The organism is Undibacterium umbellatum (assembly GCF_014284125.1).
Taxonomy (GTDB): Bacteria; Pseudomonadota; Gammaproteobacteria; order Burkholderiales; family Burkholderiaceae_D; genus Undibacterium; species Undibacterium umbellatum.
In genome coordinates, this window is sequence record NZ_JACOFX010000012.1 from 114,496 (window position 1) to 172,166 (window position 57,671).

Genomic DNA, 57,671 nt, shown 5'->3' on the forward strand with positions numbered 1-57,671 from the left:
GGTATCTAGTGCGCCTTTTTCCATGCGGTGCACGCCGTCCAGCAAACGCGATAACGGGCGTGTCAAATCGCGGCTCATGCGCAAAGCCAGTATCGATGCACAAACGGTACCAACCAGGCCTATCAGTACACTCAGTGCCACGAAGACATTCTTGGACTGGCGACTGGTATGGGTGCTCAGCTCCAAATAGACACGCCCCAATAGTTTGGGCTGGGCAGCCTTATCAGTGGGAGTGCGGTCGAATAAATCAAAAGAATCGGATTCAGCCTTGCCCTGATAGATGGGGGCTGCAAATATCAGGGATTCATGGTCACCACGTATGACTTTGCCATTATCTGCCGCATGTGCGTGTTCTGGCCCCAGTTTGCTTGGTTTGCCACTGACTGCCAGCACCTTGTTGTCTGCATCGGTGATGACCACAGCTTTGGCGTCATCTTCTTTCATGACTGATTGGGTCAGCGCTTGCAAAACTTCGCGGTTGCCGGAGAATGCGCCGTATTCGCTGGCGGGTGCCAACTGGCGGGCAATAACGGTACCGCGTGCCTTGATGGCTCCATCAATTTCAGTGATGCCGACAATGACGACCATCAACACCAGCAACACTGAAATTATCCAGACTGGCGCCAGGGCCAGGAATAGTATGCGATGAGCGAGTGGCCAGTTCTTCATTGGACACGCTCCGTTGGTGATTTTAATTTGCGCATCAGACTGGTTTCATCTTCAATTTCCAGACTTAGTGAACGGCTTACCTGGGTATTTACATTGACACTGAAATGGCGCGGATATTGAGGCAATGGCAGGTACGCAGGGGAGGGCAAAGCTTGTATGACTTCAGCAACTTGTTGGGCTATCTGCGCTGGTGAGCTATATACGGCGGCCAGAGCACCTGCCTTGACATAGGCAGCAGAGAAGCCGAACAAGGGCACTTTTTGACGGTAGCTGGTCAGCAGGATGCTGGGAATATTATTGCGGTTGTAGATGGCAGCATCTGGTAGCGCCAGCAAGCTGTCGCTCATGTTGAGCAAACGGCGCAAAGCGGGCAATAATTCAGAATCATCGTTGACGGTTTCTATACTGATCTGCACATCCGTATCTTTGGCTGCAGTTTGCAGGCCGGTGAGCATTTCTGCACTTTCCTTGCTTAGCAAAATGCCCAGGCGATTGCGTCCAGGCAGAGCCGCACGGATCAGACTTAGTTGCCTGCTCCATGGCTGGTCAAAATAAATCGCAGAAAAATGATGTGGGTCTTGATTGCGTCCATATTGTTTGGCAATCTTTTGAAAGGTATTGCGTGGCACCATGACATTCATGACTGCCATGGCAGGTGGTTTTTGTGCTATGGCAGTCATGGCGGGTGTGCCAACGGCAATCAAGACTTGATTGCTGGCATTGCGAGGCAAATCCTCATTTTTATATGCTGACAATATCAGGACTTTGACTGTACTCTTGCTGCTACCTTGCGTCAGCAAATTGCTTAACTGGGTGGAGAACTCTGTATAGGCCGGGCCATCTTCACTTAGTAATATGGTGACATTGTCGATGGCCAGGCAAGGCCGGGCCAGCATCAAGCTCAGGCTTAACGTTAGCCACCTGCCTGCATATTGCAGATACCTGATTAAAGCCATCGCATGTTTCAAAGGTCCAGCCTGAAGTTTAACCTCACGGCGCGCCCCGGCAATTCATTATCACGCCGGTACTCAAAATATCTGGAATCAGCAAGATTCTGGGCGATCACAGAGCATTCAGCGGCCTTGCCGCCAAGCTTGAACTGGTAAGTGAGTTTGCCATCCAGGCGGCGGTTGCCATTGATGAAGTAACCACGGTTTTCACGTGGATTATAATCCGTGGAATTGAACTTGGTTTTTGCTACCTGATATGCCACCACGCTACCGCTCCACTGGTCATTGACTCTATGGCTGAGCATCAGGCTATGATTGTATTTCGGGAGTGAATCGCTGTAAATGACTCCATTGACATTGTCGCTTTTGACACCGCCACCAGAGAGCCCATAGATGAGCCTGGTTTTGTCAGTCAGTTGCGCCTTTAATTGCAATTCATAACCACGCATGACAGCAGTGCCCGCATTCAGGTTGCCACCAGCAGCAGAACGTTTATTTCTGACATCAATCAATTGGCTATAATCGTCATAAAACAGACGGAAATCAATATCCAGTTTGCGATATTTGCCGATATAACCCAATTCTGTGGACTTTACCCGCTCAGTCTGCATCTCAGGTAGGCTAGGATAAAATTCAGGGCTGCGCCAATAAGTGTCATACACTTTTTCATAAGCCGAAGGTGACCGCGTAGCGCGAGAATGGCTGAAGCGCAAGGTATGGCCGGGTTGTATGTGCCAGTTGACCGCAATCCTGGGCGTGGTATCAGTGCCAGTGTAGGTATTGTTTTCTGTCATGCCGCCAACATTGAAAACCAGGTCAGGGCGGGCGCGCCATTCCAAGTTGGCAAAAAAGCGGCGCAAGTGATAAGGGAAGTCGCCATACAGATATTGATTATTGCCTACACCAAGATAATAAGGGGCATATGTCTGGTCATAGCGTATGCTGCCACCCCAGACCAGTCGCGCATTCTTGAATGGCGAAAAAGTGTGTTGCACTTCCAGGTCATAGCGCCGCAAGATGGCATCGCCATCACTGACACCATCTGAATCTTTCAATCGGGCATACACTCTTTCCACCGTATGAAAGGCTTGCACTGATAGTTCGCCTCCGGCTTCCAGCGCACGCCGCCAGTGCAGCATTTCAAAATGGTTTTCTGCCCGCCTGCTGATGGCCGAGACATTATTGTATTCACCTACTTCGCGTGGCCCTCCGTTATAACCGAACTGGAATTCCAGGGTGTCGGCAGAATTGACCTGATAGTCTGCGCGCAGGTTCAGGTTGTGTATGGTTTTGTTGTCATATTTGTTCAGGTTCCAGAAAGTGAAAACAGAAGTTGGTCTCTTGATGGTGTCATCTTCGCCTTTGTCGTCCCTGATGCTAGCAGTGAGCCGGTAACTTAACGCACCAATCTTACTTCCATAGCGGAATATGCCTTCTTTGCGGCCATTACCAAATGCCATGGAAACAGTCTTGCCCTGGGTCTCAGCCGGGTGGCGAGTGATGATATTGATGACACCGGAATAAGAGTTGGCGCCATAACTGGCAGAGTCCGGGCCGCGTATGACTTCTATGCGCTCTATATCATCCAGAATAATGGGCAGGTCACTCCAGTTCACGCCGCCAAACAGGCTGGCATACACCGACCTGCCGTCTATCAAGACCTGCATGCGGTCTGAGGTAGTGGTGGTGACCATGCCATGATAGGCAACCGTGCTGTCTGCTGAATAATAGGGATCAGCATGATAGGCCACATACATGCCTGGTACCAGGCGAAAAATCTCGGATAAGTCCCATGCACCAGAGTCCCTGATCATCTGTCTGTCGATGATGGTAACTGCAATCGGGGCTTCATTGATGGGTTGTGACAAACGTGAGGCGGACAAGACCACAGGCATATCATCCAAAAATATCGATTCTTCACCGCCTCCCGCTATTGCAACTTGATGAAGCAATGAAAAAAACAGGACTATGCAGCCAGCGCCACTTTTCAGTCGTTTGCCAGTGAGATTGCTATGGAAGTCGCGCCTTTTTTTTGCTAACAAGATATGCCCCAGAGCCAAAAAATGCATTGATTCAGAGTAACACAGCACGGATAGACGAATGTAGCCTAAATGCAAAGTGTAGAGCCAGAAGGCATCTGCGCCCAATGGGAAATGTTGTTTTTATGGCGAATATTTTCGAACATGATGCTTTATTTGAAATTTGTATAATAGGCAAATTAAAACGCAATTTATTGACGGCATGATGAATTGGCAGGTGTGAACAAGCAGAAAATTAAAGTTAAATTAATATAAATTGCATATTTGAAAACTTCGTTGAGGCAAAACTTCTGAACAGCTTGGGCAACAGGTAGAATAGCGGCATGACTACAGATTTAATTACCTCCCCTGAAGCGAGCAATGAAGTTGCCGTGAGCACGCCCTACGAGCCTGCCTTTGTCCACCTGCGCATCCACTCTGAATATTCGATTGTCGATGGCCTGGTGCGTATTGATGATGTCATTAAGGCAGCAGTAAAAGATAAACAGCCAGCAATGGCTATTACTGACTTGGCGAATTTGTTCGCCATGGTGAAATTTTATAAAGCCGCACGCGGCAAGGGCATGAAGCCTATCGCTGGTTGCGATGTCTGGATCAGCAATGATGTTGACCGTGACAAGCCATCCCGGCTGCTTTTGCTGGTCAAGAACAAGCTCGGTTATTTACAGTTATGCGAATTGCTGGCACAAGCCTGGCTGACGAATCAGCATAAGGGCCGTGCAGAAATCCGCTATGAATGGTTGCAGAGTATTTTTGAAGAGGGCAAGGGCGGCGGCCTGATTGCCATCTCTGGCGCGCATTTTGGTGATGTCGGTGTCGCTATCGATAATGGCAATCTTGAGCTGGCAGAGCAAAATGCCAGACGCTGGGCCAGTATTTTCCCCGACCATTTTTATATAGAAATACAAAGAGCAGGCCAGGCGAACATGGATAACCATGTGCGCGCTGCCGTGGCTCTGGCTGGCAGACTCAAATTACCGGTAGTGGCAACCCATCCTGTGCAATTTATCAGCAAGGACGATTACACTGCCCATGAAGCGCGCGTTTGTATTGCAGAAGGCGATATGCTGGCCAATGGCCGCCGCGTGCGCAGGTTCAATGAGCAGCAATGCTTCAAGACCCAGGCTGAGATGGCAGAACTGTTTGCTGACTTGCCCGCTGCCTTGCGCAATTCAGTCGAAATAGCCAAGCGCTGCAATCTGATGCTGGAACTGGGCAAGCCCAAGTTGCCGGATTTTCCTACGCCTGAAGGCATGACCATCAATGACTTCCTGGTGCATGAATCCCAGCGTGGTCTTGAATTCCGTCTTAATCATCTTTTCCCGAATGAAGAAAAGCGCGAGAAAGAGCGCGCCCGTTATGAGGCTCGCCTGAAGTTTGAGACTGACACCATCATCAAGATGGGTTTCCCTGGTTACTTCCTCATCGTTGCTGACTTTATCCAGTGGGCCAAGAACAATGGCGTGCCGGTCGGGCCTGGCCGTGGTTCTGGTGCAGGTTCTTTGGTCGCGTATTCGCTGTTGATTACCGATCTTGATCCTTTGCAGTACAACCTGCTTTTCGAACGTTTCCTTAATCCTGAGCGGGTATCCATGCCCGACTTTGATATTGACTTTTGCCAGGAAGGCCGCGACCGGGTTATTCAATACGTGAAAGACCGTTATGGCAAAGAAGCAGTGTCGCAGATCGCTACTTTCGGTACCATGGCCGCTAAGGGCGCGATACGCGACGTCGGACGAGTGCTGGATTTCGGTTACATGTTTTGCGACGGCGTCTCCAAACTGATTCCATTCAAACCGGGCAAGCAAGTCACGATTGCCGAAGCCATCGTTGAAGAGCCCTTGCTGGCAGAGCGTCAGGAAAACGAGGAGGAAGTCAAAACCCTGCTCGACCTGGCGCAACAGGTAGAAGGCATCACCCGCAATATCGGTATGCATGCCGGTGGTGTATTGATTGCACCAGGCAAGCTGACAGATTTTTGCCCGCTGTACACCCAGGGCGGTGATTCTGGCGTGGTATCTCAATACGACAAAGACGACGTCGAGGCCGTTGGCCTGGTCAAGTTCGACTTTTTGGGCTTGACCACGCTGACCATTCTTGACAGGGCAGTGCGCTATATCAAGATGATGGACCCGGCCATGGCAGATTTCGATCTGGCCAAGTTGCCGCTGGATGATAGAGCTTCGTATGAATTGCTGACAAAGGCCAAGACCGTGGCTGTGTTCCAGCTGGAAAGTCGCGGCATGCAAGGCATGCTGAAAGATGCGCGTCCTGATCGTTTTGAAGACATTATTGCGCTGGTGGCTTTGTACCGCCCTGGTCCTATGGACCTGATCCCGGATTTCTGTAAGCGCAAGCATGGTGAACGCTTCGATTATCCTGATCCCCGTACCGAAGGCATTTTGTCTGAAACCTACGGCATCATGGTGTATCAGGAGCAGGTTATGCAGATGGCCCAGGTGGTCGGTGGCTACTCACTCGGTGGCGCGGATTTGCTGCGCCGTGCCATGGGTAAAAAGAAAGCAGAAGAGATGGCTGAACATCGCCAGATTTTCCGTGATGGTGCTGCCAAGGATGGTTTGCCGCAAGAAAAAGCCGACGAGATTTTCGATTTGATGGAAAAATTCGCGGGCTATGGTTTTAATAAATCCCATGCTGCCGCGTATGCCTTGCTCTCCTATCACACAGCGTATCTGAAGGCCCACCATGCTGCTGCCTTCATGGCAGCCAATATGTCGCTGGCCATGGATGATACTGACAAGGTCAAAATCCTGGTCGAAGATGCGATCGATATCTGCAAGCTCAAAATGCTGCCGCCAGATATCAATCTGTCCGATTATCGTTTCATGCCAGTTGCCGAACCTGGCAAAAAATCGAGCCAGATACGCTATGGTATGGGTGCCGTCAAAGGTTCTGGCCAGAATGCGATAGAAAGCATCATCACCGCCAGAAAGGATGGCGGACCATTTAAGGATTTGTTTGACTTCTGCAAACGTGTTGATAAACGCCAGGTCAACCGCCGTACTGTAGAGTCATTAATACGTGCCGGTGCCATGGATTGTTTAGGCAAAGACCGCGGCATTTTGCTGGCAACCGTCGATTTTGCCCTGGAAGCAGCGGTGCAGGCAGAGGCTGCAGCAAACCAGGTCAGCCTGTTTGGCGATGACGATGATTTGATCGCGCCGCCAGATTATCTGGACGTGCCTCCATGGACCGACAAGAAGCGCCTGACCGAAGAAAAACTGGCGCTCGGCTTTTATTTGTCCGGCCATCTGTTTGATTCGTATGCGCCAGAAGTACGCCAGTTCATCAAAACAACGCTGGCCAAGCTGGAACCTTCACGCGATTTGCGCCTGATTTGCGGCATCATCACCGGTGTACGCACCCAGATGACGCAACGTGGCAAACTGCTCATCGTCAGCCTCGATGATGGCACTGCCGTGGTTGAGGTGACGGTGTACAGCGAGATCATGGAAGAGTTCAAATCCCTGTTCAAGGAAGATGAATTCCTGGCGGTGCTGGGCAAAGTGTCTGAAGACAGGTTCTCTGGCGGCTTGCGTATCTCGGCAGAAAAAGTCATGGACATAGGCCGTGCACGCGTGCAGTTTTCGCAAGGTCTGCGTCTGACACTGACATCAACTGCAGACACCAAAAAGCTGCAAGAGATGTTGAAGCCACATCTGAACGCAGACGGCTGCCCGGTATTGATACGATATCAGAACGCCAATGCCAGCGCTGAGCTGTATCTGTCTGACCAGTGGCGGGTGAACCCGGACGATGTTTTGCGGCAAAACCTGGGTGAGTGGCTATCCATGAAAAATGTCAAAATTGAATACGCCTGATTCCATGAATGTCGCCAGTGTACTGCCAGTAGGGGGCGGTTTCATGTCAATGGAGCCGCAAACAGGCTGGCGTCAGTCATTGCCGCATCAGATACTGACAGGCTTGCCGCTGACCCTGTTTTTCCCTGTGGGCGTCATGTATGCAGGCGTGCTGCTGTTTTATATCAGTCTGATACTATCGGGTGGCTACCTGAAGAAGATCCACAGGATCAGACAAAGTGCCATGCTGCTACCAATACTTGGCCTTAGCCTGGTCAGTATTGTCCTGGCTGCCATGCAAGATATCCCGCCAGAGATCAGTGAGGATTTCTGGCCCGGGGTTTGGCATTACCAGACGTATTTGTTTCTATTGCCTTTTCTGTCCGTGACTGCAGGTTTGTGGCAACGGCGGGCGATGTATGTGTTTTTTGCCGGTGCAGTGCTGGCAGCGACGTTGTTTGTGGCCAATTTTTTCCATCTCCTGCCGGTCAATACCGTCTTTCGAAGCTATGTGATTTATGAGGGTAACAAATCCATCTTGCTGGGCATATTGATGGCGATTTCCGCAGCCTGGATGTTGCATGATTTGCGCACGCACCGTGACCACCTGGTATGGCGCGTGCTGGCAGTGGTATATGTCGCCGCAGCTCTAGTCTTGCTGGCAAAAACCAGGACGGCCACCCTGCTGTTTTTCATCTTGTGTGGCGTACTGCTTTTGCGTCAGCTAGGCTGGTCATGGCGTACCGTAGCCTTGCCTTTGATCTTGCTGGCAGTATTGGGCGGTGGCTGGAAATATGCATTGAGCCTGCCGCCACCGACAACTTGTGAAGTGCGACTGGTGCAAGCAGGACCGTGGGAAATTTTCAAACTGCGCAGCCTGTGCACTGTGCATCAATTGCATGACTTTTCTCAGGGCCGCAAAGTCAATGATGACGGCATGCGTCTGGAACTTTACAAGATCACTAGCGAGATCATAGCTGAGAAGCCCCTGGCAGGTCATGGCATTGCTACCTGGATGTATCTTTACCAGCAAAAAGCCAAGGGTCTGATCAGTTCTACCATGACCACGCCACACAATGATTACCTGTTATACCTGACAGAAGTAGGGGGTATTGGCTTGTTTTCCCTGCTGGTGATCTGGGCGACACAATACTGGGTCGCTTATTGTATGGCCGTTCATGAAAATCCCAATACCAGGGAAATGGCCATGCCCTTGCTTATGCTGACCATCGCCATGATGCTGGGCGGCATGTTCAATGCAATATTGCGCGACGGCGTGTTTGGCATGGCTTTCATGATTTTGCTGGCGATACCGCTGGCTGGCATGCGCAGTAAAAACTGATCGCCAGACTGACAATGATTTAAGTGCTGGCCATAGTGACTGGCTGGCACCAAGACAGGATATGAATTTCACAATATGAGTTTGATCAATAAAGAAACTATCGATGTATTTCGCCGCTTATGGTTGGCCATCACACCTTATCGTTCCAGGGTGTGGTGGGCATTGCTGACCATGCTGGGTACGGCTTCGACAGAAGTCATGTTCCCCAAGGTGCTGGGTTATATCCTCGATCATGGATTTAATGGCGATGCAAAAAAACTGGCCTTATGGATGGTGCCTACTGCCATCATTGCGATTTTCCTGTTTCGCGGTATCTGTACATTTACCACCAGTTATCTGATGACCTGGGTCTCGACCAAGTTGCTGAACCAGCTGCGCGCCAAGGTATTTGACCGCATATTGAATGTGCCCATCAGCTTCTATCAGAGCGAATCGAGTGGGCGCATCATCAACACCATCATGTTTGAGGCGCAGCAAATTGTCGAGATGCTCAAGGTTTCGATGACCACGCTGTTCCGTGACTCATTGACGGTGATGGTCTTGCTGGCTGCCTTGTTGTGGCGTAACTGGCAGTTGACTATCATTGCACTCGTCATGATGCCTGTCATGGCTCTTCTGGTGCGCGGTGTCAGCAAGCGCTTGCGCAAGCTCAACCAAAGCCAGCTAGACGTCAGCAATGAACTGACCCAGGTGATAGAAGAAGCCACCCGCGCCAGCCAGGTGATACGCATTTTTGGTGGGCAGAAATATGAACAGGAAAGGTTCGAAGCCAAGAATGAAAAATTGCGCGGCTATGCCATGCGTACCACAATTGCCGTGGCATCTACCACGCCATTGACTCAACTGGCGGCGGCCATTGCGGTGGCTGTGGTCATCATGTTTGCGGTGTCGCAGGCAGCACAGGACTCCACCACGGCAGGCCGCTTCATAGAATTTGTCAGTCTCATGATGCTGTTGCTGACGCCATTGAAACGCTTGGCAGACCTGAATGGTCCCATGCAACGCGGCATGGCAGCGGCAGAATCGGTATTCGCCCTCATTGATACCCTGCCTGAAACCGATAGTGGCAAAGCCTTGCCTGCCCGCGCGCAGGGCAAGCTGGAATTTGTCCATGCCAGCTTCTCTTACCCCGGCCAGGAGCAGGAAGCCCTGAAAGACATCAACCTCAGCATTGCACCGGGCGAGACTATTGCTCTGGTGGGCATGTCTGGCGGCGGCAAGACTTCGCTGGTGAATTTGGTACCACGTTTTTACACGCCAGATTCTGGCGATATCCTGCTTGATGGCCTTTCCTTGCAAGACATTTCACTAAGCAGCCTGCGGGAACAGATCGCCATGGTCAGCCAGAATGTGGTGTTGTTTGATGACACCCTGGTGTCGAATATTGCCTATGGCGATTCCAATCCTGACCCTGCGCGCGTGGCAGCGGCCGTGCAGGCAGCACACCTGACCGATGTCGTGCGTGATCTGCCAGATGGTTTGAATACCATGATAGGTGACAACGGCATGCGCCTGTCAGGTGGGCAAAGGCAGCGCCTGGCGATTGCCCGCGCCATCTATAAAAATGCACCTATTCTCATTTTGGATGAAGCGACGTCTGCACTCGACAGTGAATCTGAGCGCGCCGTGCAGGCTGCCCTGGATGAACTGATGCTGGGCCGCACTACGCTGGTGATTGCCCATCGCTTATCCACCATAGAGCGCGCCAGCCGCATTGCCGTCCTGGTGGACGGGCAGATCGTTGAAATGGGTACACATGCAGAATTGCTGGATAATGGCGGTACTTATGCCAACCTGCATCGCCTGCAATTTGCAGCGTGACGCTATTCGTTTCATTGTGATTTCAAAGGAAGACTGATGACAAACGCCATTTCCCGTTTCCCAGTTCCAGAAATAAAAGACCTGCCTGACGATATACGCGAGAAGGTTTTGGCCGTGCAGGAAAAGGCTGGCTTTGTGCCGAATGTATTCCTGACGCTGGCGCACAGGCCAGATGAGTTCCGCGCCTTCTTTGCCTATCATGATGCCCTGATGCTGAAGAGTACAGGCAACCTGAACAAGGCAGAGCGTGAAATGATCGTCACTGCTACCAGCGCCAAAAACAATTGCCTGTATTGCGTGGTAGCCCATGGTGCCATCTTGCGCATCTATGCCAAGAATGTCCTGGTGGCGGATCAGGTTGCCGTCAATCATTTGAAGGCAGATATCACCGCACGTCAAAGCGCCATGCTGGATTTTGCCATCAAGGTTTGCCTGGATTCACAAAGCGTCAATGACGCAGACTATGCCTTGTTACATGGTCACGGCTTTGATGATGAAGATATCTGGGACATCGCTGCCATCACGGCATTCTTTGGCTTGTCCAATCGCATGGCAAATGTGATTTCCATGCGGCCAAATGAGGAGTTCTTCCTCATGGGACGAGCACCAAGATGAGTGTAGTCGTGCAACGTCCAGCAAGCCGCATACTCGTCATAGCACCCAACTGGATAGGCGACGCCGTCATGGCGCAACCTTTGCTGCAGTTGCTGAAACGAGATCATCCTGACGCCGCGATTGACGTGCTGGCACCCGCCTGGGTAGCGCCAGTTTTGCGCGCCATGGTGGAAGTGGATACGGTACTGGAAACTCCCTTCAAGCATGGTTCACTCCAATTGCGTGAACGCTGGCGCTATGCGAAAATCTTGCGCCAGCGTGGCTATGCAGCCGCCTACGTTTTGCCGAATACACTAAAGTTTGCGTTATTGCCCTGGATGGCGGGTATAAAGAAACGAGTGGGCTACAAAGGAGAAAGCCGTTACGGCCTCATCAATGTCATGCATCACGACAGCAAACCTGTGCCGCGTGCCATGGTTGCCTTTTATGCTGCACTGGCCAGCTCACCTGCAAAAGACCTTGCTTTGAGTTTTCCCAAACCACGATTGGAAATCAAGCCGCAGCAAATAGAAACGGTCTTGCGGGACATGGGTTTGTCAGCAAATCGTTTGCTGATTTGCCTCGCTCCGGGGGCAGAGTTTGGCAATGCCAAACGCTGGCCGGTTAGTCATTTCTCAGGATTGGCAAAAACGATTTTGCAAACGCATCCCGATGCACAAATTGTCTTGCTTGGGTCTCCCAAGGATATTGATGTTTGTAAACAGATTAAAGTCGCTTGCCCTGCAATATTTCAATTTGCAGGAAAAACCCAACTGGATCAGGCGCTTGCATTAATAGCGGCAAGTGACGCTTTGGTGTCGAATGATTCGGGGCTACTGCATATTGCCTCTGCGCTCAATCGACCCGTTATCGCCATTTACGGACCCACCGACCCGCTACATGCTCCCCCGTTTTCTGATGTTGCGCATTCCCTGTCATTGCAACTGGCTTGTGCCCCTTGCAGGCAACGGGAATGTCCTTTGGTGCATCATGATTGCATGAATAAGCTCGATACTGAGATGGTCTGGCAGCCTTTGCAGGCAATTTTGTCTTCTCATCGTTCGACGCTTTCGGCTCTGTCATGACTTACACAAGGCGTTTGATGGAGCAAGCCGCCGGTACTGCTTTGCCAGGCTGGGATATCGTGCAAATGGTCACGCAAGTGCGTCAATTCCGTAAAGGCGAGGAAGTTTTTGCTGCCGGCGAGTGGAAGCCATTTGTCTATGTGGTATCCACTGGCATTGTGAAACTGACTTATCTGGACATCGATGGGGTCGAGTGGATAAAGTCCTTCATTGGACCAGGAGATTTTTTTGCCTGCCCCAATGTGCTTGTATCTGGACAGCCCACGGATTATTTTGCGGCAGCAGTCGATGAGTGCGTATTGGAGCAAGTCGATTACGCAACTATCAAGGAATTGTGCGAGCAATTTCCACCATGGCAAAAAGCCATACGTCAATTGCTTGAGCAGCACATCGTCAGGAAAGAACAGCGTGAACGGGAGTTGCTCACCATGACCCCGGAAGATCGCTATCTTTCATTCCTGAAAACCTATCCCAATATGGCGGAGCAATTGCAATTGCGCGATATTGCCCGCTATCTTGGGGTAACACCCGAGGCACTGAGCCGCATACGCAAGCGATTACGAGTGTAGCTTGTTGCTGGTTGTAAGTGGCGGCGTTGCACTCGCTGAGGATGACAACTATCGCTTCACAAGGTTGACTTTAGCCAGAGAGCCGTCCTGCTGACCTTTTCGTATGATAAGGTCAAGTTGTTCGATAATGCCGTCATCCTTGGATGCCAATATGGCGAAATGGATGTAATCAACGGACAAGTGGCGATCAAGTACTTTGAAGGAGACGCCCGGTGGCATGGGTGTTTCTGGTGCCATGTCTGCCATGGCCTTGTTCAGGATAGTCTCTACTTTGCGTGGGTCAGGGTCGTAATGACTAAATAACATGACGTCTGTTCGCTTGCTTAATAGTTTTTTCAGGCGCGAGGGCAGTGAAAACAAGTCGTCTTCTACCAGCAATAATGCATTTTTTGCCTTATCAAATTCATCACCGTAGCTTGATCCACGAACGATCCCGACCATTTTTCCTTGCAAGTCGGCGATACTTGAAAATGAAAACGCCATGTCGCTTCGGACAACTACCCATACATGGGTAGCAAATGCGGGAAGGGAAAAACGCAAGGTCTGGGCGCGTTCTTTGGTTTTTGATAAGCCAAAGGCCAGACCTTCTCCCTCATTCAGGTTTTGCAATAAGCGCTTCCAGGGGTATCGCCTGAATTCGAATTGTAGGTGCAATTCCTTTTCAATATAGGCAATAGTCTGCTGGAAAACAGGGTTGATGGGTACTTGTGGGTTATTGGTGGCATTTGATTCTGCGATGAGTAAGACCACTTTGCGCGTCTCTATCGCCCATGTTGTAGCGGAGAGAAGCATGGGCAAAGTGCCCAAGAGCAGTCTTCTTTGCCGATGCATTTTTTTTAATATTGTTGCCATTTTCTTTTTCCCACAACGCGCGATTGGAAATCGCCAGTTTGGAAAATTATTTTACTCCTTCTGTTCCTGAAGCAAGTTCCATAAATATACTTTTAAGTTTATTTTTCAAATACATAGCTACCAGGCGCAACACCAAGATCGGCATCTGTCACAGCTCTTGCCTTGATTTGCGTATCGCTGGAATTTTTAGCCAGCCAGGCTTGCCAATGTGTCCACCATGAACCTGTTTCAGTTGTTGCGACTTTAAGCCAGTCCTCAGCTTGCTGGAAAGACTGCCCACGTTGATCTGCTGGCAAGTGCTGGTAACTGCGGTGCGCGTGGCCAGGTTCGGAGACGATGCCTGCATTATGACCGCCAGATGCCAGCACGAAGTCAATCGGTGCATCGGTGAGTATGTGGATTTTGTAGACGGAACGCCATGGGGAGACATGGTCGCGTGCCGTGCCGACCACGTACATTGGTACGTGTATATTATTCAATGCGACGGCATGTCCATGCACTTCATAGCGACCTTCAGCCAGGTCATTATGCAGGAACAAATGTTTTAAATACTCGCTGTGCATGCGATAGGGCATGCGCGTAGTATCTGAATTCCAGGACATCAGATCATTCGGTGAGTTGCGCGTACCTAATTGATATTCACGCATGATTTTCGACCAGATCAAGTCGCGCGAATTGAGTAACTGAAATGAGCCCGTCATCTGCTCGCCAGTCAGGTAGCCTTGCTCCCACATTTGTGCATCCAGCATGGCAATCTGGCTTTCATCAATGAACAGGCCGAGTTCACCCGGCTCGCTGAAATCTGTTTGTGCCGCCAGCAGATTCACCGTTTTTACAGGAGGTAGATGGTGCGTATATTCTTTTGCATGGTCGCTGGCTATCGCAGAGGCACCAATGCCTAGCAGCGTACCACCCAGGCAGTAACCAACTGTATGAACAGCCTTGTGCTGGGTGAGTTTGCCGACTTCTTCGAGTGCCGCAAAGAAACCACTATCGAGATAATCTTGCATACCCAGGTCACGGTCTTCCTTGCCGGGGTTTTTCCACGAGATCATGAATACGGTATGGCCCTGATTGACCAGAAAGCGCACCATGGAATTATGGGGTGACAAATCGAGGATGTAGTATTTCATGATCCAAGACGGCACGATCAGGATGGGCTCAGCAAATACTTTGCTTGTTTGCGGAGCATACTGTATCAGTTCTATCAGGTGATTGCGAAATACCACCTTGCCCTCAGTCACAGCAACATCACGACCAGGCTGATACGCCAGTTGCTCAGTTTTGTGCTCTCCGGCTTCGATCCCTGGCAGTTGAAATTCCAACCCATTGTCCTGCATCCAGTGGACTGCGCCAGTCATTAGATTCTTGCCGCCTGTCGCTTTGGTGTTAGCGATGACTTCGGGATTGAGTAAAGGGAAATTCGATGGAGCCACCATGTCCAGCAATTGCCTGGACATGAAGTTGACGACATTTTCATGATGTGCGGTGACGCCGCGCACACCCTTGGTGGCAACTTGCCAGAACTCTTGTCGTTGCAGGAAGTATTGGCTCATGGCATTGAAAGGCCAATTTGCCCAGCCTGCGTCGGCGAAGCGGGTGTCGCCTGCCACATTTTTTTCAGACTCTTCGGGTTTGCCTGTCAGCGCAGGCGCCAGCAATTGGGGCCAGCTGGCAACTTGTCTTTGCATCAGGTTGCCGAGTTCCAGCTGTTTGCCCGGTGACACGGCAATATGCATGGCCCAGTCCATCCAGGCCAGCGCCACGCTGGCTGGTGAGATACCGCCCGTCAATTTGGCAATATGGTTTTGTAAGGCCATATCGAGAGGATGCACCTCTGCCTCGCCGCCGCCAAGATAACAAAGCGGACGGTCCGGGTCTACATATCCGTCCTTTTGAGTGGTTTGTTGCGGGGTGGTGGCAGAGCTGTAATCAGTTTTCATTGGCGCATCCTCGTTGATGTTTGTCTATTCTGGCAAACATGTCAGTCTATTGAATTGATTCGAATCAATTGCATTGTGCAAATGCAGCAATACACTAAGAGTACTCCCTTTTGGTGAATTCAAGATGACACTGTTCAGACCATTATCTCTATGTAGCTACACTCAATTAGCGCCCTTGCGTCTCCTGAGAAAGTCCAATTCAGGAGTGCGAAAATCTCGTGTCAAAGAGAGTAAGCTCAAGGCTTTCGTGCAAAGTTTGATCTGCATCAATGTTTTGTTGATTGGCGTGCCAGCACTTGCCACAGAGAACCTTGAGCAAATCTGGAACATCGCTTTGCAGCGTAATCACTTGCTTGCTGCTTCGCAGCAAAAAGAGCAGTCGGCACAACATCAACTGGCTTCGGCGCAAGCAAACTACCTCCCTAAGTTGAGCCTGGAGAGTGGCTATATGCGAACGGAAAGCGAGCCTGCGGCAAAGGTGAATATACCAGCGCTGCCTATGCTGAAAGGTACTACGCTTCCGTTTGCTCAGGACTCTGCCTATTTCGGTGGGCTCAGCATTTCTGCACCCTTGTACACCAGCGGCAAAATCTCATCTGCGGTCGAGGCTGCCCAGGCCCAATCAGATGCGACACTGGCCCGCACTCAACTTACCCGCAGTGATCTCAAACTGGCGATTGCGCAAAGCTATATCGCCGTGTTGCGGGCCGAGCATGCCGTCAAGGTCAGTAGCAGCCATATTGCTGCAGTCAGCAAGCATGTTGATGATGTGCAAGCCTTGTTCGACAAGGGCTATGCAGCCAAGCATGATTTGCTCGCTACGCAGGTAGCGATGGCCAATGCGCTCCAGTTGGGGCTGCAAGCCAATAATGCACTTGAGTTGGCCCGTGCTGCATTAAATCGCTGGCTGGGGCGTGAATATGAAAGGGTCGTCGCGATACAGGATATAGCTGGCTTTGGCAAAGAATTCATCAATTCAGATTTACCAGTTTTGTTGCAATCTGCGAGCAATGATCGCAAGGAGCTACAAGAATTGTCAAAGCAAAGCCTGGCTTATAAAAAGCAGGCAAGTAGTGTCGCCGCCGGGCATTTGCCACAGGTCGGATTCACCGCTGGCTATAGCAAGCTGGAAAACCGTTACCTGGCAGAGGACAAGGGCTGGTATGTGGGTGTCGTCATGAAATGGGACTTGTTTGATGGTGGCTTGATACGTCACCAGGCTTCACAGCTTTCTGCTACTGCGCGAGCAATCAATGAGATGGAGGCCGATACCCGCGAGCGCATCGACTTGCAGGTGCGACAGTCTTGGCTCACGCAGCAAGAAACCAGAGCGCGCATGCAACTGGTGGACAAGGCAGTGGAGCAAGCCGAAGAAACGCTCTCGCTGGCGAGAGAAAGATACCGTTCAGGATTGGCACCGAATAGCGATGTACTTGATGCCGAGGCACGTCGCTTGCAGGCGCTCTCCAATCGCGACAATGCAATCTATGCCCATGAATTTGCTCGCTTGCAGTTGCTGCACGCAGCAGGTCAGCTGTAGTAAATGGAATATTTCAGTTTAAATATCTGTATTCAGGAAAAATGATGGAAAAAAAATCCAAAATGCTGGGCCCGGTCTTACTCGGCGTTGCTGCGGTGCTGATAGCCGGAGGATATTTTTATTATCTGGCGCAGTCCCGCAAGATGCCAGAAGGACTGATCGTCGCCAATGGCCGTATTGAGGGCGATCGTATCGTCGCTGCTGCCAAATACCCAGGTCGCATCACCAAGGTGTTTGCCCGCGAGGGTGATAGTGTGAAAGCTGGCACCGTCATAGCACAACTTGAAGATGACAGTTTTCAGGCAAAGGTTGAGCAGGCCCGGCAGGCATCCTATGCAACTGAGGCGCAAGTCCGTGCGGCTCAAGGTGCCCTTGACGTAGCTCAAAAAGAAGTTCCGCTGGGTATCAACGTGGCAGACGCAACGATTAGCCAGGCCCAGGCTGTTTATGCAAAAGCCAATGTAGTCGAACAGCAAGCGCGGCTTGATGCCCAGCGCCACAAGGACTTGTTTGACCGTGGTGTCATCGAGAAGCATCGGTACGAGCAGGCTGACCTGGCATGGCAGGTAGCGCAATCAGATGTCAAGGCTGCACAAGAAGCAGTGAATCGTGCCAGGCAGGGCTTGTCACAAGCACAGTTGGGCAATGACAAGGTCAAGGCGAAGCAACAGGACATCGCAGCTTTACAGGCTCAGCATGACCGTGCAAATGCTGCTGTGACAGAAGCCAATTCCGTACTTGCCGATCTGCTTATCAAATCACCAGGTTCTGGCGTGGTACTGACTCGTCTTCGCGAACCAGGGGAAGTCGTCATGCCTGGCGGGTCCATCCTGGAAATGGTTGATCTTGATCACTTGTATCTGAAGGTCTATGTAGCTGAGTCCAGAATCGGACAGTTGCGCCTCGGTTTGCCCGCACGTATTTATGTGGATTCGCAGGGTGATCGATTCTATGAAGCCAAGGTCAGCTACATCGCCACCAGAGCAGAATTTACGCCGAAAGAGGTCCAGACCACAGATGAGCGAGTAAAGCTGGTGTATGCAGTGAAGCTGAGTATAGATAAAAATCCAGAACACAAACTGACGCCAGGTATACCGGCAGACGCCGTCATACGCTGGAAAGAAGATCAAGCCTGGCAAAAGCCACGCTGGAAATAAATGTCCACGATAACGAAACAAATGCAGCCAGCCGCGACTAATTCCACGCCAGTAGTTCTCGCACGTGCACTGATGAAATCCTATGGCGACTCGATTGCCATGGATGGCATAGACTTGCAGGTCGAAGCTGGCGAGATCTATGGCCTGATTGGCCCTGACGGGGCGGGCAAGAGCAGCTTGCTGAAATCCGTGGCAGGTGTGCTGGCCCACGATGTTGGTGAATTACAGGTATTTGGCACCTTGATCAATTCGGAAAAAAGCAGTGAATTGATCAAGGACAGGATAGGCCTCATGCCGCAGGGATTGGGTCAGAATCTGTATGGTGACCTGTCGGTAGAAGAAAACATCGACTACTTTGGTGGCTTGCGTCTGTTAAGCAAGACTGAACTAAGCGAGCGCAAGGAAACCCTGCTGCGCAGCACCAGGCTGGAAAGATTCCGTGACCGTCCCATGAAAAATCTTTCCGGTGGCATGAAGCAAAAACTGGGGCTGGTTTGCACTCTTATCCATGAACCACAACTAGTGATACTGGATGAGCCAACCACTGGGGTTGACCCGGTATCCCGTCGTGAATTCTGGAGCATCCTCGCGCGCCTGCTTAAGGAAAAAGGCATCACAGCCCTGGTGTCCACCGCCTACATGGATGAAGCCAGCCGCTTTCACCGGGTATCGCTGATGCATGCAGGCAAGATACTGGCGTCGGGCGAGCCCGAGCAAATCAAGACCCTGGCGGCAGGCTCTGTGGTCAGCATGGTATGCAGCAAAGCGGAACAACAGATTGCTGCTGTTCATCAGCTCAGCCAGCAATTCCCTCAGATGGAAGTTTTGGGGCAAGACATACGAGTATTCGTCGATGAGACCGATGCCGCTAAGGCCAGCGCACAAGTGTATCTATGTTTGCCTGATGTCGCTATCAGTCACAGTGAGGTGCTGGAGCCAGAACTGGAAGATGTTTTTATCGCGCTTCTGCGAAAAAGGCAGTTATTGAACAGTAAAGTGACGGAAAAAAATGCCGCTTCCAATGATCTTCCTGCCCAGCGCCATGCCGATCATGGCCTGGCGATAGAAGCAGAAAATCTCTCACGCATTTTTGGTGCATTCAAGGCGGTTGATGATCTGAGTTTTCGAGTGCCGCAAGGCGAGATTTTCGGTTTGCTGGGAGCAAATGGTGCCGGTAAAAGCACAGTCATCAAGATGCTGACCGGCATACTCAGCCCCAGTAGCGGCAAGGGTAGGGTCGCAGGCGCAGACATGCGGGATGCTGGCCGGCAGATACGTGAACGCATAGGCTATATGTCGCAGGCGTTTTCTCTTTACCTTGATCTTTCAGTGCTGGAAAACATACGCCTGTATGCCGGTATCTATGGCCTGACCAGGCAGGAGACCACAGCCCGCATGGACTGGATACTGGATATGGCGGGCTTGCGTCCCTTCGGTAGTGCACTGGCAGCCAGCCTGCCCATGGGCCTGCGCCAGCGACTGGCACTGGGTTGTGCACTGATACACAGACCTCAAGTGCTGTTTTTGGATGAGCCTACTTCGGGAGTTGATCCCCTGGGCCGCCGCGCCTTTTGGGAAGTCCTGTTCAAACTTGCGCGCGAAGAAAATGTCACCATTCTGGTCACGACTCACTATATGTCTGAGGCAGAGCACTGTGACCACATCGCCCTCATGTACGCCGGGCGCATAGTGGCAGATGCTTCGCCAGACCAGTTGAAAGCCGACGTAGAAGCGCAGGCAGGAAAACTATACGAATTGAAGACGGCGGGCGACGCCAACCAGGCACAAGCCATGTTGGAAGTCTTGCACAAGAACGGTTTTTCAACAGCCGCATTGTTTGGTTCGCGCATCCACTTGATGCTTCCAGAACCCGAGCAGGATTTGCTGCGTCTCCATGCACTTCTGCAGACACCTGACATGCAGTTCCAGCAAAAGCGTTTGAGTATGGAAGACGTCTTTGTCCACATCGTCACCAGGCTGGAAGCTGAAGATGCCAAAGCCAGGGGAGAACAAGCATGAATCTGCGGCGTATCAGCGTAGTGGCCTATAAAGAATGGCGCGAGATCGTGCGCGACCGCCTGTTTTTTGTCCTGGCATTTGTCGTGCCATCTCTATTGATGCTGCTGTTTGGTTATGGTCTGTCACTGGATGTGGAAAACATCCCCCTGGCGATTGTGGATTATGATCAGTCTGTCAGTTCCCGCGACTATGCACATCACTTCAGTGATTCGCGTTACTTTTCTTTTCAGGGCTACGCAAAGCGGGAGCAGGATGTAGAAAAATTGCTCATCGATAACAGTTTGCGGGCAGTCATCATTATCCCTCCCGATTTTGGCGCCCGCCTGAAATCAGGCCAGGCAACGACAGTGCAAACCTGGATAGACGGCACCTTCCCTTTCCGTGCATTGACGGCAAAGGGCTATGTCACCGCCATCAATGCCGCCATGAATCTCGATAATTTGTCAGCCCATTTTTCTGCGCTGACAGGCATAGGACAAGAGACTTTGCGCAATAGCATGCAATCGGTCAAGCTGGAGACACGGTATCTGTATAACCAGGAAGTCAAGAGTATCTGGTCGATAGCACCCAAACTTATCATGGTCATTCTCATGTTGTCACCACCATTCCTGACTGCCTTGGGGGTAGTCAGGGAAAAGGAATCTGGCGCTATCTATAACGTCTATTCATCCACCTTGTCACGTGGTGAATACCTCATCGGCAAATTGCTACCATATGTAGGCATTTCCATCGTCAATGCCTGCGCACTGACGGCGTTTGCCTTGCTGCTGTTTGGTGCGCCATTCAAGGGTGATCCCTTATTCTTTTTGCTATCCACCATACTGTACGTGATTTGCACTACCGGCATAGGCCTACTGGTATCGGTAATGGTGAATACCCAGGTTGCTGCCATGGTGGGCACGGCCATTGTCACAGTGGTACCTGCGGTACTTTATTCAGGCATGATCATTCCTATCCCCTCGCTTTCTGCCATTGCATCCGTTATCGCACATGCTTTGCCAGGCATGTATTACGCAGAGATCGCCATGGGGAGCTTTCTCAAGGGGGTAGGTATAGCTGCCTTGTGGCAAGACTTGCTGATATTGGCCTTGTATGCAATAGCCTTGTTTACTGCAGGATTTCTTGGTTTTTCCAAGCGGCCAAAAAATTGATACGGAGTGAGAAAAATGAGTAGTTTGTTCGATCGTATCTGGTGGAGTCGCTTGCAGGCCATGACCTGGAAAGAGTTGCTGCAACTCATGCGTGACCCTATCTTGCTGGTGTTTGTGCTGTATGCATTTTCTGCTGATATTTATAACGCGGCTTCTGGCGTGTCATTCCAGTTAAATAATGCGGCTTTAGTATTGTTTGATCTGGACCGCAGTGCGGCATCACGCGAACTGGCTGGGCGCTTCATGCCTCCAGAGTTTCGCTGGGCTGGTGCCATAACGCATGCCAGCCAGGGCCAGAAAATGCTGGACGATGGTAAAGCAATGGCCGTGCTGGATATTCCGCCGGATTTTTCCGAGAGACTGGCACGAGGAGACACGGCCTCTGTACAGATGCAGATTGATGCCTCAAATTCTGTGCAGGGTTTTTTGGCGGCGGTGGATGCAACACAAATTGTTGCCCGCTATGGCCTGGAGCAGACTGCGCAGCGCTTAGGCGTGGGCGTGGGAGGGACAGGAGGGAATCTGGATGCGCCACTGATCAACAACCAGACCAGAGTCTGGTTTAATCCGAACCAGAACGATGCCTGGTTTATGGGGATTTCGGAATTGTTGAATGTGATTACCTTGTTCTCCATGTTGCTGCCAGCCGCAGCCATGGTCAGGGAAAAAGAACGCGGCACCATAGAGCAGTTGCTGGTATCACCTCTGTCACCATGGCAGATCATGATACCCAAGATAGTTGCAATGGTAGCGGTAATCCTTGGTGGCACTGCCCTTGGTCTGTTCGGTATCCTGGTGCCGGTATTTGCAGTGCCAGTTGCGGGGAGCCTGTTATTATTTTTTGTGCTGACGACCTTGTATGTCAGTACCCTGGCAGGAATAGGTATATTGATCGCCACCATGACACGCAATATGGCGCAGGCTGGCATGATGGTGATACTCATCATTGCGCCGATGATGTTTTTGTCGGGCGCATGGACCCCGCCTGAAGCCATGCCAGCGTTGATGCGCCTTGGCATGTATGTATCACCGCTGTATTACTACATCAATGCCAGTTATGGCATTTTGATGAAAGGGGCAGGCATCAGTGTGTTGTGGCCCATGTTTGCAGGTATTTTTCTGATCGGGGTGCTGGTCAGCATGACGACGATAGTACGATTCAAAAAACAGTTTGCCTGATACCTTGTAGGTAAACACCTGGTGTGAGTTTAATAGAGATTGGTAAATAAAATGACTGCAGCAAGTTCTTCATTTTCATTGCAAGGCAAACGTGGCCTGATCATCGGTCTGGCCAATGAACACAGTATCGCTTATGGCTGTGCGGCCATGATCCGGCAACTGGGCGCAAAGACAGTATTGTCCTGCGTGAATGCCAAGGCATATCAATATGTTGCTCCCCTGGCGACTGCGCTGGAGTCCACGCTTGTCGTCTGTGACGTAGAGCAGGATGGTTCTCTGGAGGCTCTGGTTGACGTGGCAGTTCAGGAATTGGGTGAGCTTGATTTTGTCATCCATTCCATCGCCTGGGCACCATTGGAGGATTTGCATGGACGTGTCATCGACAGTTCCAGCACAGGCTTCTTGCGTGCCATGAATGTCTCATGCCATTCATTCGCCCGCCTGGCCAAACTGAGTGAACCGCACTTGAGCAAGAATGCCAGCATCATGACCATGACTTACCTTGGCGCTGACGAAGCCGTTGCCCACTATGGCATCATGGGGCCAGTCAAGGCCGCTCTGGAATCGACTGTAAGGTATCTGGCCACTGAGTTGGGGCCCAATGGCACCCGAGTGCACGCAATTTCTCCTGGCCCTGTTCCTACCCGCGCGGCATCAGGATTGCAGGATTTTGATGCATTGATGCAAAAAGCCATTACCCGTTCACCTTTGGGCAGGTTGGTGACACTGGATGAAATAGGGCGGCTGGCTGCATTCCTGATCAGTGACGCATCATCCGGCATGACGGGGCAAACGCTCTATGTGGATGGCGGCTATCACATCGTGAACTAATGAAAGTCCAGATCAAATGAATACCATCAATACAGATATCAATGAACATGACATCATCTCAAACATTGTCTACGAGGATTTACAGATAGGGCAGACTGCCAGCCAAATTCGTACACTGACAAATACTGATATCCAGGCCTTTGCCACAGTATCTGGTGATGTTAACCCCGCCCACCTGGACGCCGAATATGCAGCACAGACCTTGTTCCATGGTGTCATCGCCCATGGCATGTGGGGCGGGGCACTGATTTCCACTATCCTTGGCACCCGCCTGCCGGGGCCGGGTACCATTTATCTCGAACAGAACCTGCACTTCGTCAAACCCGTGCGCATAGGTGACACCCTGACCGTGTCTGCCACCGTGGTTGCCAAGGATGATGAAAAAAAACGCGTGACTCTCGAATGCGAAATCAGGAACCAGAAAGGCGACAAGGTCGTCTATGGCAATGCCCTGGTGATCGCACCCACCGAAAAAGTCAGCCGTCCGCGTGCCCATTTGCCCACCATGGCGATGTTCAACCTTGGTGAGCGCCAGCGGCACCTGATTGATAGCGTCAAAGACCTGGCAGCGATACCTTGTGCCGTTGTCCATCCCTGTGATGCAAACTCCTTGCAAGGTGCAGTCGATGCCGCAAAACTTGGCCTGATCATTCCTGTTCTGATCGCCCCCTTGGCAAAGCTGGTTGCCGTCGCTGCTGCCGCCAATATTGATATTGGCAGCTATGCGCAAATAGATGTCCCGCACAGCCATGCCGCCGCTGAAAAGGCCGTAGAACTGGCCGCCAGTGGCAAGGTCGAAGCCATGATGAAAGGCAGCCTGCATACCGATGAACTGATGCGTGCAGTGGTTGAATGCCCTGCCTTGCGCACCAAACGGCGCTTGTCGCATGTCTATCATCTGGATGTGCCCATGTATCACAAGCTCTTGCTATTGACGGATGCAGCCCTGAATATTTATCCGACCTTGCCAGAAAAAGCGGACATATTGCAAAACGCCATCAACCTGGCGCACGCATTAAACATTGCAGAACCCAAGGTTGCCCTCTTGTCGGCAGTAGAAACAGTCAACCCAAAAATCAGTTCCACCATAGATGCCGCAGCCTTGTGCAAAATGGCAGAACGCAAGCAAATCACTGGTGCAATCGTTGATGGCCCGCTGGCATTCGACAATGCTATTTCTGCCAGGGCGGCACAGATCAAGGGCATAGTTTCTGCCGTATCTGGCGATGCCGACATACTCATGGTGCCAGATCTTGAGTCTGGCAATATGCTGGGCAAGCAATTTGAATATCTGGCAGGCGCAGCCACATGCGGCGTGGTGGTGGGTGCCAAAGTGCCAATTGCCCTGACCAGTCGTGCTGATGGCCCATCTTCGCGGGTAGCGTCAGCCGCCCTGATCAAATTACTTGCCCATGAATACCGGAAGACAGCGCCATGAAACAAGCCGTCATCCTGGCGGTGAACTCAGGTTCATCCAGCATCAAGTTTGCCTTGTACCCCATTGCTGAGGCAGGTGTGACCAGCAGTAATCTGACAGGCGTTGTTGAAGGGCTGCAACCTGGTGGCAAGCCCGTCATACAAGTTCGCGCTGGTGCTGAAGCACGTGAGTTGACGCTGGATGAGGCTGCAATCAAGGCAGCAGGTGGCGACCAGTTCGCTGCTGCATTAAAAGCACTGCACGGCTTGTTGATGAGTCACGGCGCAGGCATGCAGATAACCGCCGTTTCCCACCGCATCGTCCACGGTGGCGAGCGCTTTTCCTCTTCCATTATTATTGATGATGAAGCCCTGGCGTACCTGCATACCCTCGATACGCTGGCACCATTGCACCAGCCGCATAACCTGGAAGGCGTAACGGCTTTCCGGCGCGCCTATCCCGGCATACCGCAGATAGCATGTTTCGATACCGGCTTCCACGCCGACATGCCCCCATGCGAAACCACGCTGGCCTTGCCACAGTCCCTGCGGGCCACTGGCATACGACGTTACGGTTTCCATGGACTTTCTTACCGCTATGTCGCCAGCCATCTTGCCCAGCAATCGGCACGCGCATTTGATCCTGCTGCCGGGCGCGTCATCATGCTGCACCTTGGCAATGGTGCCAGCGCCTGCGCCATGAAAAACGGCAAAAGCGTCGCCAGCTCCATGGGCTTTTCTGCACTCGACGGCCTGATGATGGGCACCCGCTGCGGTGCCCTCGACCCCGGCGTCCTGCTGCACCTGATGCAACAAGGCTGGGATGAAAAAAGAATAGAAACCACCCTGTACAAAGAATCCGGCCTGCTCGGCGTATCAGGTATCTCCGCCGACATGCGCACCCTGCGCGCCAGCCCCGACCCGCTAGCCAGCTTCGCGATAGACCTGTTCACCTACCGCGTCATACGCGAATGCGGCGCACTAAGCGCCTGTTTGAGCGGACTGGATGTACTGGTATTTACCGGTGGAATAGGGGAGCACGATGCCGTATTGCGGCAGCAAGTGGCAGAAGGGCTGGCCTATCTTGGCGTGCAGGTCGATGCCGGGAAAAACAAGGCAGCTCGTGGCGACGACATCATGGCTATTCATACTCCTAGCAGCAGCGTAGAAGTCTGGGTCGTGCCTACGGATGAAGGACGGATAGCGGCGATGGATGCGCAGCAGTTACTTCACATCAAACAATGAGATGCATTATCTAAAATGGTTGAATGGAGATCTTGAAGTCGAACATGGTAATGGGCTGGCAAGATGCACTGTGGCGTTTGACGCTATTCGAATACTTTGTTTTATAGATGCAACTTATTTTCGTTGACCTGCAAGTTCATTTTCTGCAATGATTCCGCCTTGAGTTTTTCGGCTGAATTTATTGACAGGAGGACAGATGTCCGAAGTAGTTCATATAGCATTGAACCGGCTTGACGGTGGCATCAACTGGCCAGGTCGTTGTCCCGCATGTGGCGCAACAGGGCGATTGAGTAATGTTAAAGCCTATATCGTTCGTAGTACCGCTTCATACAATGTGGTCTCGGTTTCCATAGGCGAGAAAGAGTCTTCGATTAATTTCCCCATGTGCGAGACGCATGCCTCCAGCAATGAATGGGCGCTGACTCTATTGGAGGGCGGCGTTTTCATGACAGTGCTCAGGGCGCTGGTCTATTTCTCGCTTTTTATGTCATGCTTTTTCCTGTACCAGAAATTGGCACATCACATGGTTCTTCTCGATGTGGCTAATTTTTTAGGAATTGGAAAAGTAGGGACTATCATTTTCTTTGCATTTGGCTGGCTGGGATATTTGACAGTGCTATGGGCAAAAAGAAATGCGAACGTTCGCCCTCTGAAGTATAAAGAGAATGGCAAAGTTCTCGCCATCCGTTTTTTGAACAAGCAGTATGCTGCAGATTTCAAACGCGCAAATTCCAGGGCGACTCAGAAATTAAAAAAACCGTCAACCACATTTTTTCGCAACCCATGGTTCTGGATTGTTTTAGGCATAGGGGCTGCTTCCGTGGCTTTGTTCTATCTGATAAGAGCATGACGAAACTGGGGCGTTTAAACATCTTGATTCAGGATGACCCCTAAGTTTTAGTCCGTCAATGGTCGTTTGGCCCATTCCGGCGCTTCGCACGGGTCGGGTTTATCGCCGTTGAAGTCGGCTAACACCTGCACAGTCTGATCATCTCGCTGCCAGTGCAATTTTCCATTTGCCGTAAAGATCAGACGATTATTTTGATCGCGGCCTGACCATTCTGCACCTGCGACTTCATTACTGGACGACTTTCGTTTTCCACCGCTGTTGAAAACCTCCAGTCCGTGCGGAATATGGTCAGCGTGAGCTTGGCCCAAAGAACACGAAGATAGAGAGATTATGCGGTTCGCTATAAAATAGCCTCCGCCACCCCAAGTACCACCCTCGGGCCATAGCCCTAGCGCGTGCAACCAGGGCAGGCGACTGACAGCTGTCCAGGATGATTTATAGTTTGTGCGCCAGGGTCGCGCCTGAAGCACGAAATAGAGTAATAGTTCCCCATCTGGCGAAAGGTCGCAACGTTGAGGGTATAAACGGCCGCGCATCCATGCACCAGATTCATAGACGTCATTGCGGGTATCCCAGCGAATGACGTGAAACCAGTTGGTTGGTCCCCGAGCGAAGATTGCTGCTACATGTGCTTCCTTGGCAAAAATGACGAATAGTCTTGGACTGGGTGGTGATGTACTCATCAGGATTAACTGGCCGCTAATTGAGATATTGAAGCAAAACCATTGCAGTCTTGCTTCGCATGTTTGCTTGACGATTGCTCTTGTATTGAAGGGGCTGCGACTGCTTCGATCATGAAGACGTTCCTGTCCAGCCTCTTCATAGATCACATCAAAATAATATCGTACTGCTCCTGATGAAACACACTCTCCACTTGCAGTGAAATCGGTTTGCCGATGAAGTCACCCAGCATGGCCAGGTGTTGGGATTCTTCTTCAAGGAACATGTCGACCACGACTTGTGAGGCCATGATGCGGAATTCTCTGGGGTTGAATTGTTTGGCTTCGCGTAGCAGTTCGCGCAGGATTTCGTAGCAGATGGTGCGGGCTGTTTTGACCTGGCCTTTGCCGCTGCACGCAGGGCAGGGTTCGCACAGGACATGGGCCAGTGATTCGCGTGTGCGTTTGCGGGTGACTTCGACCAGGCCCAGGGCAGAGAAATTGGATACGGATAGTTTGGTGCGGTCGCGGGACAGGGCCTTGTTAAGTTCTAGCAGCACGGCGGTCTTGTGTTCTTCATTCTCCATGTCGATGATGTCGAGAATGATGATGCCACCGAGGTTGCGCAGGCGCAGCTGGCGGGCGATGGCGTGAGCGGCTTCCAGATTGGTCTTGAAGATGGTGTCATCGAAATTGCGGCCAGCAACAAAGCTGCCGGTGTTGACGTCAATGGTGGTCATGGCCTCGGTCTGGTCGACGATGAGGTAACCACCAGATTTCAAGTCAACTCTGCGGCCCAGGGCGCGTTCTATCTCTTCTTCTACGCCATGCAGGTCAAACAGCGGGCGTTCGCCTATATAGTGTTGCAGCTTGCCTAGTACGGATGGCATGTAGTGCGTGGCGAACTCTTGCAGCATGATGTAATTTTCACGCGAGTCAACTTGTATGCTGTCAGTCTCTTCATTGACGAAATCGCGCAAGACGCGTTGTGCCAGATTCAGGTCCTGGTACAACAGGGTAGTCGGCGGCTGGGTCTTGGCTAATTGCAGTATGGTGGACCAGGTGCGGCGCAGGTAATCGACGTCGGCTTTCAAGTCTTCATCAGAGGCATCTTCTGCCATTGTGCGGACGATGAAGCCGCCTTTTTCTTCTGGTTGCTGCAGGCTTTGTACCTTGGTGCGCAGGGCTTCGCGTTCAGCTTCGTTTTCTATCTTTTGCGAGATGCCTATATGTGAATCTTGCGGCAGGTAGACCAGCATGCGGCCTGCGATGGAAATCTGTGTAGAGAGGCGCGCGCCCTTGGTGCCTATCGGGTCTTTGACGACTTGGACTGTGACTGACTGGCCATCGAACAACAGTTTTTCTATCGGTGTCAGTGGAGCATTGGTATTGCCATTAGCGTCTTGCGAACGGGCATCCCAAATATCTGCCACATGTAAAAAGGCGGCGCGCTCAAGGCCTATGTCGATAAAGGCTGACTGCATGCCAGGCAAGACGCGCACAACTTTTCCCAAGTAGATATTGCCAACCAGGCCGCGTGACAATGTACGTTCTATATGGAGTTCTTGTACCGCACCCTGGAACATGAGGGCAACGCGGGTTTCTTGGGGAGTGATATTGATGAGGAGGTTTTCGCTCATAAGTTTCTCTGATACTTCAATTTAGGGAATAACGATCCCTGCCTGACGCAGCAACTGGCAGGTTTCAAATAAGGGTAATCCCATGATGCCAGAATAACTGCCTTTGATGTGTGAAATAAAACGGGCAGCCGCGCCCTGTATGCCATAGCCACCGGCTTTGTCATAAGGCTCATTGCTATTGCAGTAGGCCAGTATCTGCTGTTCATCCAGCTTCGCAAAACTCACTTCTGAACATTGGGTGACTGTCGCACGGCCAAGTGCTGAGTGCACGGCGATGCTGGTCAGCACCTGGTGCGTCTGGCCTGCCAGCATGCTCAGCATTTGTATGGCTTCTTGCTTGTCGGCAGGCTTGCCCAGTATTTGTTTGCCGAGTACCACGGTAGTGTCTGCTGCGAGTACCGGGCGTGGCAGCATTTTGCGCAGATGCATGATTTCCCATGCCTTGTCTGCTTTTTCCTGGGTGACGCGGCTGACATAGGCTTTTGGTGCTTCGCCGGGCAAGACGATCTCGGTCACATCTGGCCCGCGTGGTGCGGCATCGCGCAGCAGCAGTAAGTCAAACTCTATGCCTGCCTGGTGCAGCAATTCACGGCGTCTTGGGCTCTTGGATGCCAGGTAGATTTTATTTTCTTTTAGCATGGCGGTCTCCTCATGATGACTTATACCCGGTGATAAGGGTGGTTCTGGGTAATTGACCAGGCGCGGTATAGCTGTTCAGCCAGCAGTACTCGCACCATGCCATGCGGCAGGGTCAGGCTGGAGATGCGTATCAGAGTATCGGCCTTGGCCTTGAACTCTGCATCGAGACCATCAGCTCCGCCGATGATGAAGACCACATCGCGGCCATCCTGCTGCCATTGTGTGAGATTTTGCGAGAGGGCGACACTGGTCCAATCCTTGCCGCGTTCATCCAGGGCGATGATGCGGGCATTCTTGGGTATCACGGCTTCTATCCTGGTGCGCTCCAGCGCCATGACGGTTTCGGCAGTTTTGCTGCCAGAGCGTTCTACCGGTTTGATTTCCTTGAGGACGACGCGGCATTCTGGCGGCATGCGTTTGGCATACTCCTGAAAGCCTGTTTCTATCCAGGAGGGCATTTTGTGGCCGACGGCGGCGATGATCAATTGCATGTTTTATTCTGTTTGCTGCAAATAGGGTCTTGAAACTGCATATCACTTAAACAAATGGCTGCACCTGGCAGCCATTTGGAATCAAAACGAAACAGAGAATTATTCCTCTGTAGCTTTCTTGCGTGCTGGAGCACGTTTTGTTGGCGCTGCTGCAGCGTTGGCTGTACGTTTTTCTGCGGCTTGCTTGGCAGAAGCCACCGCAGTTTTAGTTGCCGCTACTTTGACGCGGCCACCGGTTGGTATCTTGGCAGGTTTAGCAACAGTACCATCAGCAGCTTTGCGGGCGACCGGTTTGCGTGCTGGCTTGCCTTCTGCATCACCAGTGGTTTTGGTGACGCGTGGTTTGCGCGCTGGTTTCTTTTCATCTTCCAGCGTGGTCTGGATCGCCATCATGTCATGTGTGACTTCCAGCGGAGCAGTTTTGCCAGCCACTTTGCGGACGCGTTTAGGCTTGTCGCTTTCTTCCTCAGCATCAGCGGTGTCTTTTTTAGCCGAAGTACGCTTGGCCGCGCCAAATTTGACAGGCTTGTCGCCCCACAGCTCTTCCAGGCGGTAGTAAGCGCGGATGGCTGGTTGCATGATATGGACGACGATATCACCCAGATCGACCAGTACCCATTCGCCCGTCGCTTCGCCTTCCATACTGACGATAGTGCCGCCGTTTTCCTTGACTTTGTCGCGTACGGAGGCAGCCAAAGCCTTGGTTTGACGGTTGGATGTACCGGAGGCGATACAAACACGGTCAAACAGGCTGGTCAGGTGAGTGGTTTCAAACAATTGTATGTCTTGTGCCTTGACGTCTTCCAGAGCGTCAATGACCAAAGTTTGCAGTTTTTTAATATCCATATTTTTTATTGGTAGATAGTTTGTTGTTGTAGGTAGTCTAGCACCTTGTGCGGGACTAGCAATCTTGTTGTCGGGTTATGCTGTTTTAATTCAGTACGTAGTTGGGTCGCAGATACATCTTGCGCCAGATTTCTCTCCAGATAAGTGCCACCGGCAGGCCGTGTGCGCATTTCCAGGGCGCTGATGGCATTTTTCTTCCAGATGTCAGCAATGTCGGGGCTGCTGATATCGAGGCTGAAACCTGGTCGCGAGGCAGCACACAAATGCGCTACTTCAAGCAGGGCTTGCCAATTGCGCCAGGTGTGCAAATTTTGCAACTGATCTGCACCCATGCCAAATACCAGTGATGCCTCATTGTCAACTTCTCTGCGTAGCTGGTGCAAGGTATCGATGGTGTAATTACTTTGACCCTGTTCTGCGCGGATGATTTCTTGCTCATCTATCCTGACAGGGCAGAGTTGCCAGTCTTCAAAGGCCAGCTTCAGCATGGCGAGCCTTTGTGTCGCTGTGGCTTGTAACTCATTCTTTTGCCATTGCTGGCCTACAGGGATGATGCGCAATTCATCCGGTTTCAATACCGTTGCCAGGCTATGGGCAAGGGCGATATGCCCTATATGGACAGGGTCAAAGCTACCACCAAGTACCAGGATACAAGGCGGTGCTGCCGTTTCTATACCCATTCCCTGTGTACCAGAAAGTCTGTTGCCAATGTTGCTTCCGGGCTACCAGCTTCCGGCTTCCAGTCATAGCGCCATTTGACGATGGGGGGCATGGACATCAGTATGGACTCTGTCCTGCCGCCAGACTGCAGGCCAAAATGCGTGCCACGGTCAAATACCAGATTGAATTCTACATAACGGCCACGGCGATAAGCCTGGAAATCACGTTCACGTTCACCATATTCCTGGTCTTTGCGACGTTCCAGGATGGGGCGATAAGCCGGAACAAAGGCATCACCCACACTGCGCATCATGGCAAAACTGCTGGCAAAATCCTGCTCATTGAAATCATCAAAGAAGATCCCGCCTACGCCACGGGCTTCTTTACGGTGTTTCAGGTAAAAATACTCGTCACACCATTTCTTGAAGCGGGCATGCAAGTCTGCGCCAAAAGGCTGTACTGCCATTTTACAGGTTTGGTGAAAATGCACTGCATCTTCAGTAAAACCGTAATACGGCGTCAAATCCATGCCGCCGCCAAACCACCATACATCTTCTTGCCCTTCGGCGCGGGTGGTGAAAAAGCGTACATTCATGTGTACGGTAGGTGCATACGGGTTACGCGGATGCAAGACCAGTGAAACGCCCATGGCTTCCCACTGACGTCCAGCCAGCTCAGGGCGACTGGCGGCGGCAGACGGGGGCAGGTTTTTACCCATGACATGGGAAAAATTAACGCCACCACGTTCAAATACCTTGCCTTCTTCTATCACACGCGAGATGCCGCCACCGCCTTCGGGGCGCTCCCAGCTATCCGTAATGAAAGTATGGCCATCAACTTCTTCAAGAGCCGCGACTATACCAGCCTGCAAGCCCAGAAAGTAATCTTTAACCGCGAGTGTATCTGTCATTCTGCTATCTATTCTAAAAAACACAAGGGGTTGGAACGCGTCCAACCCACTGTAAAAGGCCGATTACACATATGGAATATGTGTCCTTGACCGGTGCTAATGCTTGCGATTCAGCGCACGCCAGCCGATGTCGCGGCGATATTGCATGCCGTAAAAATGGATTTTTTCCACTACGTCATAGGCATGTTTTTGCGCCAGCTTGACAGTGTCGCCCAGGCCAACCACGCATAACACACGGCCACCTGTCACGTTCAAGGTCTTTTCATTTAGTGATGTACCTGCATGGAAAGTCACCGTTTCCGCTGTTTCTGCCGGGATTCCAGTGATCTTGTCGCCCTTGCGCGGTGTGTCAGGGTAACCAGCGGCTGCCATGACAACACCCATGGCAGTACGTCTGTCCCATTCCAGTTCCACAGTATCAAGCGTGCCATTGACTGCATGTTCGACAACGTGCAGCAAATCTGTCTTCAGACGCGCCATGATGGGCTGGGTTTCAGGATCGCCCATGCGGCAATTGAATTCCAGTGTTTTTGGGTTGCCCTGGTCGTCGATCATCAGGCCGGCATACAAAAAGCCTGTGAACACGATGCCATCCTTGGCCATGCCCTGTACGGTAGGCACGATGATTTCGCGCATGACGCGAGCATGCAATTGTGGCGTCACGATAGGAGCAGGGGAGTAGGCACCCATGCCGCCGGTATTCGGGCCTTCATCATTATCAAGCAAACGCTTGTGGTCCTGGCTGGTCGCCAGTGCCAGGATATTCTTGCCATCCACCATGACGATGAAACTGGCTTCTTCACCTGCCAAAAACTCTTCGATCACCACGCGGGCACCGGCATCACCCAGCTTATTGTCAGACAACATCATATCGACTGCTGCATGGGCTTCTTCAGCCGTCATGGCAACGACTACACCTTTGCCAGCCGCCAGGCCATCGGCCTTGATGACGATAGGTGCGCCCTTGGCATTGATATAGTCATGCGCAGGGGCAAGCTCAGAAAAAGTCTGGTATTCAGCCGTAGGGATAGCATGTCTGTGCATGAAAGCCTTGGCGAAATCCTTGGAGCTTTCCAGTTGAGCAGCTTCTTTGCTCGGACCAAAAATTTTCAGGCCACGGTCGCGAAAGATATTGACGATGCCAGCGGCCAGCGGTACTTCAGGGCCGACCACGGTAATGCCTATGTTTTCTTGTTCGGCAAAGTCTGCCAGTGCTGCCGGGTCTGTGATGTTGATGTTTTTCAGACGACTATCTGCAGCCGTACCGCCATTGCCGGGGGCGACAAAAATAGTTTGTACACGTTCAGATTGCGCCAGTTTCCAGGCGAGGGCATGTTCACGGCCACCAGAGCCGACTACGAGTAATTTCATCTTAATCTTCTATGATGGCGTTGGTGAATACTTCTTGTACATCGTCGAGGTTTTCAAGTGCATCCAGCAATTTTTGCATCTTGATGCCTTCGTCACCGGCAAATACGGTCTCAGTATTTGGTTTCATGACGACTTCTGCGACTTCTGCCTTGAATCCGGCTTTTTCCAGGCTGGCGCGCAGGTCCGACAGGCTGAATGGCGCGCAAATGACTTCTATGCCACCTTCTTCATCGGTGACAACATCGTCGGCACCAGCTTCGAGTGCTGCTTCCATCAGGGCATCTTCATTCGTGCCTGGGGCAAAAAACATCTGGCCGCAATGCTGGAACAAAAAGGCTACCGAGCCTTCAGTACCCATATTGCCACCGTATTTACTGAATGCGTGGCGTACTTCAGCCACAGTACGCACGCGGTTATCGGTCATGCAGTCAACTACAATGGCGGCACCGCCTATGCCATAACCTTCATAACGTACTTCTTCGTAATCTGCGCCTTCCAGTGTACCTGCACCGCGTTGTATCGCGCGCGTGACGTTTTCTTTTGGCATATTGGCGTCAGCCGCCTTGTCTACTGCCAGACGCAGGCGGGGATTGGAATCGACATCCTCACCACCCATGCGTGCTGCAACCGTGATCTCTTTGATCAGACGCGTCCATATCTTGCCGCGTTTGGCATCGGTTGCTGCTTTTTTATGCTTGATATTGGCCCATTTACTATGTCCTGCCATGATCGCTCTTTCCTGAATTGACAATAGCTCACCCTGAGGGCGGCAATTTTGCCTGGCTTGGTTTTATAATGAAGACCAGTATTTTACCATAGTGCCACCGACCGACTTCCCCAAATCACCCTCCAAAACTATGTCAAAACCTTTGTTGATCGCTAAAAACACCGAATTCGACTTGAATTTATTGTCTGACTGGGCCAATCGCCATGGTTGTATCACTGGTGCCACAGGTACCGGCAAGACCGTTACCCTGCAATCCCTGGCGCAGGCGTTTTCTGGAATTGGCGTGCCAGTCTTCATGGCAGACGTCAAAGGTGACCTGTCAGGCATGGCCAAAGCCGGTAGCGCGACCAGCAAGATGCAGCAAAGGCTGCAGGCCCTGGAAGTCGATGAGCCCAAATGGCAGGCTTGCCCGGTGACATTCTGGGACGTGTTTGGCAAACAGGGGCACCCGGTAAGGGCCACGGTATCTGACCTTGGCCCTTTACTGCTAGGGCGCATGCTGAACTTGAATGAAACCCAGGGAGGCGTTTTGCAACTGGCCTTCAAGATCGCCGATGACCATGGCCTGTTGCTTCTTGATACCAAGGATTTGCGCGCCATGCTGCAATACCTGGCCGAGAATGCGTCTGAATTCCAGACGCAATATGGCAATATCTCTGCCGCCAGTGTGGGGGCTATCCAGCGCTCATTGCTGACCATTTCAGAGCAGGGCGGTGAGCAATTCTTTGGCGAACCCATGCTGAACCTGGATGACATGATGCAGACCGATGGTGATGGTCGTGGTTTTGTGAACATCCTGGCGGCGGATCAATTGCTGCAATCACCACGCTTGTATTCCACATTTCTGCTATGGATGCTGTCTGAGCTGTATGAACACTTGCCAGAAGTGGGCGATGTTGATCAGCCCAAGATGGTGTTCTTCTTTGATGAAGCCCATCTGCTATTCGATGAAGCACCCAAGGTCTTGTTGCAAAAAATCGAGCAGGTAGTGCGTTTGATACGCTCCAAGGGCGTGGGTGTGTATTTTGTCACACAAAACCCGCTGGATATTCCTGATACCGTACTGGGGCAACTCGGCAACCGTGTCCAGCATGCCCTGCGTGCCTATACACCCAGGGATCAAAAAGCAGTGCAGGCTGCGGCTGAAACTTTCCGTCCCAATCCCAAGCTGGATACGGCGGCAGTGATTGCCGAGCTGGGTGTCGGTGAAGCACTGATTTCCTTCCTGGATGATAAAGGCAGGCCAAGCGTTGTGCAACGCGCGCTGATTGTTCCACCAGCATCGCAGATAGGGGCGATCACGGCAGATGAGCGCCAGCAAGTAATGCAAGCATCCATCGTCGCTGGTGTATATGAAAAACATATAGACCGTGAATCTGCCTATGAAAAACTGACGGGCCGGGTGGTGGCAAGTGCTGCTACGTCTGATAAAGATGCTGGTAACAGGGAAGTGCCAACAACAGCCACTCCGCCCGCCAGTTCCGGGCGACCGACGCAGCCTGCGCAACAGCAAGAAGATGGCGGCGGAATTGGCGATACATTTAAGAGTGTCTTTGCAAACCTGCTCGGCGGCGGTGGTTTGCGACGCAAAGATAATGTGGTCGAAACCATGATCAAATCAACGGTCAGGACCATGGGGTCTCAGGTAGGACGCGAAATCATTCGCGGGGTATTGGGCTCCATCCTGAAGAAGTAAGTGCGTTCGCGCACAAATGCATCAGCTTGGTACCGCAAGAGATCAGTAGAGTTTATCTGCTCTGCTGATCTACAGCTTTATGCCTGATCCTCGTTGCTGCTATTCGCCAGACGCCTGAAGATGCTGTTTAGAGAGCTATCGCTTTGCTTTGGTGACACTTTTTTTGTCTGTCTTTGTGGTATTTCCGTTAATGCACGTGTCGGGCGGAGTACCGGTTGATCTGCGTATTGTGAGCGTGGTGTATACATCTGGCTTTCTCCTGCGATGTGGTTCATGACAGGAAGTGTAATCAAAATTAAATTAGTTAATAGTTAGACAAAGTCAAATTTGGCAACTGAATGTTAATTTTGGTGTGAAAGATTGTTAGTTCTTTTCCATGTGGGAATAAATTGCTTTCCGCTGAGCAAGTTATATGTGAAATTACCTGTTTGGGCTGTGTAACAGTCTGAACCCTTTTTGAGATCTATGCATACCGATCAATCGAAATTACTCGCTCGTCGTCATTATCTGACTGGCCTCGCCATTGCCTTGATTGGTGCCATTCTGTTTTCTACCAAGGCTATCGTTGCCAAACTGATTTATCGTTACAACGTCGATGCAGTAACACTGATCTGTTTTCGCATGGCATTTTCCCTGCCTATTTTTACTGCAATTGCTTTCTGGCAAATGCACAAGTCTGGTAGCCTGAGCAATGCGGACCGTTGGCGCCTGGTAGCTTTAGGACTGGTTGGGTATTATCTGTCCTCTTTCCTGGATTTTTTAGGTTTGCAATATATCAGTGCCGGTCTGGAGCGTCTGATCTTGTTCCTGACGCCGTCCTTTGTCTTGCTGATATCCGCCTTCTTTTTAAAACGCTCCGTCAGCAGGCTGGAATGGGCAGCTTTGTTGGTTTCTTACCTTGGCATAGTCCTGGTATTTTTTCATGATCTTAAGCTTGGCGGCGATTATGTCTTGCTCGGCTCCACTCTGGTCCTGGGAGCGGCAATTTCTTACGCCATCTACCTCATACAATCGGGTCAACTCGTACAAAGACTGGGTTCTCTGCGGCTGGTATCGTATGCAATGTGTGTTTCCAGTGCTGCCTGCATAGGTCAATTCTTTATTTTGCGTCCAGCCAGCATGCTGGTGCAGCCGCTTGCTGTATATTCATTGTCTATAGTGAATGCCATCATGTGTACGGTATTGCCTGTGTTCTTGACCATGATTGCGGTAAAGCGCATAGGTGCGGCGACCGCATCGCAGGCTGGCATGATAGGCCCGGTATCAACCTTGTTTTTGGGTGCCTATTTCCTCGGTGAACCCATTACTGTCTGGCAAATGGCAGGGACGGTATTGGTCATGGGCGGCATGTATTTGTTGTCCGTAAAAAAGACTTGAAGTTAGCGACACTCATTCAGGAGAGATAAATGGTGAAGGCAATTCGCATGCTGCAGACGGGCGGTCCGGAAGTCATGGAATATGTTGATGTGGAGTTGGGAGCACCTGGCCCCGGTGAAGTTCTTGTACGCCAGAAAGCTTGTGGCCTGAATTTTATCGATGTGTATTTTCGTACTGGCTTATATCCGCAAGCCTTGCCGGGAGGTTTGGGCATGGAAGGTGCAGGCATTGTCGAGACAGTCGGGGCAGACGTCAAGTACGTACAGGTAGGGGATAGAGTCGCTTATGCTGGCAGGCCAACTGGTGCCTATGCTGAAGCTCGTATCATGCCTGCCGACAATCTGGTGCGCCTGCCTGACAGCATCAGTTTTGAAACCGCAGCCGCCATGATGTTGCAGGGATTAACGGTGCAATACCTGTTTCACCGCACCTTGCCCTTGCAAGGCGGTGAAACCATACTATTCCATGCCGCCGCTGGCGGTGTAGGCCTGATTGCCTGCCAATGGGCGCGCGCCATAGGTGTCACTATGATAGGCACGGTAGGTTCTGACGAGAAGGGTGAACTGGCCAAAGCCCATGGCTGCGCCCATGTCATCAACTACAACTCGGAAAATTTTGTTCAGCGCGTTCGTGAAATTACGGATGGAAAAGGGGTGCCAGTCGTTTATGATTCGATCGGCAAAGACACTTTCATATCATCGCTGGATTGCTTGGCACCTTTAGGCATGATGGTCAGCTTTGGCAATGCCTCTGGCCCTGTGCCGGCATTTAGCCTGGCTGAACTCGCTTCTCGTGGTTCTTTGTTTATCACACGTCCCAGTTTGATGAGTTATACAGTCAGGCGTGATGATCTGGAGCAAATGGCCGCCCACTTATTTTCCATGGTAGAGAGTGGAAAAGTTAAAATAGATATACGCCAGCGCTATCCCCTGAGTGAGGTAGCCCAAGCGCACCGTGAGCTGGAAGCCCGTAAAACCACGGGTTCCAGTATATTGATTCCGTGAAGTAAGAAAATATGACGCAAGAAACACCACCATCGAAAACACCTGCAGAGAAAGACGATGGCAGCCCCAAATTTGGACGTCTGCTGCTGGTACTTATTTTTGCAGTCATGCTGATTGTTGTTATTACGCTTGGTTCCGAGGCTTATTATACTAATTAAGGGCGCCTGAGTACCGGACGCAGCTATTTTGCCGCTTTGTTGTTTTACTGCACTGTTCGTGCCGCCGCCCGCATTGCGCAAGCCTTTCAGGCTTGGCAAAATGCTAGCTTTTGAAGCACAAACAGTGCACCCCAAGTTTTATTGATAACCTGACTATAATAAAAAAGAGCGATGGATACCATTCCACTAAATACTGCCAAGACCAGTGAGTTTTCCAGCTCTAGCCGTTTGCTCATTTTGCAAAGTCTGGTGCCTATCGCCACAAATCTGGTGTCTTCACAAATCGAGGCATTTACAGGGCGTCTGACAGAGGCCTTGTTCAAGCTGTCTGACCAGACCGTCAGACCAGAGGAGGTGGCCGCCAGTTTTGCTGCTTATCAGCAATTAAAACGCAATGGCACGACCTTTTATCGCCTGGTTGCAGGACAGGTCAATGCTGCTCTAGCTAAAGAAGTCAGCGTCGTCAATACCCGCAAACGTGCCAGGACCGACGAAGGCAAGCAGGATTTTTCACTGGTCAGTTTTGAAGAGATGGAAAGCAAGGTGCTCAGTCGTAATCTGAGTCAATCGCTGGAAGTCAATAATGCAGAGCAACTGGTGGCACTGAATGTACGTATAGGCCATGTATTGCGCCGTACCCCAATCAGCGTTTCGCAGAATCCTTTTCGCCCGGAATTATTTGTTAGAGCCGTCCATCAAGCCTGGATGGAACTTGAGCCCAATCCTGAAACCCATTACCTGATATTGCGCCTGTTGCAACCAGAATTGTTCCTGCAACTAGGCGCTATTTACCGGGAATTGAATCTGGCCCTGGTCGAGCGCGGTATCTTGCCCGACCTTAACGATGGTTACCGTAACAAGCAGAAAAAGAACATGATGTCTGGCTCTGACGATATTAGCGATCGCGATCCTTATCTGGAAAACAAGCTGCGTAATATTTTTTCCGGTAATGCGCCGGCGGGCACGTTTGGCAATACGGTTACCGGGGGCGGCGGTGGAGGTGGCACGACCATGGATGGTGGCGGCATGCCTTTCACTGGTGGACAGGATGTCGGTGGTGGTTCTGGCGGTCCTCACTCCGGCGGTGGCAGTGGCGGAGGTGGCGGCAGTAATGCGCCGGACATGGTCACGATAGACAGGCAATTTTTTGATTACCTGACCAGTGTGCAAAGAGATTTCACCGCCAATCCCATGCCCATGGATACGGCACATTTGCGGCAATTATCGCAACAGCCTACTGCTGGTGGTTTGACACATATAGATCAAAGCACCATAGAATTGCTGGCGCGTATCTTTGATTATGTCTTCAATGATAAAAGCATACCGGCAGATATCAAAAACCTCATTAGCCAGTTACAGATTCCCACGCTGAAAGTAGCTTTGCTGGACAAGGATTTCTTTTTCAAGGAAAGTCATCCGGCGCGGGTATTGATCGATACCCTTGCAAAATCCAGCGTCTTGCTCAATAGCGATAGCTCTGCAGAAGACCCGCTCTATCAAATGATAGAAGGCATCGTTGAAAGGGTGCAGCAGGACTTTGATCAGCAGATAGAGCTGTTCTCGGATGTCGTTGCTGACCTGGAAGCCTTCCTCAAAGAAGAAGAACAGCAAACCGAAGTCGCCATCAGCGAGCCTGTTGCTGTCGCACTGAAGCAAGAGAAAATGCGCCTGGCGCGCGAATTTGCAGAAAATGATGTCGCCATCCGGGTAGAAACCGGTGAAGTGGCTGGTTTCCTGGAAACTTTCCTCAAGGAGCAATGGATCAGGATCTTGACGATTTCTCATAACGTCAAGGAAGAAAAGCCCAATGCCCTGGAAAATGCGCTGCGGACGATGGATGACCTGATCTGGAGCCTCAAACCCAAGAATAGTGCAGAAGAGCGCAAGGAGCTGGTCAGTAAACTGCCCGCCATGCTGTCTTTGCTGAATGCCTGGCTGAATGCGATCAAATGGGATGAGCCTGAACGCGTCATTTTCTTTTCCAAACTGGCTGAGCGCCATGCCGCCATTGCCCGCGCACCACTGGAGTTTTCACCACGCCGTCAGCTGGAGATTGCCGTCAATATTGCCCAGCGTGCAAGCGAAAAACGCCTGAACCGTCATGTGCAAGACCAGATTGAGCAACCGGTAGATGAATGGGCTCGCATCATAGAAACCATGGAACGTGGCATCTGGGTCGATTTCACCAAGAGGTCCAGTGGCGTCACTACCCGTTTCAAACTGGCCTGGGTCAGCCCCAAGCGTACCCGCTATATCTTCACCAATCGCCAGGGGCATGATGCCTTTTCTGTATCCAGCGACGAATTGATTGCCCAGTTCCGCGAGGGCAGGGCGATACAGATAGTCGCAGAATCCGTGGTTGACCGCGCACTGGTAGAGGCGTTGCGCGATCCTCCTGCGGCATAAGTCACCTCACCCAAGTTGGCAGGTTCATGACCTGACGGCTTGGGGATGGCCTAATTGTTCACGGTAAATTCGACCTTGCTGGTACTGCCATTCTTGCCCGGAAAGTCTTTCAGGGCACTGTCCATCAGGTAAGGGATGTACAGCGAAATCTCAGGATTGAATTGTTCAGAACTTGCCTTGATATCAGCCAGTTTTTTATTCCCGTTCAATTCAGTAATGCGGATTTGCAACTGGTGCAAATAAGTGCTGCGCATGCTGATGTCTGACCAGCCTCTGGGGTAAGCTGGCAGCCCCCAAAACGGTGAATAGTACATAGGATGACGTCGATAAATACCGCGATTGAAATGCAGGCCCCAATAAGGGTCATAGATGCCAGGTTGCCAGAATGGTGAATACTGGATTTCCCTCAAGGTCGTTGCATACTGCACTTCAACTTTCAATACAGGTGTTGCGCCTGGCATTACTTCCTTGAATCCCAGGTTTTGCAAACGGCTGCGCAGCAAATCTTCATATAATTTATGCTCGGGATTATTCTCCTGACCCGGAGCACGCTCAAAAATAAAGGATTTATCCTGAGTGGCGGCCGGCCATTCATGGAATACGCTGACCTGACTGCTGAATGTCGTTGCGCAACCGCTCAACAGCAGGCTGCACGCCAAAGTAAAAAAGAGCATTAGTTTTTTCATGTTCAACCCCTTGATGCCTAACTTGGTGATACGTATATCATATGCCTTATTGCGTAGTATTGTTGCTTCTACTGTAACGTGTTGTAACGATCTTGTGTTTGTCTGTGTGTCTGTATCTGCAGCAGATGAATTGCCGAATTCAGAAGTGGCCTGCTACAGGCTAAAGAAATTCTTTGGTTTGCTTAGCTTAGTCAGGATTTGTGAGCATAAATTCCACAATTTCACCAAACTTTCTGCGCTAATTGGAGTCTATTCAGGCTACTTTTATACCTGTAATGGCTCAGCTTGGTAAAATGGCGGTCTTTGCAGGGTTCATAAGACTTTGTCATTCAACTTACTTTCGCGAGATATTCCATCCATGCGTAACGATACTGCCAGCAAGCCAGAAACAATTTTCCGTAAAGACTATATAGCCCCAGGGTTTTGGGTGGACACAGTAGAAATGGGTTTCGACCTTGATCTAAGTGCCACCCATGTAGCAACCCGCATGACTATGCGCCGCAATCATGATAGCAGCGAAAAAGACCTGGTCTTGTTTGGTGAATCCCTGAAATTGCTACAACTGCGCATGAATGGCGTGAACTTGAAGAAGTCTGCCTACAAGATAGAAGGAGAGACCCTGCGCATTGCCAATGCTCCGGACGAAGTAACACTGGAAATTGAAACACGGATCAATCCACTCAAAAATACGTCCTTGTCCGGTCTATATGCGTCCAACGGCAATTTCATTACCCAATGCGAGGCAGAGGGCTTTCGCAAGATCACCTGGTTCCCGGATCGCCCTGATGTCATGGCGAAATATACCGTCATGCTGCGTGCCGACAAGAAAAAATTTCCTGTTCTGCTCAGCAATGGCAACCTGATCGAGGAAGGCGACTTGGGCGATGGCCGCCATTTCGCCAAGTGGGAAGACCCGTTCAAAAAACCTTCCTACTTGTTCGCCCTGGTTGCTGGCAAACTGGTATGCCAGGAAGAAAATTACAAACTCAAATCTGGTCGCGAAGTCTTGCTGCAAGTTTGGGTGGAAGATGGCAATCTGGATAAGACCCAGCACGCTATGGATTCCTTGAAGAACAGTATACGCTGGGATGAAGAACGCTTCGGTCTGGAGCTCGATCTCGACCGCTTCATGATCGTTGCCACTGGCGACTTCAATATGGGCGCGATGGAAAACAAGGGTTTGAATATTTTCAATACCAAATACGTGCTAGCTAATCCAAGCATCGCTACTGACGTTGATTATGCAGGCATAGAATCTGTCGTAGGCCATGAATACTTCCATAACTGGACAGGTAACCGCGTCACTTGCCGCGACTGGTTCCAGTTGTCCTTGAAAGAGGGTCTGACTGTTTTCCGTGACCAGGAATTTTCTGCCGACCTGGTTGGTACAGCCACAGGCCGCGCTGTCAAGCGCATAGAAGATGTACGTCTGCTGCGCCAGGTACAGTTCTCTGAAGATGCAGGCCCTATGGCTCATCCTGTACGCCCTGATTCTTTTGTAGAAATCAATAACTTCTACACCGTCACGATTTACGAAAAAGGTTCAGAAGTCGTACGCATGTATTACACCTTGCTGGGCCATGACGGCTTCCGCAAAGGTATGGATTTGTATTTCGAACGTCATGATGGCCAGGCTGTTGAATGCGATGACTTCCGCGCTGCGATGGCAGATTCCAGTGGCCGTGACCTGACACAGTTTGAGCGCTGGTATAGCCAGGCAGGTACGCCTCGCGTTAAAGTTGATGCAATTTATGATGCAGAAGCACAGACTTATTCCATCACTCTGAGCCAGTCTTGCCCGGCTACACCAGGTCAGACAGAAAAACTGCCTTTCCACATCCCGGTTGCCATGGGCTTGCTGGGTGCAGATGGTAAAGATATTCCTTTGCATAGCGTTGCGTACGAAGCACAGGCTGGTGCGACCAGTTTGGTGCTGGAATTGACAGAAGCAAGTCAGACTTTTGTCTTTACTGGTGTTTCCAGTAAACCAGTACCGTCCCTGTTGCGTAATTTCTCTGCACCAGTCGTGCTGGAGATAGATTACAGCGATGAAGAACTGGGCCTCTTGCTGGCGAATGACAGCGACCCGTTTAACCGTTGGGAAGCTGGCCAGCGCCTGGCCACCCGCCGCCTGGTCAAACTCACGACGGCTGTGCAGCAAGGTGAAGAACTGAGCCTGGACGGAATGTTCATCGAAGCTCTGCGCGCTACCCTGAATGACGCCAGCCTTGACCCGGCTTTCCGTGAACTGGTGCTGACTCTGCCTTCTGAAGCCATGATCGCTGAAGAATTCAAGGTCGTTGATCCGCAAGCTATCCATACAGCACGTCAGTTTGCCCGCGCCACCATCACAGAACATCTGCGCGCCGATTTGTTGAGTGCTTACGAAGGCCACCTGACGCCAGGAAAATACAGCCCGGATGCACAATCGATGGCAAAACGTGGTTTGAAAAACCTGGCACTGTCTTATCTGCTCGAATGGTCGGATGAATCCACTTTCGAGCTGGCGAAAACCCAGTTTGACGATGCAGAAAATATGACTGATCGCCTGGCAGCGCTGACAGCCCTGACCAATTTCAGTGGGACCGACAAGCAAGCCAAATCGGCAGCCAAGTCCTTGAAAGCTTTCTATAAAGATTTCAAGAAAGAAGCGCTGGTCATCGACAAATGGTTTATGTTGCAGGCAACTGCACGTACCACTGATGTCGCTAAGATACGTGATCTGATGGAGCACCCAGCCTTCACTTTGAATAATCCCAACCGTGCGCGCAGTTTGACATTTGCTTTCTGTAATGCCAATCCGTCTCGCTTCCATGCCGTTGATGGCAGTGGTTATGCATTGTGGGCAGAACTGGTGATTGCTCTGAACAAGCTTAACCCACAAGTTGCAGCACGTCTGGCGCGCAGCATGGACCGCTGGAAAAAATATCCTGAAAGCCTGCAAGTACACATGAAGGCAGCTTTGCAAAAAGTGGCTGATACCAAGAAGCTGTCGAAAGATGTGCTGGAAGTGGTCAGCAAAGCTTTGGCCTCCTGAACTAACAATTGACAAGAATTACTGAAGAAATCGAGAGATCAACATGAAACGTGTAAGCCTGACCCAGTATCTGGTCGAAGAGCAGCGCCTGAATAATTCGATACCGGCAGAACTACGCCTGCTGATCGAAGTCGTCGCACGTGCGTGCAAGACCATCAGCCATGCAGTAGGCAAGGGTGCATTAGGTGAAGTGCTGGGCACAGCCGGTAGCGAAAACATCCAGGGCGAAGTGCAAAAGAAACTCGACATCCTGTCGAATGAAATCCTGCTTGAAGCCAATGAATGGGGCGGCCATCTGGCAGCCATGGCATCGGAAGAAATGGAAAGCATCCATCCGATACCTAATCGCTACCCGCAGGGTGAATACATGCTCTTGTTTGATCCACTCGATGGTTCCAGCAATATCGACGTGAATGTTTCCATCGGTACCATCTTCTCGGTATTGAAAGCACCAGATGGCATGGGCAAACCAACCGAGCAAGACTTCCTGCAGCCCGGCAGCAAGCAGGTCGCCGCTGGTTATGCGGTGTATGGCCCGCAAACAGTTTTGGTGCTGACGACAGGCAACGGCGTCAATTGCTTTACTCTTGACCGCGAAATGGGTTCCTGGGTACTGACACAACGCAATATGCAAATCCCGACAGACACCAAAGAGTTCGCCATCAACGCATCGAATACCCGTCACTGGCATCCACCAGTCACGCGCTATGTCGATGAAATGCTGGCAGGCAGTACTGGCCCACGTGGCAAGGAATTCAACATGCGCTGGATCGCCTCCATGGTCGCTGACGTCCACCGCATCCTGAACCGTGGCGGCATCTTCATGTACCCGGCTGACAAGCGCGAACCAGATAAGGCCGGCAAGCTACGCCTGATGTACGAAGCCAATCCCATGTCCTTCATCGTAGAACAGGCTGGCGGCGCGTCGACTGATGGCAAGCAACGTATGCTGGATATCCAGCCAGAAAAACTGCACCAGCGTGTAGCGGTGTTCCTGGGTTCTAAAAATGAAGTGGAAAGAGTGACGCAATACCATCAGGAATGATGGAGTCATGATCCATAAAAACGCGAAGTGTGAGCTTCGCGTTTTTTTATGGCTGATCGTGATTTGAGTAAAGACCTCTCAACACAGAGGCACGGAGACACAGAGAGGCACAGAGAAAAACAAACTCCTTTTTATAAAGTATTTAGATTTTCTCCTGCTTTTCTCTGTGTCTCCGTGCCTCTGTGGTGCGCTTTTTGGCCTGATATCTAAAACGACCTAATTGTTAATAAATTCAATATTTGACATATGGTAGCCTCAAGCGCATGCTGATATAACATTTTCATTTATCGCCAGCCTGGAGTCAGATATGCCCGTATACCGTTCCCGTACCACCACCCATGGCCGCAATATGGCCGGTGCCCGCGCTCTGTGGCGTGCGACTGGCATGAAAGATGGCGATTTCGATAAGCCTATCGTCGCCGTCGTCAATTCCTTTACACAGTTTGTGCCTGGTCATGTACATTTGAAAGACCTGGGCCAGATGGTGGCGCGTGAGATTGAAGCGGCTGGCGGCGTTGCAAAAGAATTTAATACGATAGCCGTGGATGACGGTATCGCCATGGGCCATGGCGGTATGTTGTATTCGCTGCCTTCACGCGAACTGATTGCTGACTCGGTCGAGTACATGGTCAATGCCCACTGCGCTGATGCCATGGTCTGTATCTCCAACTGCGACAAGATCACGCCTGGTATGCTGATGGCGGCCATGCGTTTGAATATCCCTGTCGTGTTTGTCTCTGGCGGCCCGATGGAAGCGGGCAAGGTGTTGGAGACTTTGCATCCCAAGCAGACTGGCGAACAAAGGATCATGAAGATTGATCTGGTCGATGCCATGATCAAGGCCGGTGACAGCAATGTGTCGGATGAAGAGATTGGCCGTATAGAACGTTCTGCCTGTCCTACCTGTGGTTCATGTTCTGGCATGTTCACAGCAAACTCAATGAACTGCCTGACCGAAGCACTGGGCCTGTCTTTGCCGGGCAATGGCACGATTTTGGCGACGCATGCAGACCGCAAGGAATTATTCCTGCGCGCTGGTCGTTTGGTTGTTGAGTTGGCAAAGCGCCATTATGAGCAAGATGATTATTCCATCCTGCCGCGCTCAATCGCCAACAAGGCGACCTTTGAAAATGCCATGGCGCTGGATGTGTCCATGGGTGGTTCTACCAATACCGTATTGCATTTGCTGGCAGCAGCGCATGAAGCGGGCGTAGATTTCAAGATGGCAGATATTGACCGCATCTCTCGCAAAGTACCCTGTCTGTGCAAGGTTGCGCCGATGACTGATAAATACCATATCGAAGATGTACATCGCGCCGGCGGCATCATCTCTATCCTGGGGGAACTGGCACGCGCTGGCTTGCTCGATACTACACGCCCCACCGTGCATAGCCCGACCATGGCAGACGCGATTGCACAAAACGATATCGCCGTGACTGACAATGCTGCGGTACACAAATTATTCAGTGCCGCTCCAGGCGGTGTGCCTACGCAGACTGCATTCTCACAAGACAAGCGCTTTGACAGTCTTGATATTGACCGCGAAGCTGGCTGCATACGCGACAAGGCACATGCCTATTCGCAGGATGGCGGCCTGGCGGTCTTGTATGGCAACCTGGCAGAAAAAGGCTGTATCGTCAAAACTGCTGGCGTCGATGAAAGCATTTTGAAATTCACTGGCAAGGCCCGTGTGTTTGAAAGCCAGGACTCTGCGGTCGAAGCCATCCTTGGTGATACCGTGCATGAAGGCGATGTCGTCATCATCCGGTATGAAGGTCCCAAAGGTGGTCCCGGCATGCAGGAAATGCTGTATCCAACTTCGTATATCAAATCCAAGGGCCTGGGAAAAGCTTGCGCGCTGTTCACTGATGGTCGTTTCTCTGGCGGTTCTTCCGGGCTGGTGATAGGGCATGCCTCGCCAGAAGCAGCAGAGGGAGGAGCTATTGGCTTGGTGGAAGAGGGGGACATCATAGAAATCGATATTCCTGCTCGTACGATCAATCTCAAAGTCAGCGATAGCGATCTGATGCAGCGTCGTGCGGCAATGGAAGCGCGCGGTCCACAAGCCTGGCAGCCGGTAGATCGTGAACGCTATGTCTCGCAAGCCTTGCAGGCTTATGCTGCTTTGGCAACTTCGGCTGATCGCGGCGCGGTGCGGGATATTACACAGTTGCAGCGTAAATAATGCTTTAAAGTGAGCAGTTTGCCTGCTTGTCAAGCTCAAAGGGCATCCTGGTTTGTACCGGTGCCCTTTTTTATTGGAGTAACCCTCTACTCTGTTCGCTACTTGCTTTTCGGTATGCCGACCTTATATAGCTTTGATAAAGAATAAAACGATCGTTCACTGTAACAGGTGGGAAATGCGCGCCTCGTTTATACTCTAGTCTGGGCCGACAATTGTTATTGTCATTTGGCCATGATCATAAGTTTTATCCAGAATAAGAATCCGCGAGAACTGTATGTCTAGCAATGACCAGCCTGTCAACTCAAGCGAACAGGCTTTGGAATATGTTGATTCCTGTAACCTGCCCACAAGTTGGGCAACCTTCCGTATGCATGCCTTTGTAGAAACGGCAACAGGCAAAGAGCATATCGCCCTGACTCTTGGTGATGTGGCTGATGGCCAACCCGTGCTTGCGCGCATACACTCAGAATGCCTGACCGGTGACGCCTTGTTTAGCAAGCGCTGTGACTGCGGCCCGCAACTTGAACTGGCCTTGCAAAAAATCTCCCAGGAAGGGCGCGGTGCTTTACTTTATTTGCGCCAGGAGGGACGTGGCATAGGTTTGCTCAACAAGGTGCGTGCCTATCATCTGCAAGACGAAGGTGCAGACACAGTAGAAGCAAACCAAAAGCTTGGCTTCGCTGCCGACCTGCGCGACTATAGTCTGTGTGATCCTATGCTCAAGCATCTTGGGATAGAATCTGTGCGCCTGATGACCAATAATCCACGCAAGATTTCAGCGATGGAAGGCATGAATGTCAGAGTGCAGGAGCACGTACCCCTGATCGTCAAACGCAATCCCTATAATGAGCGCTACCTGAGTACCAAGGCGACCAAGCTCGGGCATTTGATACAGCCAGATTTGTAGAAGTTTGCAAGCGACAGGTGAGCTTATACCTCAACCGCTTCTTGCAACTTCTCAAATTCTATTGCTGCTTCGGCCAGGACTTCGTTGAGCAAGGCCTGGTCCAGACCAAGGCTTTCCCATGATTGCCCGGTGATTTCTGGCGGTGCCAGGTCAGGCGTGGTTGTCACACCCAGTGCGTGGGCTATGCCATCTGCGACATGAATTATCGTTGCCAGAAAGCCCAGCCCTGGTTTTTCAGGATGATGATGGCCAGAAATGGCCTTAACCATGACTTCTGAGAAATTCCACTGTACGGCCAGTGTTTCGCCAACGAGGGCATGATCAATTCCCAATATCTGTTTTTCGGTTTCATATTGCGTCGTTTGCAGTTCCAAGCGCTGCGCCAGTACATGCTCGTAAGCCTCGGTATAGCAGGTTGCCAAAACGAGTGCGCCTATGTCATGCAATAAGCCAGCCGTGAATGCCACATCGACGTTGAAATTGAGCCGGCGCGCCAATATGCGGGCTGCGATGGCGACTGCATTTGAATGCCGCCAGAATTCCTTATGGCTAAATCCCCGACAATTATTTTCAGGGAAACAGCCTGTCAATGCAGCAGTCATGACGATTTGCCGTACTGTGCTCAAACCCAGCAATGAAATGGCCTGCTGCACTGTCGTCACCTTGATCATGGTGGAATAATAGGGTGAATTCGCATAGCGCAAGGTCTTCGCCGTCAGTGCCATATCATGGCTGACCTTTTGCGCCAGCTCCTGCATATTCAATTCTTCATCATCAATATTATTCAACAATTCCATCACGATGGCAGGCAAGGTAGGCAAATCCTGGACGCTGTCAATAATCTGGGCAAGAGAGATGGGATTCATTCAAAAGCTCCAACGATGAGATGTACACAGCTTGCCAGAAATACCTCAGGCTGACTTGAATTTTCATTATCAGCGTACACTTGCAGCAACGAAGGACCAATATTTCTATGTGCTTATAGTTAAGCTAGCTTTAGAATCGCTTCCTTTGTTTTTCATTTGGCTCAATAAATGCTTGATCTCTACACATCCAGGATTGCCAGGCTCAGTTATATAAGCCTGATTTGCGCTGCACTTTGCGCATGCGGCAAACAGCAGATGGAAAGTAAACCAGAATCACCTTCATCAGTAACAGTTGCTGCTTCCAGCGTCGCCAGTACAACAGTAAGTAGTCAGCCTGTTGCGAATGCCGCAGACAATTTCATCACCAGTCTGCAGGCGAAAATGAAATCCTACGACGAGGCGGTTCTGCGCAAATGGATAGATGAATTCAATGCACAGCAATTGAAGTCGCATGGAGTGACCGCAGCAGGGGAGGATTTGCCGCCATTGCACGCAGGCGTAGTGCAAATTGAATTCGAAGACCTGGGTGAGCATGTATTGCTGCAATTGCGCGAAGTGCTGACTGCGCATAGCGATGATATTGATGGTGGCCTGGATCAATTTCGGTCTGTCTTTTTCAATAAGAGCGACATGAAATTGTTGACGGATATCGCAACAAAAAGTCAGGCCATACCTGGCACCGGCATGCGCATTGCCATAGGTAGCCAACAAAGCTGTATGGGTGATAGCCCTGGTGAAGGCTATGCAATTTTTGACTTGAAACAAAATGGTAAAACCTATCTCAACGAAAAATTCCAGGATCAGGTGCAAAGCTTTGAAGTAAAGCCTGTCAAGACCGGCACAATTCAATTATTGACGCGCAGTGAAACAGATTTGAAAGGCAAAGAAAAGGATATACAGCAATGTGAAATAGGCAGTTGGGTTGATGTGCTGGAAACGACCTATACCATTAGCTGTGATACCAGGCTTGGTAAGTGCACATCGCAGAAAAAACAAAAAACTTATCCAGCTTGTAGTGCAGTGGGGGCCTGTGATTGACGCATCAGTCACAGGGAATATTCAAGCGTGAACAAGTACAGCACGAGGCGCGCCAGTTTTCCTGGATGCGTGGAGTGTGTCCTGAACTTACTTAAATTGTTAAATATAAATGAGAATGATTTGCAATTACATTTTTATGTAAGTAGAATAAGCTGAAGTTTTTACTTCTAACGCTATCAGAGGCAATTCTCTGCATAGGCAGTCAATTTCCAGGCTTATTTATGATTTCTCGCTCATGTTGTTCTCCCAGTTTCTCCGTTCTATCCCGCAACAATCCCGCATCGCTGCAAAGGAATTTACATCCTGTCGGTTCGCTTAACCCCTTAAGTCCTATTGCATTAGCGCTTTCCATGCTGCTGGCAGCACCTGCTTTTGCAGAAGAAGCAGCCCCAGCCAAGGCTAGTCAGGCAGAATTGCCTGAGGTCCTGGTAACTGGCGTTTCAGGTAATGAACCCAGTTCAGAAAAGACAGGCGCTTATACAAAGAGAAAAAGTAGTTCGGCAACCAGACTCGATTTGTCTTTGCGTGAAACACCGCAATCAGTATCAGTTGTTACCCGTGCCAAGATGGATGACTTCAAGCAAGTCAATGTGAATGATGTGCTGGCTAATACCACAGGTGTGTCGGTCGAAAAAGTAGAGACTGACCGTACTTATTACATGGCACGTGGTTTTGATATTACCAATTTCCAGTACGACGGCGTAGGCTTGCCCTTCACTTCTGGCAATGTGGCTGGTGATATTGATACAGCGATCTACGACAGGGTGGATATCGTACGGGGCGCGAATGGCTTGATGTCGGCAACTGGCAACCCGTCTGCGACGGTCAACTTTATCCGCAAGCGCCCTGTCTACCAATTCCAGGCTTCCGCCGGACTGACATTGGGTTCGTGGAACACGCGCAGGCTGGACGCGGATGTATCCGGTGCCCTGAATGCTGCTGGCACCGTCGCGGGCCGTATCGTGGTCGCAAAACAGGCGGGTGATTCTTATCTCGACCGTTATTCGCCTGAAAAAACAGTGGTATATGGTGTGATTGAAGCCAACCTGGGCGAGGCCACCGTATTGAGTGTGGGGCATTCCCATCAGAAAAGCGATGCCAAGGGTGGCATGTGGGGTGCCTTGCCCTTGTATTACACGGATGGCAGCCCAACCAATTACCGGACTTCAACCAGCACCGCTGCAGACTGGTCACGCTGGTTAACCCAGGATGACCGCAGCTTTGTCGAACTGAACCATCAACTCGACAATGACTGGCAAATCAAGACGACAATGAGCCGCAACAGGTCAACAGGCGACTCCAAACTGTTTTATGCCTATGGCACACCAGATCGCAAGACCGGCCTGGGCTTGTATAGCTATCCTTCGCTGTATAACAATGTCAACACCCAGACTCTATTTGATTTGTCTGCCACAGGTAAATTCACTTTGGCAGGGCGTAAGCACGACCTGAGTTTTGGTATCAACTGGTCGAAGTCAAAGATGGATGATATCTCTCACTATGGCGTAGGAATAGGCACTGCTTTGCCAGATATCAGTAATTGGACGGGCAATTATCCGCAGCCAGCATTCAATTCCTATTCCGATGGCAGTGCGTATGAAGACACGCGCAAGACAATATTTGTTGCATCCCGTTTCAACCTGGCAGATCAATTCAAATTCATCGCCGGAGCAAACCATACCAAGGCTGAAAGCAGCGGTTATGCCTATGGTGTCAGCAGCCGCAAGAATGCCAACAATACCTCGCCTTATCTGGGTTTTGTCTATGATCTGACACCTTATGCTTCTGTGTATGCCAGCCACACTGAAATCTTCAATCCGCAAAGCGAAGTGGATGCCAGTGGTAAAACCCTGGACCCAGTCAAAGGCAAGGGCGATGAACTGGGTGTCAAGCTTGAATTGTTTGCCCGCAAGCTTAATTTGTCTGCAGCTGTTTTCAAGATACAGCAAGACAATGCAGCGGAGCAGGCTGGCTATATCGGCACCAAGAGTTTTTACCGCGGCATAGATGCGCAGTCACAAGGTTTTGAATTTGACGCCAGCGGTGAGTTGGCAAAAGGCTGGAACCTCAGCGCAGGCTATACGCAATTGCGCCTCAAGGGCAGTAATGATCGGGATGTCAAAACCTATGTGCCGAGAAAATTGTTCCGCCTGTCGACTACTTATCAACTGCCTTTCATGCCACAGGCAAAAGTCGGTGGTGGCCTGAACTTGCAATCGGATACTTTCCGTGACGAAGGTTCCGGAAACATCATACGTCAGGGTAGTTACGCAACGCTGAATTTGATGGCGCGTTATGACGTGAATCAAAACCTCAGCATATCGGCAAACCTGAACAATGTCAGTGATCAAAAATACCTGACCAGTCTGTACTGGAGCCAGGGCTATTATGCTGCGCCAAGAAACGGCAGCGTTGCGGTCAACTGGAAATATTGATAGGCCAAGAAATTTATGTCGATGCGTCCTGTCTTTGTCTTGCTGCACCGCTGGTTCGGGCTGGCGGTGGCTGTATTTTTGTTCATCTCCGGTCTGACCGGGGCTTTCATCTCCTGGGATCATGAGCTGGATGCCTTGCTCAATCCGCATTTGTTCGAGGCGCGCAGCCAGTCGCAAGGCAAGACTGGCAACGCCATGTCAGGAATGGAACTGGCCAACAGGGTGGAAGCACGCGACCCCCGAATCTGGGTGACCTATGTACTGAACGAGGCAGAGCCAGGGCATACCAGCCAGATGTCGGTAGAGGGACGGATCGACCCGGCCACGGGTAAGGTTTATCCCCTGGGTTTTAACCAGATTGCGGTTGATCCTGTTACTGGCGATGTGCAGGGCAAGCGGCAATGGGGCGAAATATCTCTGAGTCGTGAAAACCTGCTACCGTTTTTATACAAGCTGCATTACACCATGCATATACCTGAGGTATCTGGTATAGAGCTGGGCATTTTGTTCATGGGCATCATAGGTATAGTGTGGGTGCTGGATTGTTTTATCGCGCTATGGTTGTCTTTTCCTAACTGGCGCAGTTGGCACAAGTCCTTTGCTTTTCGCTGGCGTCAGGGCGGACACAAACTCAATTTTGACTTGCACCGTTCCAGTGGTGTCTGGCTGTGGCTGTTCATGCTGCTGCTGGCGATTACCTCGGTATCGATGAACCTGAATTCACAGGTGGTGCGTCCTGTGGTGTCATTGTTTTCACCTTTGAGTGCAGATGTGTTTTTCAGCCGCGTTCCACAAGCACCTGACAAGCCTCTCATTCCCGCCATCAGCCGCGAGCACGTCATTGAGCTGGCGAAACAGGATGCGCAAAAACGGGGCTGGACTTTGCCAGCAGGCGGTATATTCTATTCACCTGCTTTTGGCGTGTACGGAGTGGGATTTTTTGAGCCTGGCAATGATCACGGCGATGTCGGTTTGGGTAACGCCTGGCTGTATTTTGACGGCAAGGATGGGCAGGCTTTGGGTGGGAAGATTCCCGGTACCGGATCTGCTGGCGATATTTTCCTGCAGGCGCAATTCCCTTTGCATTCTGGCCGCATCCTGGGTTTGACCGGGCGTATCCTGATTTCATTGCTCGGACTGGTGGTTGCCATGTTGAGCGTCACTGGGGTGATTATCTGGATGAGAAAGCGGCGTGCCAGGGTAGTAGCCAACGCCGCTATGCAAACTGCTTGACCTTAGCCTATCTTGGGCACAAGGCGTTTTTCACTGATACTGGCCTTGGCTCTTTCCAGCATGTCGATGGCAGCAGGGCCACGCAACAGGGTGACAGCCACGGCCAGCGCATCGATGTAAGTCAGATGCGCAAGACGTGAAGTCATGGGGGTGTAGATGTCAGGATCTTCTTCCACGTCTACACCTATATGCACGTCAGCCAGTTCTGCCAGCGGGCCGCCACTGGCGCACAATACCAATATCTTGGCGCCAGCCTGTTTCGCCAGTTGTACACTGTCGATCAGGTCGCGGGTGCGTCCCGTGCGGGAAAAAGCGACGACCACGCAATCACTGTTTAACAAAGTTGCCGATTGTGCCTGCAAGTGGGCATCGCAAAATACTGTAGTTGGTATGCCAAAGCGGAAAAATTTCAACTGCGCATCGATAGCCAGTGCGCCAGAATAACCCAGGCCATAACATTCTATGCGGCGTGCTCGGGCCAGCAAGTTGACTGCTGCTTCAAAGGTCGCGGTATTGGCATTATTGCGTGCTTCCATCAGGGCAGCGATGGTGCGGTCAAATACTTTGGGCAAGACATCGCGTACATGGTCAGCCTGATTCACATCCAGATGCAAAAACGGGATGCCTGTGGCAAGACTTTTGGCAAATGCCAGCTTGAAGGTCTTGAAGCCGTCGAAGCCGAGGCTCTGGGCAAAGCGGGCTACCGTGGGTTCGCTGACATCACAAGCTTGCGCCAAAACCCGTATCGACATCTCCAGCGCATCGTGTGGCTTTTGCAGTAAAAATTCTGCAACCTGCCGCTCGGCACGGCTCAAGGCTGTGCTGGCAGTGCGTATGCGTGCCAGCAAACCTTTTTCAGGAGGTGTGTTGGGTTTATTGTCAGAAAACGGATTGGCCATATACATGTGTTTTACGGACACCAGAAAACATCTATGGTACAGCCTGCTTCACGCAACAAGGAGGCAACCGGCAGATTATTTTCTATCGCCTGTTCCAGCACCTGGCGTTTTTCTGCACCAGTGATCACCAACCAGATGCGTTTGGTATTGAGCAGGCGCGGCAAAGACAGCGACATGCGGCTCTGGCGGGTTTGCGGATGCACAGCCGCCAGGCACGCCAGGTCATCATGCTGGGTAGGCGCACCAGGGAAGAGGGATGCGATATGGCCATCAGCCCCCATGCCCAGCAAGACTGCGCTAAAAGCTTGCGGCAATTGTTCATTCAGGCGCACATTGATGGCTTCGGTCGCTACTTCCGGCGTGCTGGAAGCATTTTTCAAGGATACCAGTTGCCAGCGCTTGTCTGCAGCAGAGCCAGACAGGCAACGGCGGAACAAGCCTTCATTGCTCTGGGTATCCTGGTCCGGCACCCAGCGTTCATCAGTGGCGACGAGTTTGATGGGATTATGCGCATCTATATTCGACAGCAACTGATCCAGGCGTTGATATACAGGTGCAGGCGTGGAGCCACCAGCCAGGGCAAAGCTGCTGCCATCTGGTGTGGTCTGTATGACGTCCAGCCATTGCTGGCTCAGAGCTTCGGTCAGTGCCGAAAAATTGTCAAAGGTATGGTATTTCATGGTCATTTTATCGCTTAGCTTTCAACGAATTCTTCACCCCAGGCTGCTCCATGCTGTGCCAGCAAATAACTGGCGGCAGACGGGCCCCAACTGCCTGAGATATACGACTTGAGACCTTCGCTATCGTTTTGCCAGGCGCTCATGATGGGGTCTATCCAGGCCCATGCCGCACTCAGTTCATCATCACGCACGAACAGGGTCAGGTCACCATGCATGGCGTCGAGCAAGAGACGCTCATAGGATTCAACGCGGCGCGAATTGGATACTTCAGCAAAGTCCAGGTTCAGGGCAACGTCAGACAGACGGATACCTTCGCCAGGTTCCTTGGCCTTCATGTACAGTTGTACACTTTCTTCTGGCTGCAAAGAAATCACCAGGCGGTTAGATCGCAAAGGCCCTTGCGACTTACCAAAAATCGAATACGGAATAGGTTTGAAATTGATCGTGATCTCTGCACTGCGGCTGGCCATGCGCTTGCCAGTACGCAGGTAAAAAGGTACACCAGCCCAGCGCCAGTTATCGATCTCTGCGCGGATGGCAACAAAGGTTTCTGTGCGTGAAGACGGTGGCACGCCAGGCTCATTCTGGTAAGCGATAACCGGTTTGCCATCGACGGCGCCAGCACGGTATTGGCCGCGTACGGTTTTCTTGCTGACTTCATCGGGCGTGAACTTGTGCAGGGCGCGCAAGACTTTGACTTTTTCGTCGCGGATGGCGTCAGGGTTGGCATTTACAGGTGGCTCCATGGCGACGATGGACACCAGTTGCAGCAAATGGTTTTGTACCATGTCACGCAGGGCGCCGGTATGGTCATAGAAGTCACCACGTGATTCCACACCTACTTGTTCAGAGATGGAGATTTGCACATCCTGTATCCATTTGCGGTTCCACAAAGGCTCAAGGAAGGAATTGGCAAAGCGCAATGCCAGCAGATTTTGCACCATCTCTTTACCAAGGTAATGATCAATACGGTAAATCTGGTGTTCGTTCAGGTAAGAACGCA

46 protein-coding genes (2 of these 46 only partly in view) are annotated in these 57,671 nt (G+C 51.2%); 27 read left to right on the forward strand and 19 right to left on the reverse strand.

Annotation, left to right across the window (positions count from 1 at the left end):
- The 3 genes in view from H8L47_RS19965 to H8L47_RS19975 are tightly spaced (at most 8 nt apart) and all read right to left on the reverse strand, a layout consistent with a single transcriptional unit that may run on beyond the window.
- Positions 1 to 669, reverse strand: the 5' portion of a protein-coding gene (locus H8L47_RS19965; RefSeq protein ID WP_186955360.1) for a GGDEF domain-containing protein. The gene continues 660 nt to the left of window position 1, outside the view; only the first 669 of its 1,329 coding nucleotides appear in the window; it begins with the start codon at positions 667 to 669; its stop codon lies off the left edge, out of view.
- Entirely contained in the window at positions 666 to 1,625 is a 960-nt protein-coding gene (locus tag H8L47_RS19970; protein WP_186955361.1) for an ABC transporter substrate-binding protein, read from the reverse strand. The genes H8L47_RS19965 and H8L47_RS19970 overlap by 4 nt, the downstream gene beginning before the upstream one ends.
- 8 nt (positions 1,626 to 1,633) lie before the next feature.
- Positions 1,634 to 3,661, reverse strand: a complete 2,028-nt coding sequence (locus H8L47_RS19975; protein ID WP_186955362.1) for a TonB-dependent receptor plug domain-containing protein — start codon at positions 3,659 to 3,661, stop codon at positions 1,634 to 1,636.
- 320 nt (positions 3,662 to 3,981) lie between these two features.
- Between H8L47_RS19975 and dnaE the strand changes: the two genes are divergently transcribed.
- From dnaE to H8L47_RS20005, 6 genes are all read left to right on the forward strand, one after another.
- On the forward strand, positions 3,982 to 7,500 hold the full coding sequence (dnaE, locus tag H8L47_RS19980) for a DNA polymerase III subunit alpha (RefSeq protein WP_186955363.1): 3,519 nt from the start codon (positions 3,982 to 3,984) through the stop codon (positions 7,498 to 7,500).
- The gene (locus H8L47_RS19985) at positions 7,478 to 8,821 is read left to right on the forward strand and encodes an O-antigen ligase family protein (RefSeq protein WP_186955364.1); all 1,344 of its coding nucleotides are present in this window, start codon (positions 7,478 to 7,480) and stop codon (positions 8,819 to 8,821) included. The genes dnaE and H8L47_RS19985 overlap by 23 nt, the downstream gene beginning before the upstream one ends.
- 75 nt (positions 8,822 to 8,896) lie before the next feature.
- Complete coding sequence (msbA, locus tag H8L47_RS19990; protein ID WP_186955365.1) at positions 8,897 to 10,642, forward strand: lipid A export permease/ATP-binding protein MsbA; 1,746 nt, start codon at positions 8,897 to 8,899, stop codon at positions 10,640 to 10,642.
- Positions 10,643 to 10,678: 36 nt separating this feature from the next.
- The gene (locus tag H8L47_RS19995) at positions 10,679 to 11,257 is read left to right on the forward strand and encodes a peroxidase-related enzyme (protein ID WP_186955366.1); all 579 of its coding nucleotides are present in this window, start codon (positions 10,679 to 10,681) and stop codon (positions 11,255 to 11,257) included.
- On the forward strand, positions 11,254 to 12,321 hold the full coding sequence (gene waaF, locus H8L47_RS20000; protein ID WP_186955367.1) for a lipopolysaccharide heptosyltransferase II: 1,068 nt from the start codon (positions 11,254 to 11,256) through the stop codon (positions 12,319 to 12,321). Before H8L47_RS19995 ends, waaF begins: the two co-directional genes overlap by 4 nt.
- A complete protein-coding gene (locus H8L47_RS20005) occupies positions 12,318 to 12,890 on the forward strand; it encodes a Crp/Fnr family transcriptional regulator (protein WP_186955368.1) in 573 nt (190 codons plus the stop codon). Before waaF ends, H8L47_RS20005 begins: the two co-directional genes overlap by 4 nt.
- Before the next feature lie 48 nt (positions 12,891 to 12,938).
- On the opposite strand, the gene H8L47_RS20010 is transcribed toward H8L47_RS20005, so the two are convergent.
- Together H8L47_RS20010 and H8L47_RS20015 are read right to left on the reverse strand one after the other, a co-directional pair.
- Positions 12,939 to 13,742, reverse strand: coding sequence for a substrate-binding periplasmic protein (locus H8L47_RS20010; RefSeq protein ID WP_222616616.1), 804 nt, complete (start codon positions 13,740 to 13,742; stop codon positions 12,939 to 12,941).
- Positions 13,743 to 13,840: 98 nt separating this feature from the next.
- On the reverse strand, positions 13,841 to 15,685 hold the full coding sequence (locus H8L47_RS20015) for a PHA/PHB synthase family protein (protein ID WP_230413831.1): 1,845 nt from the start codon (positions 15,683 to 15,685) through the stop codon (positions 13,841 to 13,843).
- A gap of 205 nt (positions 15,686 to 15,890) precedes the next feature.
- Here H8L47_RS20015 and H8L47_RS20020 point away from each other — a divergent pair, with 205 nt between their 5' ends.
- From H8L47_RS20020 to H8L47_RS20060, 9 genes are all read left to right on the forward strand, one after another.
- Positions 15,891 to 17,225, forward strand: coding sequence for a TolC family protein (locus H8L47_RS20020; RefSeq protein WP_186955370.1), 1,335 nt, complete (start codon positions 15,891 to 15,893; stop codon positions 17,223 to 17,225).
- Positions 17,226 to 17,269: 44 nt separating this feature from the next.
- Positions 17,270 to 18,382 (forward strand): HlyD family secretion protein, encoded by a 1,113-nt coding sequence (locus tag H8L47_RS20025; RefSeq protein ID WP_186955371.1) that lies wholly within the window; start codon positions 17,270 to 17,272, stop codon positions 18,380 to 18,382.
- Positions 18,383 to 20,401, forward strand: coding sequence for an ATP-binding cassette domain-containing protein (locus tag H8L47_RS20030; RefSeq protein ID WP_222616617.1), 2,019 nt, complete (start codon positions 18,383 to 18,385; stop codon positions 20,399 to 20,401).
- Positions 20,398 to 21,552 (forward strand): ABC transporter permease, encoded by a 1,155-nt coding sequence (locus H8L47_RS20035; RefSeq protein WP_186955372.1) that lies wholly within the window; start codon positions 20,398 to 20,400, stop codon positions 21,550 to 21,552. Before H8L47_RS20030 ends, H8L47_RS20035 begins: the two co-directional genes overlap by 4 nt.
- Positions 21,553 to 21,567: 15 nt before the next feature.
- A complete protein-coding gene (locus tag H8L47_RS20040) occupies positions 21,568 to 22,731 on the forward strand; it encodes an ABC transporter permease (protein WP_186955373.1) in 1,164 nt (387 codons plus the stop codon).
- A gap of 51 nt (positions 22,732 to 22,782) precedes the next feature.
- Positions 22,783 to 23,562 (forward strand): enoyl-ACP reductase FabI, encoded by a 780-nt coding sequence (fabI, locus tag H8L47_RS20045; RefSeq protein WP_186955374.1) that lies wholly within the window; start codon positions 22,783 to 22,785, stop codon positions 23,560 to 23,562.
- A 16-nt stretch (positions 23,563 to 23,578) separates the two neighbouring features.
- Positions 23,579 to 25,000, forward strand: coding sequence for a bifunctional enoyl-CoA hydratase/phosphate acetyltransferase (locus H8L47_RS20050; RefSeq protein ID WP_186955375.1), 1,422 nt, complete (start codon positions 23,579 to 23,581; stop codon positions 24,998 to 25,000).
- Positions 24,997 to 26,223 carry an acetate/propionate family kinase gene (locus H8L47_RS20055; protein WP_186955376.1) on the forward strand — a complete coding sequence of 409 codons (1,227 nt, stop codon included), beginning with the start codon at positions 24,997 to 24,999 and terminating at the stop codon, positions 26,221 to 26,223. The genes H8L47_RS20050 and H8L47_RS20055 overlap by 4 nt, the downstream gene beginning before the upstream one ends.
- Before the next feature lie 196 nt (positions 26,224 to 26,419).
- On the forward strand, positions 26,420 to 27,073 hold the full coding sequence (locus H8L47_RS20060) for a hypothetical protein (RefSeq protein WP_186955377.1): 654 nt from the start codon (positions 26,420 to 26,422) through the stop codon (positions 27,071 to 27,073).
- Between the two features lie 47 nt (positions 27,074 to 27,120).
- Here H8L47_RS20060 and H8L47_RS20065 read toward each other — a convergent pair whose 3' ends face one another.
- The 9 genes from H8L47_RS20065 to H8L47_RS20105 form a co-directional block, all read right to left on the reverse strand.
- Entirely contained in the window at positions 27,121 to 27,903 is a 783-nt protein-coding gene (locus tag H8L47_RS20065; protein WP_186955378.1) for a hypothetical protein, read from the reverse strand.
- Positions 27,900 to 29,372, reverse strand: coding sequence for a ribonuclease G (gene rng / locus H8L47_RS20070; protein ID WP_186955379.1), 1,473 nt, complete (start codon positions 29,370 to 29,372; stop codon positions 27,900 to 27,902). The genes H8L47_RS20065 and rng overlap by 4 nt, the downstream gene beginning before the upstream one ends.
- A 21-nt stretch (positions 29,373 to 29,393) precedes the next feature.
- On the reverse strand, positions 29,394 to 30,011 hold the full coding sequence (locus H8L47_RS20075) for a Maf family protein (protein ID WP_186955380.1): 618 nt from the start codon (positions 30,009 to 30,011) through the stop codon (positions 29,394 to 29,396).
- A 20-nt stretch (positions 30,012 to 30,031) separates the two neighbouring features.
- Positions 30,032 to 30,502, reverse strand: a complete 471-nt coding sequence (gene rlmH / locus H8L47_RS20080) for a 23S rRNA (pseudouridine(1915)-N(3))-methyltransferase RlmH (RefSeq protein ID WP_186955381.1) — start codon at positions 30,500 to 30,502, stop codon at positions 30,032 to 30,034.
- A gap of 99 nt (positions 30,503 to 30,601) precedes the next feature.
- On the reverse strand, positions 30,602 to 31,348 hold the full coding sequence (gene rsfS, locus H8L47_RS20085) for a ribosome silencing factor (protein ID WP_186955382.1): 747 nt from the start codon (positions 31,346 to 31,348) through the stop codon (positions 30,602 to 30,604).
- Positions 31,349 to 31,353: 5 nt separating this feature from the next.
- Positions 31,354 to 32,028, reverse strand: coding sequence for a nicotinate (nicotinamide) nucleotide adenylyltransferase (gene nadD, locus H8L47_RS20090; RefSeq protein WP_186955383.1), 675 nt, complete (start codon positions 32,026 to 32,028; stop codon positions 31,354 to 31,356).
- Positions 32,019 to 32,918, reverse strand: a complete 900-nt coding sequence (hemF, locus tag H8L47_RS20095; RefSeq protein WP_186955384.1) for an oxygen-dependent coproporphyrinogen oxidase — start codon at positions 32,916 to 32,918, stop codon at positions 32,019 to 32,021. The genes nadD and hemF overlap by 10 nt, the downstream gene beginning before the upstream one ends.
- Positions 32,919 to 33,014: 96 nt before the next feature.
- The gene (gene purD, locus H8L47_RS20100; protein ID WP_186955385.1) at positions 33,015 to 34,289 is read right to left on the reverse strand and encodes a phosphoribosylamine--glycine ligase; all 1,275 of its coding nucleotides are present in this window, start codon (positions 34,287 to 34,289) and stop codon (positions 33,015 to 33,017) included.
- 1 nt (position 34,290) lies between these two features.
- Positions 34,291 to 35,016: a YebC/PmpR family DNA-binding transcriptional regulator gene (locus H8L47_RS20105; RefSeq protein ID WP_186955386.1), complete on the reverse strand. Its 726-nt coding sequence runs from the start codon at positions 35,014 to 35,016 to the stop codon at positions 34,291 to 34,293.
- A 130-nt stretch (positions 35,017 to 35,146) separates the two neighbouring features.
- Here H8L47_RS20105 and H8L47_RS20110 point away from each other — a divergent pair, with 130 nt between their 5' ends.
- The 5 genes from H8L47_RS20110 (at position 35,147) to H8L47_RS20130 (ending at position 41,657) form a co-directional block, all read left to right on the forward strand.
- A complete protein-coding gene (locus H8L47_RS20110; RefSeq protein ID WP_186955387.1) occupies positions 35,147 to 36,712 on the forward strand; it encodes a helicase HerA-like C-terminal domain-containing protein in 1,566 nt (521 codons plus the stop codon).
- A 465-nt stretch (positions 36,713 to 37,177) separates the two neighbouring features.
- Positions 37,178 to 38,089: a DMT family transporter gene (locus tag H8L47_RS20115; protein ID WP_186955388.1), complete on the forward strand. Its 912-nt coding sequence runs from the start codon at positions 37,178 to 37,180 to the stop codon at positions 38,087 to 38,089.
- A 29-nt stretch (positions 38,090 to 38,118) separates the two neighbouring features.
- Positions 38,119 to 39,093, forward strand: a complete 975-nt coding sequence (locus H8L47_RS20120; protein WP_186955389.1) for a quinone oxidoreductase family protein — start codon at positions 38,119 to 38,121, stop codon at positions 39,091 to 39,093.
- Positions 39,094 to 39,104: 11 nt separating this feature from the next.
- Positions 39,105 to 39,251 (forward strand): hypothetical protein, encoded by a 147-nt coding sequence (locus H8L47_RS20125; protein WP_186955390.1) that lies wholly within the window; start codon positions 39,105 to 39,107, stop codon positions 39,249 to 39,251.
- A 171-nt stretch (positions 39,252 to 39,422) separates the two neighbouring features.
- Complete coding sequence (locus H8L47_RS20130) at positions 39,423 to 41,657, forward strand: DUF1631 family protein (protein ID WP_186955391.1); 2,235 nt, start codon at positions 39,423 to 39,425, stop codon at positions 41,655 to 41,657.
- 50 nt (positions 41,658 to 41,707) lie between these two features.
- On the opposite strand, the gene H8L47_RS20135 is transcribed toward H8L47_RS20130, so the two are convergent.
- Positions 41,708 to 42,343 (reverse strand): DUF4136 domain-containing protein, encoded by a 636-nt coding sequence (locus H8L47_RS20135; RefSeq protein ID WP_186955392.1) that lies wholly within the window; start codon positions 42,341 to 42,343, stop codon positions 41,708 to 41,710.
- A 358-nt stretch (positions 42,344 to 42,701) separates the two neighbouring features.
- Between H8L47_RS20135 and pepN the strand changes: the two genes are divergently transcribed.
- From pepN to ribA, 4 genes are all read left to right on the forward strand, one after another.
- Entirely contained in the window at positions 42,702 to 45,380 is a 2,679-nt protein-coding gene (gene pepN / locus H8L47_RS20140; protein ID WP_186955393.1) for an aminopeptidase N, read from the forward strand.
- Positions 45,381 to 45,423: 43 nt separating this feature from the next.
- Positions 45,424 to 46,425, forward strand: coding sequence for a class 1 fructose-bisphosphatase (locus H8L47_RS20145; RefSeq protein ID WP_186955394.1), 1,002 nt, complete (start codon positions 45,424 to 45,426; stop codon positions 46,423 to 46,425).
- Positions 46,426 to 46,732: 307 nt separating this feature from the next.
- Positions 46,733 to 48,610: a dihydroxy-acid dehydratase gene (gene ilvD, locus H8L47_RS20150; protein ID WP_186955395.1), complete on the forward strand. Its 1,878-nt coding sequence runs from the start codon at positions 46,733 to 46,735 to the stop codon at positions 48,608 to 48,610.
- Between the two features lie 274 nt (positions 48,611 to 48,884).
- Positions 48,885 to 49,517, forward strand: coding sequence for a GTP cyclohydrolase II (gene ribA / locus H8L47_RS20155; RefSeq protein ID WP_186955396.1), 633 nt, complete (start codon positions 48,885 to 48,887; stop codon positions 49,515 to 49,517).
- 23 nt (positions 49,518 to 49,540) lie between these two features.
- Here ribA and H8L47_RS20160 read toward each other — a convergent pair whose 3' ends face one another.
- The gene (locus tag H8L47_RS20160) at positions 49,541 to 50,383 is read right to left on the reverse strand and encodes an HDOD domain-containing protein (RefSeq protein ID WP_186955397.1); all 843 of its coding nucleotides are present in this window, start codon (positions 50,381 to 50,383) and stop codon (positions 49,541 to 49,543) included.
- Between the two features lie 255 nt (positions 50,384 to 50,638).
- Here H8L47_RS20160 and H8L47_RS20165 point away from each other — a divergent pair, with 255 nt between their 5' ends.
- The 3 genes from H8L47_RS20165 to H8L47_RS20175 all read left to right on the forward strand — a co-directional run bounded on the left by H8L47_RS20165 (position 50,639) and on the right by H8L47_RS20175 (position 55,089).
- Positions 50,639 to 51,421 carry a hypothetical protein gene (locus tag H8L47_RS20165; protein ID WP_186955398.1) on the forward strand — a complete coding sequence of 261 codons (783 nt, stop codon included), beginning with the start codon at positions 50,639 to 50,641 and terminating at the stop codon, positions 51,419 to 51,421.
- 350 nt (positions 51,422 to 51,771) lie between these two features.
- Positions 51,772 to 53,856 (forward strand): TonB-dependent siderophore receptor, encoded by a 2,085-nt coding sequence (locus H8L47_RS20170; protein WP_230413833.1) that lies wholly within the window; start codon positions 51,772 to 51,774, stop codon positions 53,854 to 53,856.
- A 21-nt stretch (positions 53,857 to 53,877) separates the two neighbouring features.
- Positions 53,878 to 55,089 (forward strand): PepSY-associated TM helix domain-containing protein, encoded by a 1,212-nt coding sequence (locus H8L47_RS20175; RefSeq protein ID WP_186955418.1) that lies wholly within the window; start codon positions 53,878 to 53,880, stop codon positions 55,087 to 55,089.
- A 2-nt stretch (positions 55,090 to 55,091) separates the two neighbouring features.
- Here H8L47_RS20175 and H8L47_RS20180 read toward each other — a convergent pair whose 3' ends face one another.
- The 3 genes in view from H8L47_RS20180 to zwf are tightly spaced (at most 14 nt apart) and all read right to left on the reverse strand, a layout consistent with a single transcriptional unit that may run on beyond the window.
- Positions 55,092 to 56,009, reverse strand: a complete 918-nt coding sequence (locus H8L47_RS20180; protein ID WP_186955400.1) for an SIS domain-containing protein — start codon at positions 56,007 to 56,009, stop codon at positions 55,092 to 55,094.
- A complete protein-coding gene (gene pgl / locus H8L47_RS20185) occupies positions 56,000 to 56,668 on the reverse strand; it encodes a 6-phosphogluconolactonase (RefSeq protein WP_186955401.1) in 669 nt (222 codons plus the stop codon). The genes H8L47_RS20180 and pgl overlap by 10 nt, the downstream gene beginning before the upstream one ends.
- Before the next feature lie 14 nt (positions 56,669 to 56,682).
- On the reverse strand, positions 56,683 to 57,671 hold the 3' portion of the coding sequence (gene zwf / locus H8L47_RS20190) for a glucose-6-phosphate dehydrogenase (protein ID WP_186955402.1). The gene runs 472 nt beyond the window's last position; only the last 989 of its 1,461 coding nucleotides appear in the window; the start codon falls outside the window, past its right edge — the gene reads right to left on this strand; its stop codon occupies positions 56,683 to 56,685.

Bases quoted from the DNA above. Each gene is read 5' to 3' on its own strand.
- H8L47_RS20030 (WP_222616617.1), top strand. From the start codon at position 18,383: ATGTCCACGATAACGAAACAAATGCAGCCAGCCGCGACTAATTCCACG.
- H8L47_RS19970 (WP_186955361.1), bottom strand. From the start codon at position 1,625: ATGGCTTTAATCAGGTATCTGCAATATGCAGGCAGGTGGCTAACGTTA.
- rsfS (WP_186955382.1), bottom strand. From the start codon at position 31,348: ATGGATATTAAAAAACTGCAAACTTTGGTCATTGACGCTCTGGAAGAC.
- rlmH (WP_186955381.1), bottom strand. From the start codon at position 30,502: ATGCAATTGATCATCGCCGCCGTCGGCCACAAAATGCCCTCCTGGATA.
- H8L47_RS19985 (WP_186955364.1), top strand. From the start codon at position 7,478: ATGTCAAAATTGAATACGCCTGATTCCATGAATGTCGCCAGTGTACTG.
- pepN (WP_186955393.1), top strand. From the start codon at position 42,702: ATGCGTAACGATACTGCCAGCAAGCCAGAAACAATTTTCCGTAAAGAC.
- purD (WP_186955385.1), bottom strand. From the start codon at position 34,289: ATGAAATTACTCGTAGTCGGCTCTGGTGGCCGTGAACATGCCCTCGCC.
- ribA (WP_186955396.1), top strand. From the start codon at position 48,885: ATGTCTAGCAATGACCAGCCTGTCAACTCAAGCGAACAGGCTTTGGAA.
- H8L47_RS20010 (WP_222616616.1), bottom strand. From the start codon at position 13,742: ATGGCAACAATATTAAAAAAAATGCATCGGCAAAGAAGACTGCTCTTG.
- H8L47_RS20050 (WP_186955375.1), top strand. From the start codon at position 23,579: ATGAATACCATCAATACAGATATCAATGAACATGACATCATCTCAAAC.
- H8L47_RS20115 (WP_186955388.1), top strand. From the start codon at position 37,178: ATGCATACCGATCAATCGAAATTACTCGCTCGTCGTCATTATCTGACT.
- H8L47_RS20135 (WP_186955392.1), bottom strand. From the start codon at position 42,343: ATGAAAAAACTAATGCTCTTTTTTACTTTGGCGTGCAGCCTGCTGTTG.
- H8L47_RS20055 (WP_186955376.1), top strand. From the start codon at position 24,997: ATGAAACAAGCCGTCATCCTGGCGGTGAACTCAGGTTCATCCAGCATC.
- H8L47_RS20125 (WP_186955390.1), top strand. From the start codon at position 39,105: ATGACGCAAGAAACACCACCATCGAAAACACCTGCAGAGAAAGACGAT.
- pgl (WP_186955401.1), bottom strand. From the start codon at position 56,668: ATGAAATACCATACCTTTGACAATTTTTCGGCACTGACCGAAGCTCTG.
- hemF (WP_186955384.1), bottom strand. From the start codon at position 32,918: ATGACAGATACACTCGCGGTTAAAGATTACTTTCTGGGCTTGCAGGCT.
- H8L47_RS20105 (WP_186955386.1), bottom strand. From the start codon at position 35,016: ATGGCAGGACATAGTAAATGGGCCAATATCAAGCATAAAAAAGCAGCA.
- H8L47_RS20005 (WP_186955368.1), top strand. From the start codon at position 12,318: ATGACTTACACAAGGCGTTTGATGGAGCAAGCCGCCGGTACTGCTTTG.
- H8L47_RS20160 (WP_186955397.1), bottom strand. From the start codon at position 50,383: ATGAATCCCATCTCTCTTGCCCAGATTATTGACAGCGTCCAGGATTTG.
- fabI (WP_186955374.1), top strand. From the start codon at position 22,783: ATGACTGCAGCAAGTTCTTCATTTTCATTGCAAGGCAAACGTGGCCTG.
- waaF (WP_186955367.1), top strand. From the start codon at position 11,254: ATGAGTGTAGTCGTGCAACGTCCAGCAAGCCGCATACTCGTCATAGCA.
- H8L47_RS20165 (WP_186955398.1), top strand. From the start codon at position 50,639: ATGGAAAGTAAACCAGAATCACCTTCATCAGTAACAGTTGCTGCTTCC.
- rng (WP_186955379.1), bottom strand. From the start codon at position 29,372: ATGAGCGAAAACCTCCTCATCAATATCACTCCCCAAGAAACCCGCGTT.
- H8L47_RS20075 (WP_186955380.1), bottom strand. From the start codon at position 30,011: ATGCTAAAAGAAAATAAAATCTACCTGGCATCCAAGAGCCCAAGACGC.
- H8L47_RS20035 (WP_186955372.1), top strand. From the start codon at position 20,398: ATGAATCTGCGGCGTATCAGCGTAGTGGCCTATAAAGAATGGCGCGAG.
- H8L47_RS19995 (WP_186955366.1), top strand. From the start codon at position 10,679: ATGACAAACGCCATTTCCCGTTTCCCAGTTCCAGAAATAAAAGACCTG.
- H8L47_RS20060 (WP_186955377.1), top strand. From the start codon at position 26,420: ATGTCCGAAGTAGTTCATATAGCATTGAACCGGCTTGACGGTGGCATC.
- dnaE (WP_186955363.1), top strand. From the start codon at position 3,982: ATGACTACAGATTTAATTACCTCCCCTGAAGCGAGCAATGAAGTTGCC.
- H8L47_RS20145 (WP_186955394.1), top strand. From the start codon at position 45,424: ATGAAACGTGTAAGCCTGACCCAGTATCTGGTCGAAGAGCAGCGCCTG.
- H8L47_RS20170 (WP_230413833.1), top strand. From the start codon at position 51,772: ATGCTGCTGGCAGCACCTGCTTTTGCAGAAGAAGCAGCCCCAGCCAAG.
- msbA (WP_186955365.1), top strand. From the start codon at position 8,897: ATGAGTTTGATCAATAAAGAAACTATCGATGTATTTCGCCGCTTATGG.
- H8L47_RS20015 (WP_230413831.1), bottom strand. From the start codon at position 15,685: ATGAAAACTGATTACAGCTCTGCCACCACCCCGCAACAAACCACTCAA.
- H8L47_RS20130 (WP_186955391.1), top strand. From the start codon at position 39,423: ATGGATACCATTCCACTAAATACTGCCAAGACCAGTGAGTTTTCCAGC.
- H8L47_RS20040 (WP_186955373.1), top strand. From the start codon at position 21,568: ATGAGTAGTTTGTTCGATCGTATCTGGTGGAGTCGCTTGCAGGCCATG.
- H8L47_RS20120 (WP_186955389.1), top strand. From the start codon at position 38,119: ATGGTGAAGGCAATTCGCATGCTGCAGACGGGCGGTCCGGAAGTCATG.
- ilvD (WP_186955395.1), top strand. From the start codon at position 46,733: ATGCCCGTATACCGTTCCCGTACCACCACCCATGGCCGCAATATGGCC.
- H8L47_RS20110 (WP_186955387.1), top strand. From the start codon at position 35,147: ATGTCAAAACCTTTGTTGATCGCTAAAAACACCGAATTCGACTTGAAT.
- H8L47_RS20175 (WP_186955418.1), top strand. From the start codon at position 53,878: ATGCGTCCTGTCTTTGTCTTGCTGCACCGCTGGTTCGGGCTGGCGGTG.
- nadD (WP_186955383.1), bottom strand. From the start codon at position 32,028: ATGGGTATAGAAACGGCAGCACCGCCTTGTATCCTGGTACTTGGTGGT.
- H8L47_RS20025 (WP_186955371.1), top strand. From the start codon at position 17,270: ATGGAAAAAAAATCCAAAATGCTGGGCCCGGTCTTACTCGGCGTTGCT.